Origin of the sequence: Enterococcus sp. 3G6_DIV0642 (genome assembly GCF_002140635.1) — a bacterium.
Classification (GTDB): Bacteria; Bacillota; Bacilli; order Lactobacillales; family Enterococcaceae; genus Enterococcus_D; species Enterococcus_D casseliflavus.
In genome coordinates this window covers 2999340-3057010 of sequence record NZ_NGLH01000001.1, presented here as the reverse complement: position 1 = coordinate 3057010, position 57671 = coordinate 2999340, and the positions used below count along the sequence as shown (strand labels likewise).

The window sequence follows — 57671 nt, the reverse complement described above, 5'->3', positions numbered from 1 at the left end:
TGTGTACCTCTAAAAACTGATTCTGAAAATAGCTTTAGGTCTACTCTATTCCGTGAATAGAGACGAGGTATATTTATGTCGAATATCAGTATTAATCATTTAACTTTTGGCTTTGACAGCCAAGAACGGTTGCTTTTTGAGGATGCCAACTTGAACCTTGATACACAATGGAAATTAGGGTTGATTGGCAGAAATGGTCGCGGCAAAACGACCTTGCTGCGTCTGCTGCTCAATGAATTGCCTTATAGCGGCTCGATCACCCATGAGCAGCAATTCGTTTATTTTCCCTTAACCGTCGCTGACGATCAGCAACTGACGCTTTTTGTTTTACAGGAATCTGGCGAATTTGAGCAGTGGCGTTTGGAACGGGAATTGAACCTGCTGCAGCTTGATCCAGAAGTTCTTTGGCGGCCCTTTGCCACTTTATCTGGCGGCGAGCAAACGAAAGTCCTGTTGGCGCGGTTGTTCGTTGATGAAGAGAATTTTCCTTTGATCGATGAACCAACCAACCATTTGGATGTGACCGCTCGCGAACATGTTGCCCGCTATTTGCAGCAAAAAACCGGGTTTATCGTTGTGAGCCATGATCGACAGTTTGTCGATGACGTCGTCGATCATGTATTGGCGATCGAAAAAAGCCGCTTGGTGCTGTACAAAGGGAATTATTCAGTCTATGAGCTGCAAAAGCAGCAAAAAGATGCGTATGAGCAAGAACAAAACAGCAAGTTGAAAAAAGAAATCGGTCGTTTGAAGCAGACGGCAGCCGAGAAAGCGGAGTGGTCCCGAGGACGCGAACGGGACAAATTAGGGTCGCCGACCAAAAAAGGCAGCGGGGCAATCTATGATACGGGGGCGATCGGTGCCCGAGCGGCACGGACCATGAAGCGCTCGAAAGCGATCGTTAAACGGATGGAAGATCAAATTCAAGACAAGTCTGCGTTGTTAAAAGACATTGAGTGGATTGATCCTCTGAAAATGACTCCGCTTGTTAGCCATCATGATGTGTTGCTGGAAGCAGAGCATTTTCAGCTCGGCTATGAGCAGCCTTTGTTTAAACCGCTGACGTTTGCGATCCGTCAAAAAGAGCGCTTGGGGATTCAAGGGGCCAACGGATCTGGCAAGTCCAGTTTGATTGCGAGTATTTTAGGTACTTTCGATGGACAGCAGACAGGGACGATCAAAACAGCCCATGGGATCACCATCAGTTATGTCCGACAAAACTACGAGGACAACTGTGGGATGCTGACAGAATTTGCCCAAGAGCATGGCTTGAATTATCAAGATCTGCTAAATAATTTAAAAAAGCTTGGCTTGGAAAGAGCTGTCTTTCAAACGCCGATCCAGCAAATGAGCATGGGGCAGCGTAAACGCGTGGAACTAGCCAAATCATTAGCGACACCAGCAGAATTGTTTATCTGGGATGAACCGCTAAATTATTTGGACGTCTTCAATCAGAAGCAATTAGAGGAAGTGATCCATTTGGTGGAGCCTTCTATGCTGATCATTGAACACGACCGTTATTTTCTTGAGCAAGTTTCAACGAAATTGCTGACGCTGACGGGTGACTGAGGCGAAGGATAGAATGAAAAAGGATGATTGTTTTTTTAATAATCATCCTTTTTTTTGTTATTTTAAAAGAAGAAATACTGATGGTCTTAGTAAACAATTACTAAAGGTGCTTTTGGACAAAAAGTCGCGTAAAAATAGTGTTAACATCAATGGATACTAAAGGATTGAAAATTTTTACCCGTTTTTCATGAAAATTTTCTAAAAACAGTGAAATGTTCGTGTTTACTGGCTAGAAACTGCGTTGTTTGGCTCATTGTTTTCTCATTAAAAGGTAAATTAATTAAAAATTCTTTCATAATTCCCAATGATTTTTACAAAACATTTACAATAATGGTATCGAATAAAAACATTCGTTTGTTATGATTAAAATCGAATTTCTTTGAGCGTTTGACCGAAACATCAAGAGTTCGTTTTTTTTGTGACTTGAAATGCCAGTCAACTATTCGGAGGAAAAAGAGATAATGGAGGGGCAGTTTTGATAGAAGTAGTCGGGTTGAAGAAGGTTTTCGATAATAAGTTTGAAGCCTTGAAAGCAGTAGATTTTACAATAGAAAAAGGCGATTTGGTTTGTTTGTTGGGACCAAGTGGTTGTGGGAAATCGACGATACTGAATTTGATCGCGGGGTTGTTGAGTCCCACCGATGGCGATATCCGCTTTAATGGTTCTTCCGTTGTTAAGACCGAGCCAAAAGACCGCAATATCGGGTTTGTTTTTCAGAATTATGCCCTTTATCCCCATATGACTGTTTTAGAAAATGTCATGTTTCCACTGACAGTCGGAGAGAAAAAGATCAAGAAAAACGAAGCACAGAAAATTGCTGAAAAGTTCATGAAACTGACCAATATTGAAGAGTTAAGTCAGAAAAAACCAGGAACCCTTTCTGGCGGACAGCAGCAACGGGTAGCGATCACGCGTGCCTTGGTGCAAAGTCCAGAAGTCTTACTACTGGATGAACCATTGAGTAACTTAGATGCCCGTTTGCGCTTGAAGATCCGTGAAGAGATCCGTCGGTTAGTCAAAGAAGTGGGCATCACCACGATCTTCGTGACTCATGACCAAGAAGAAGCTCTTTCTATCAGTGATAAGATCATCTTGATGAACGAGGGGATCATTCAACAAAATGATGATCCGCAAAACCTTTACTTAGAACCAAACAATCTTTTTGTAGCGAAATTCATCGGTAATCCAATCATCAACATCTTGCCAGTAGAAGTCAAAGATGGCCAAATGATCCATCCTGCCTTCACTGTACCAGTTGACCGTTTTACTGACCTTCGCTTCAAGAAACCATTAACAGACGGCCAATACACGTTAGGCATTCGTCCAGAAGATGTGCTGACCACCTTGCAAGCAGGTTTGTTCCAAACGGAAGTCAAGAGTGTGGAGCTGATCGGACGAGAACGAATCTTGAACTTTGATCTGGCTGACAAACATATGAAATCGATCGTTAGTATTGAAGAAATCATTGAAGAAGGCGCGCAAGTGTCATTTGATTTTCATTACAAAAAAGCCTTTATCTTTGATGAAAAAGGAGAGCGGGTCTACTAATGTTCAAAAAAAATTATAACCCTGAGAACCAACCGAAAGCATGGCTGTTTTTACTGCCTTCACTGGTCATTATTTTCTTATTCAGTGTATATCCGCTGTTTCGTTCCTTCATCATGAGTTTCCAAAAAGGAACCTTGATTAACCAACAGTATGCTGGGCTTGAGAACTATCAAAGGGTTTTAACGGACCCAGTCTTCTTTCGAGCACTGCAAAATACGGCGCTCTTTGCTTTTGCGGTCGTACCGATCGCGTTGATCCTTTCTTTAGCGATTGCGTGGATCATTTTTGAAAAAGTCAAATATAAAAGTTTTTTTGAAACGATCTTCTTTATGCCTTATGTCACGAGTACGATTGCCATCGGGATCGTGTTTCGCTACTTTTTCAATGGCTCTTACGGGATCATCAACTATTTGTTGAGTCTTGTCGGCATTCCACCAGTCAACTGGCTGGATAATGTCAATATGAGTATGACGACCTTGATCATCTTTGGCGTTTGGACGAGCCTTGCCTTCAACATTATTATCTTGTTGGCAGGAATGCGCAACATCGACAAAGAACACTACAAAATCGCAAAAATGTTTGGCGCCACCGATGGCGAGATTTTTCGGAAAATCACCTTTCCGCAGTTGATCCCGACTTTTGCCTTCTTGTTAACGGTCAATCTGATCAGTGCCTTTAAAGTCTATACTCAAGTATATGCCTTGTTTGGCGGACAGCCAGGGATCGCCCGCAGTGCAACCACGGCAGTCTTTTATATTTATGACAAATTCCATATCGCCGGACGTCCGGGGATTGCAATGGCGGCAACCGTGATCTTGTTCATCATTATTTTGCTCGTCACCTTTATCCAAAATAAACTTTTGAAGAAAGTGGGCGAATAAACGAATGAAAAAAATTGTCACGATTGTTTCGATGCTGTTTTTAGCAATTTTAGCAGTGATCACGCTGTTTCCCTTTGTCTATATGATTTTAGCTGGTCTAATGACCTACAGTGAAGCAACCAGTATTCCACCGACGATCATGCCAGAGTCTTTCCAGTGGAGCAACTACGGGGAAGTTTTTACCCGAGCACCGTTTTTACGCTACTTCTTTAATACGGTCTTCGTTTCCGCGGTGACGACTATCGCGACGCTGATCACTGCGATTCTAGCTGCCTTTGCATTGACTAGTCTTGAATTCAAATACAAACGGTTAGTTATCGGATTGATGATCTCGTTATTGATGGTTCCTTATGAATCGATCATTTTCACCAATTACAATACGATTGCGCGAATGGGCTTATTGAATACGTATAGTGCGTTGATCATTCCCTTTCTGACCAGTATTTTTTACATCTATTATTTAAATGGTTATTTGCAAAGTATTTCCAATACCTTTTACAAAGCGGCCAAAATCGACGGTGCTAGCGATTTGGCTTACATTCGGCGGATTTTGATCCCCATGTCAAAACCAGCCTTAGTGACAGTCGGGATCTTGACTTTCATCTCTAGCTGGAATTCCTTCTTATGGCCGTTGCTAGTAACCAATGAGAAAAAATACCGCCTCTTAAATAATGGGTTGGCTGCCTTTACCACAGAAAGCGGCAGCGATGTTCATTTACAGATGGCGGCAGCGACCTTGACCGTCATTCCAATTCTGATCATTTACTTGATCTTTAGAAAAGAAATTATCAAAGGAGTGGCTAAAGATGGCATCAAAGGATAAAACGACGATTACCTTTCATAGCGGGATCTTAACGATTGGAGGGACCGTCATCGAAGTTGCGTACAAAGATGCCCATATCTTTTTTGACTTCGGTTCGGAGTATCATCCAGAAACACCCTTACCAGATGAAGAATTACAAACGTTAGTTGCGCATCGCTGGATACCAGAACTGAAAAATGTCTACGATCCACGCTTAGACTACACGTACCAAGGAAGCGAAACGAAAGAATACCAAGAAACAGCAGTTTTTCTTTCCCACGCCCATCTGGATCATTCCAAGATGATCAACTTTTTAGACCCAAATATTCCTATGTACACCTTGAAGGAAACCAAAGCGATCCTCGAAGTGTTGAATCAAAAAGGGGACTTCTTGCTGCCCGTTCCTCATGAAGAAAAAAGCTTTGTCCGTGAATTGATCGGCTTAGAACCCCATGATGTGATTCGGGTCGGGGAAATCAAAGTCGAGATCATTCCAGTCGATCATGATGCGTACGGTGCGGCAGCTTTGTTGATTCGCACGCCAGATCATTTTATCGCTTATACCGGTGATTTGCGTTTGCATGGCTATCATCCAGAGCGTACCAAAGAATTCTGTCAGTTAGCCAAACACACGGATCTATTGATGATGGAAGGGGTCAGCATCAGCTTTCCAGAAAGAGAACCGGACCCCAAAGCGATCACAGTGGAAAGTGAAACAGAATTGATCGAGACCTTCGTGCGTCTGGTCAAAGAAAATCCCCAACGACAAATTACTTTCAATGGCTATCCAGCCAATGTCGAGCGCTTTATGGCGCTTGTTGAAGCCGCGCCGCGGACGGTTGTTTTAGAGGCGACGCAAGCTGCTTTGTTGAAAGAAATTTTCAATAAAGATGTACCGTTCTATACGATCGATGATCAAGTACCAGCGACGCTCGATCCAGCCTTCGCCATTTCTTATCAGGCATTATGTGCCGACACGAGCCAGTACCTTTGGCAAGCAGTCGCGCATTTTGAAAACTTGCAGACGGGTGGTTTGTATATTCACAGTGATGCGCAGCCGTTAGGCGATTTTGATCCAGCTTATCAAGTCTTTTTGGATCAATTGGCAGCACTGGACATCGAATTTGTCCGTTTGCCAAACTCGGGACATGCGAAACCAGCTGATTTAGATCAGATCATTGCATGGATCGAGCCCCAACGATTGGTTCCAATCCATACGCTGAAACCAGAAAATCTGGTGAATCCGTATGGTGAAAGAATATTGCCGCAACGCGGTGAAAAAATTATTTTAGAGTGATAGAGGAGAGGAAAAAATGAAAACAAAGAAACTTGCATTTGCAGCAGCTGCAGCCGCGACATTGGTATTAGGGGCTTGTGGAAACAACAACGATTCATCTGGTTCTACGGAAAGTGATGAAATCGTTACAGAGCTAAGCGAAGATACGACTGTCACCTTTTGGCATGCAATGAATGGTGCGCAAGAAGAATCATTGACGAAATTGACCGAGCAATTCATGGACGAAAATCCAAACATCAAGATCGAATTGCAAAACCAATCAAGCTATCCTGATTTGCAAGCAAAGGTGAATTCAACCTTGCCTTCACCAAAAGATCTGCCAACTATCACCCAAGCATATCCTGGTTGGTTATGGAATGCTGCCCAAGATGACATGCTAGTTGACCTTGGCGAATACATCAACGATGATACTATCGGTTGGGGTGACCAAGAAGAGATCCGCAGTGCCCTTTTAGATGGTGCACAAATCGACGGCGTGCAATACGGGATTCCTTTCAACAAATCTACAGAAATGCTGTTTTACAATGCAGACATGTTAGACGAGTATGGTATTGACGTACCAACAAACCTTGAAGAATTAAAAGAAGCTTCTCAAGAAATCTATGAAAAATCAAACGGTGAAGTCGTAGGTGCTGGTTTTGACTCATTAAACAACTACTATGCCATCGCAATGAAAAATCAAGGCGTTGATTTTGACAAAGACTTGCAATTAGACAGCGATGAATCAAAAGAAGTCATCAACTACTACCTAGATGGTGTTAAAGACGGCTACTTCCGAATCGCTGGTTCTGACAAATACTTGTCTGGTCCATTTGCCAACGAGCAAATCGCAATGTATGTCGGCTCAATCGCAGGGGAAGGCTTTGTTAAAAAAGATACCGAAGGCAAATTTGAATATGACGTAGCAGCTCGTCCAGAACCAATCAACTTGCAACAAGGAACTGACTTGTATATGTTCAACAGCGCAACACCAGAGCAACGCACCGCTGCTTTTGAATACATGAAATACTTAACTTCGCCAGAAGCGCAAAAAACATGGGCGATCGATACCGGCTACATGCCAGTTGTTGAATCTGTTTTGGAAAGCGATGAATACAAAAACAATCCTGAAACAAAAGTCGCTGCCAAATTAGAAGATGCAACCAAAGAATTGTTCTCGATCCCAGTGATTGAAAATGCTGATCCTGCTTACAATGAAATGCGTTCAATCATGGAAAACATTTTGTCTAATACAGATCAAGATGTCGATCAATTGATTGAAAACGCGAAACCACAATTAGAAGATGCTTGGAACCAATAATTCTGAATTTCTTCGTCAAAATAGGGTATAATCAGGGAAACACCTGAGAATGAAAGACAAAAGGGTTTGTGCCATAAGGTTTGAAGACACAAGGAAGCAGAAAATGCTGGCTTTCGAGGGTTTTCGACTTATGCGCATGCCCTTTTGGTCTATTGAGGGGAAAAGGAGTCTTTTGAATGAAAATCACGTTTTTAGAAACGAGCGATATGCATGGCTATGTCTATCCAACCAATTTTGCCGATGACACGGAACAAGGATTCGGCGTGGCAAAAGTTGCCACCAAAATGAAAGAACTGCGCCAAGCAGCCTCCGGGCCGGTCGTAACGATCGAAAATGGCGACTTTATCCAAGGCTCGCCCTTAAGCTATTACATCGCCAAAAGCCAGCACTCCGTTGCCGCATTGACCGCTGTCGTCAACCACCTAGACGTTGATGTCCATGTTTTAGGCAATCATGAGTTCAACTACGGTCTGCCTTATTTGCAAGAAGCGATCGCCAGCTACGAAACGCCGGTGCTTGCAGCGAATATTTTAAATGAAGCGGGAGAACCATTCTTTGGCCAAGCCTACACCATCATTGAAAAAGAAGGGGTAAAGATCGCGATTTTAGGAATGGTGACGCCATATATTCCTCATTGGGAACAGCCTGCGACGATTCGAGGGATGCAGTTTGTCAGCATCGTTGAGACAGCGAAAAACTATGTGCCTTACTTAAGAGAAAAAGCCGATATCGTTGTCGTCAGCTACCATGGCGGCTTCGAGCGTGATTTAGTCACTGGAGAACCGACCGAATTATTGACCGGCGAAAATGAGGGCTATCAATTATTGCAGGAAGTCTCAGGAATCGATGCGTTCTTCACAGGACACCAGCACCGTGAGATCGCCACAAAAATCAATGGTGTCTCCGTTGTACAGCCCGGTTATCGTGGAAGCTTTATCGGCGCCATCGAATTGACGGTTGAAAAAAATCAGACAGGGGTTCATGTCACAAACAGTACGGCTGCGTTGATCCCTGTTGCAGATGCTGTCCCAGATCAAGAGACGTTGGCTTTGTTAGCACCCATCGAAGAAGAATTACAAACCTGGCTAGATCAGCCGTTAGGCAAAGTCAGTGGGGATATGCGAATCACCGATCCGATGGGGGCACGCTTGAAAGAGCACCCTTATATTGAATTTATCAATCGTGTTCAGATGGCTGCCAGCGGTGCCAAAATTTCTGGTACTGCTCTTTTCAACAATGAGGGCAAAGGCTTTGGCGCAACCATCACGATGCGAGATGTGATCACTAATTATATTTACCCAAATACGTTAGCTGTAGTCAAAATAACAGGTGCCGAATTAAAAGCCGCTTTAGAACAAACGGCGGATTATTTAGCCGTTGTTGACGGTCAGATCGTCTTCAATCCTGCTTTTATTGAGCCAAAACCGCAATATTATAACTACGATATGTATGAAGGCATCGAGTATACGATCGATCTTAGTCAACCCGTCGGTCAGCGAATCACCCGCTTGGACTTTGAAGAAAAAGCCATTGCGATGGATCAAGAATTAGAGATCGTCATTAACCAATACCGTGCAGTAGGTGGCGGCAACTACGCCATGTTTTCTGCCGAAAAAATCGTTCGTGAGATTCAAGTCGATATGACGGAACTGATTGCTGACTATTTAAAACAGCATCCTCAAATCGAAGCTACGACGAATCAAAACTTTCTAGTGACGTTATAACAGTAAAACAGCCTGCGATGAAGGAATCATCGCAGGCTGCTTCTTAATTTTCTACATTGCGTACATAGTCATCAAAGTATTTTACCAAATCCGCTTTGACTTGTTGATAGTCTTCTTCGGAATACTCTTTGTCTTCTAGTTTTGCTTCGAAAAACGGCATGGTCAATTCTTCTCGTAAACGATCCAACACTTGTTCTTGGTTCATAACGTCACCTTTTTCACATTTGATTTGATTTCATCATAACAAATGAAATGAGGCTGTCAATGCTTCGTAAGTGTCTTTCATTTTTTCTAAACGATTTTTTAAAGAAACAAAATCATCGTCATCATGAAAAAGGACTTGTTTTAATTCAAAATAATAGATCTCAAAAGCATCAAAGAAAGCAATGACTTCCGCTGTTTGCAGCTCTTTGGCAGTATCGCAGCGAATATAGGCTTTTTCAGCGATCGCATACGTTTCTGCAGTCGTTAATAGGACCAATGATTCATTGTATTTGCGGCTCGTCACTAGTTCAAAGGTTGATTGACATTTATTGTAGATATTAGAAAAATCTTTGAGCACAAGTTCCTTTGGTGTTTTATCAAACATGGGGGAATCCTCCAAAACTTTATTTTTTGAATAAGACGCAGACACATTCTGGTGCGTAGATGTCTTTTTCTAAGACAGTCAATTTGCCAGTGGCTTCATCGCGTTTGTATAACGTTAGGTTATCAGAATTTTGGTTGGCACAAACGAGATAATCGTTTGTCGGGTCCAAATCGAAATCGCGAGGGAAGTCGCCTTCAGTCGAGATTGATTGAACAAAAGTCAGGCCAGCGCCTTCATCGGTTACTTCAAAAACAGCGATTGAATTATGGCCGCGATTTGAGCTGTAAACAAAACGGCCATCGTTCGAGATACGTACCGCAGCGCCACTGTTGAAATCCGTAAAGTCCGCAGGGATCGTTGGCACCTTTTGGATTTTCTCAAAACTGCCATCTGCTTCATTGTAGCGTAAAACAGTCAATGAGCTGTCTAATTCGCCCACTAAGTAAGCGTATTGGTTATTTGGATGGAAGACCAAATGACGTGGACCAGTTCCGTCTTCTGCCACGTAAACGGAAACTTCTGTCAGTTTGCCATCTTCTGAAATATCATAAGTATATACCCGGTCTGTTCCAAGGTCACAAACTGCTAAACGTTGGTCTGGTGTTAAGTCAGTATAGTGGACATGAGGTTTGTCTTGGTTTTCATGAGAGCCGACGGGTTCATCATGGTAGATGCTGTCCGTTGCTTCGATGCGGCCATCCTCTAGAATTTTATAAACATTCACTTCACCTTTATGGTAGTTGGCACCATATAAAAGCTGACGGGTTTCATCAACTGCTACATAGCAAAGTGGTGCGCCTTCTTCCGTTGCGGTATTCAGCAAGGTAAAGTCTGGGGTATAAGCAGCTGCGCCGCCGTTGCCATCTACTTCTGTGACGCTGTAAACTGCTTCTTTTTTACTGCGGGCAAGATAAGTCGGACTTTTTTCTTCCGCGCATAAGGTCAAATCGGTCAGTGTTCCTTTTTCCGTATCTAAAGCGATCGAATAGATCCCTTTACTTTCGCGACGAGTGTACGTACCTAAATAAATCGTTTGCAACATAAAAAAACCTCCTAATAGTTTCATTCCTATTTAATTCTACCATAGAATGCGGTTTTGGGCGGGTAGAAAAACTCTTTATGTTATAATAAACAAGAAGATAGAAAGGGGAGTTTGTCATATGAAAAAAGGGACGATCAAAGAAATCGGTCCACAAGCGATCGATTCGCAAGAAAGAATGATCATCTTTTTTGGTGAAGAAGCGACCGACACACTGCGAGAATATTCAGTCATTCAAACGATTCCAGATTCGCAAGCGTTAGTCGTCACAAAAGGGGACCAGATCACTTTTGGTGATCAGACCTATCAAGTCCAATATGTAGGGACGGTCGTAAACCAAATCCTGCAAACGATCCAGCATGTGACCTTTGTCTTTGACGAAGTGCCGGCTGAAGATCAGCTTTCAAGTGCGATTTATTTAACGCCAACTGTTCTGCCGAAACTAGAAGTCGGCATGCAGGTGACGTACGACTAGGAGGCAAAGAATGTCATGAAAGAAACGCAGAAAAAGCCGCATTCCTGGTTTTGGAAATGGTTTTTAAACAATCAAGCAGTGACCAGCTTGCTGGTCATTTTATTGATTCTCTTGATTTTGCTGCTCTTTACGAAAGTGTCGTATTTGTTTGAACCCGTCTGGCAATTTTTAGCCATCGTCGGATTGCCAATCATTTTGGCGGGGATCTTGTATTACTTGATGAACCCCACCGTCGACTACTTAGAACGCAAGGGAATCAAACGAATCTACAGTATTTTCGGTCTCTTTATTTTAGTGGTTGGTCTGATCGTCTGGGGTGTGGTGGTGATCATCCCTAAGATCCAAGAGCAATCCATGAGCTTTGCGGATAATTTGCCAGGCTACTTGACGATCATCGAGAATAAGGTGAATGAGATCCTCTCTGATCCAATCTTCTCACAAGTCCAAGAGCAGATCGAAGCCTCCAATGAGAAGTTGATTTCTTCTTTGACGGATATCGTCCAAAACCTTTCCCGCAGCACGATTCAAAATCTAGGCAGTTTCTTCGGCGCCGTTGCAACGATCGTTTTAGCGGTCATTACCATGCCATTTATTTTGTTCTACCTACTGAAAGATGGCCGTAAACTAGCCCCTTATTTTGTTAAATTTCTGCCAACCAAAATGCGCCAGCCATCACTGGTCGTCTTAAAAGAGATGAACGATCAAGTATCCTCCTATATTCGGGGACAACTGACGGTGGCGTTTGCGGTCGCAGTGATGTTTATGATCGGGTTTAGTATCATTGGCTTAGATTATGCCATCACACTGGGGATTGCAGCGGGATTTCTAAATTTGATCCCTTATTTAGGATCTTTTTTGGCCATGATCCCTGCGGTCTTTTTAGGAATCGTCGGTGGACCCGTGTTACTGATCCAAGTGCTGATCGTCTTTGTCATTGAGCAGACCATTGAAGGCCGCTTGATTTCGCCATTAGTTCTAGGAAACGAGTTGTCGATTCATCCTGTCACGATCCTGTTAGTCCTCTTGACTTCAGGAAAACTGTTTGGCCTTGTTGGGGTCATTTTAGGGATTCCTGTGTATGCGGCAGCTAAAGTGGTCATTACCCATGTGTTTGAATGGTATACGCGGGTTTCCTCCTTGTATGAAGAGGAAGAACCGATCCCCGAAGCGCCACCAGAGGACACCCCAGAAGTGTAGCAGCTTCGAGTGTAAAAGAGCCCATACGTATTATCTACGGTACAGCCTTTTTCTGTGGGCTGTACCTTTTTTATGCGGATAAAAGAGCCAGCAATCATTGGAAAGTAACGGAAGATTTACAACCTATGAACGATGATTTTTGAGAAATAGACAGCTCTTTATTCAATAGAAAGAGCGAGGGATAGTGGCTTGGATCCAATTGACTTCGAAGGAACAAAAGAATATAATCGATTTATATAAAGAGTTTATATAACGAAACTTGTGCTTAAGGAGGACAATGAATGCCGAAACAACGAATAACAAAGGAAATGGTGGTTGATGCCGCCTTTGAGATTGCTCGAAAAGGCGGTATGGAGCACGTGATCGTCAAGAACATTGCCGAGAAGTTAGGCTGTTCAGTCCAGCCCATCTATAGTTACTGCACCAATATGGAGGGCCTGCGAACAGAAGTAGAGCAGAAAGCACGGCAATTTTTACAAGCGTATCTAGAAGCCCATAGCGACCCCCAGGATCTGTTTCGCAGTACCGGACACGCGTATTTGCAATTGGCGAAAGAAGAACCCCATATTTTGAGTATTTTTGTCTTACAAAAAAGAGCGAATGTTTCGTCATTAGAAGATCTGTATCAGTTGGAGACGAATCCTCAAGTAGCCCAAAGGATTGCCGCCGATTTGACTATCAGTATAGAAACCGCCAAACAGCTACACATGCATATGCTCATTTACACGATCGGAATCGGTACGATTTTCTCAGTAACGACACCTGGTATTCCACTAGATGAAATCTATGCACAACAGGAAAAAGCGTACGAAACGTTTTTAGAACAAGCAATAGCTGGCACAAAACCATAAGGTGCAGTCCTAACTGCAGAGAGGAGTTCCCCCATGAAAAACGGCATGATTGTTTATCAATCGAAATACGGCGCTGTCAAAAAGTATGTCCACTGGCTTCAAGATGCAACAGGTTTTTCCAGCCTAGAAACCCCAAAAGCGAAAATAGCTGAAGTAATGGATTATGACACAATTATCTTCTGTGGGGGAATCTATGCATCGGGTATTGCTGGACTGTCCTTTTTAAAAAAGAATACCAACCAGCTAAAAGACAAAGAGATACTTATCTTTTGTGTGGGAGCCTCTGCTCCTGAAGAAGATGTTGTGAAAAAACTCAGAGAACAGAATCTCACGGGTCCAATAAAGGACATCCCCCTTTTTTACGGCAGAGGACAATGGCAGGAAAGCAAAATGAATTTCTTTGATCGAAACTTAGTGAAAATGTTAAGAAAAGCTGCGGCTAAGAAAGCGCCGCACACCTATGACCCACAGACGAAGGCACTCATGGAAGCCAACGGACAAGATTGTGATTGGACAGATAAAAAGTACTTGGGTCCGTTGGTGGATTATTTGGAGCAGGGACTGTATTGAACGAGCACAAGCGTTTATTGAGGTTTTATGACTCAAATGAGCAATGAGTGACCAGAGTGTAAGAACAGAACAAAGTTAGCTTATTGCTAATAGATTTTCTGTTGTGACACCCAGAGTCAGCAACTAAGTTCTAAAAAATCGTTCGATCTATTTCTAAAAAGCAATGACTAAGTAGAATGCCGATCACGCATGAGAGGATGTCTTATGCGTGACGGTTTTTTGTTTTATAAACTAGATAGCTTATCTCAAAAAATGGGTAGCTGTTTCCTTTGCTGACAAAATTCTCAGGCACCGTATCTAATGGATTTCTTTTTTGCTTTGCAGGATGAACAGTTTTGTGAAGCTGAGCGTTAAACCTGATCTTTTTAGTGTTTTAAAAATAAGCAGATAAGCTATCACTTTCTGTACAACGTATATTCTTTCTAAATGCAAGATATCTTTCGTTGCGGGGTTTTTTATGGCTTGGGCGGATTTGACACACTGTTGCAAGAAATACATATGGTCGCCGAAAACATTGGTTGCGTATACTAAATGCAAGATAAAAGAAAGCCTTGTGAGGTCAAGAAAATGTGGATTTTAGCAATTGATATTGGCGGTACTGCTATTAAATGTGGGTTAGTGAATAGTCAAGGGGAACGCAGACAATTGACTCAATTTCCTATGAACAAGGAATATGCCACAGTCACGCAACGCATATGTCGACACATCGATGCATTCTATGCTGCAACATTTGATGGTATTGCTATTAGCTCAACGGGACTGGTTGATCCACGAAGCCAAGAAATCGGGATGACATCACCTTTGTATGAAGGATTTGGCAAAAGACTGGTTAGGCATTTGCGAAGCACATACCAATGTCCAGTGGCTGCCGAAAATGATGGCAACTGTGCGTTATTGGCAGAAAAGTGGTTAGGTCACGCTCAAAATTGTGCGTCCTTTGCGACAATTGTCCTAGGTACATCCGTTGGCGGTGGCTTAATGATTAACCATCAATTGGTTCGCGGCAAACACTTACTAGCAGGAGAGTTTGGCTATATGCTTTTTCCGACCGAAACGAAGGATTGGGAACTTTGGAGCATCGCAGGGTCAACCAGAACTCTTGTGGAAGAAACAGCAGAGCGTATCGGAGATCCCACAATCAATGGGCAGCGCATTGATACACTGGTTCAAGAACAAGATCCGCGATGTCTGCCAATGGTCGCTGATTTTGTCGATAAGCTGGCGGCAGCTTGCTATAGCCTACAGTACATGATTGATCCGGAAATTATCTTGATTGGTGGTGGAATCAGTGCTAGCCGTTTCTTGATCCCTCAAGTAAACGCACGATTGGCTGTGATTGCTGAACAGATTCCAAGTACTGTTATCGTGCCAAACATTTGTGCCTGTCGTTTTGGCAATGAATCAAATTTATTAGGCGCTTGTTATAACTGGTTAAGAAAATACAAGCCTGATAGCTAACTTGTAAAAAAGCATTGTTTTTTATTAAAATAAAGCGTATTTTATTAGAGTATCATACATTCTTTTCTCCTAAATAAGTACCGATAAATGAAAGCGTTTTTGAGCTTTTGAAATAACAGAGAATAGGTGATGCAAGTGAGAAAGTACACGGAACAGAATCGTCAAAAACTATTTAGGGGAATCATTCGTGCCATCAGCTCTTATTTAATCGTGTTTTTAGTGCCTTTTTTAGCCGTGTCATGGATTTGGTATGATACCTCTGTCAAAAGTATCAATGAACAAGTACTGCTGACGGCCAGAAATCAATTGATCCAATTGAAATATTCATTAGAAAATACATTTATTCAATTGAATTATCTGACCCAAAAAATGACCAATGATCATGTTGTTTCATTGAAATACCTACAGCATCCTTACTTGACTAAAGAAGCAAAAGAAGCGATGCAGACATATAAAATCACTAACGATCTAGTCGAAGAAGTCTATTTATATTATAAAGAAGCTCCGGCGACCCTTTATTCAACCGTTGGCTCACTGTCAGTCGACACATTCTTGAATAAGGTACTGCCAAAAAACGATATGGACCAAGTTCAATTGGTCGCACAATTGGACTCTCCAGCGCCGACGTTACTGACATTGGAAGGTGCTGGTGGAGAACAGCGATATTCGCGTTTCTTTTATATCGTTCCAATTCAAAGTGAAGAAATGACCGTTTACGGCGCAGCAATCTACGAAATCAAAGAAAACAATTTGAAGAGAATCCTTGATTTAAGCAATAGTGATGGGCTCAGCAATACCTATATCATCAATGGTGAGTATCAGTTATTAGCCAGTACCACCAATGATGAGTTAGCACGCTTTTTAAATCATCCTGAGCGAATGAAAAAAGGCATTCAAACAGGACGAATGCGGTTTGAACAATCGACGTATTTTGTTCAAGCAATTGCCAACAAAGAATTGAATATTTCGGTCGTAGCTGTCGCCAATCCGAATCAAGCATTGGCTTCAGTCAACCGTGTGCAAGAACAGTTCGTCCTAGTATTTATCGCCATATTGTTTACGGGTATCACCGCAGTCGTGATGCTTGGTTTACGCAGTTATCGGCCGATTCGCAAAATAGAAAATCTGGTTCAGGAGTTTCATCGTGATCCAAAAATGACTCTTCATTCGATGGATGATGTCCATAATACGCTAGCGGCATTTTTGGTAGAGCACCAAGAACTGCATCAGGAAGTCCGCCTGCAAACACCTCATGCCAGAGAGCAAGTGTTGCGCAAATTAATGAGTGGACGTTTCCGATCAGAACAAGAATTGGCTCTGCTTTTGGAAGCTGTCCATGTTTGTTTTCCTAAGTCGAATTACTTTGTGATCGCCATTGATACGAAAACTGTTGATACCAAAGCCAAGCAAGGGGATAAGAAATTTTTAATTGATTATATCGAAGAAATCAAAGAAGCTGATTATACGGCATATGCCACTGAAATTTTGTCCACAGAAATGCTGGCATTGACCGTTGGCTTTGTTGATGGCAAAGAACAAAAAGAAATTGTAGATGCTATCGCGGAAAAAATTACCCAAGCGATCTCCCTAACACCCGCAATGGGTGTCGGGATGACGGTCGATCAACTAACGGCTATTAATGAATCGTATATCGAAGGATTGGCGGCACTGGAAAATCAAGGAAGTCAAGGGAAGCAAATCAGCTACTATGCGGAGCTTTCCCAAGAGACCAAACATTTACCGATCAATTATCCAGACAATCAAAAATTAAAATTGATCCAAGCCTTGAATCAAGGAAATATTGAGATTGCCAGTGAAACGATCCAACGTTTGATTGAAGAAGGCGAAAGCAAGCAGACTTCGCCTCGTGTCCAAAAAATGTACGGCTACTACTTGTTGAATACGATCGCGCAAGTCGGCGGTGAATTGGTGGGGGCAGAGGTACTGCATACTGCTTCTGAAAGTGCCGATTTCAACAACTTGAACCAATTGCAGACGGCCTTGTTAACGATTGCCCAGCAGATTTGTACAAAGGTGCAGAAACAGCCGCTGGATGACGAGTCGGAAATGAATGAGAAAATCTTCAGTTTTATTCAAGAAAATTATCATTCCTCTCAGCTATCGCTAGAATCGGTGGCAGAGGAAGTGGGTGTATCTGTCTCTTATGTCAGCCGTTTTGTAAAAAAAGAAAGCGGCAAAACCTTCTCCAAATATATTCAAGAATTACGGCTGAAAAAAATCAAAGAAGAACTGATTGAAACAGATTTGCCGATCAAAGAAATTATTCGTAACAATGGGTATTATGATGTTTCCAACTATACGAGAAAGTTCCGAAAAATAGTGGGTGTGACCCCAGGGCAATACCGTGAAATGAACCAAAAAATGAGAAATTATTGAAAGTAAGAGGAAGAATGAGATGAATAAACCAGTTGATTTGAAAGAAGCTCAGCAACGAGCTGCCGTCTTTTTTGAGGAGATAGGTTGGCAGTCGGCGAAGGATCCGCTCCCGCAAATAGTGGTTGATCCGCAGCTGGATGCTGATTTTCGATTTGAAAACCAAACAATCAGTGTGTCCTCGCCAGAACACGTCTTTTACGCGTTAACCAAATATGGCCGAGATCAAGCGACAGGTCAATTAGCACAGAAAAGCTATCTAGCAGCGCTTAAAGAACGCTGTCTGATGATCGATATCGGGCGTAAATTTTATTCTCTAACTGATTTGAAAGTAATCGTCCGCAGTATGGCTTGCTTCCAATTTACGCATCTGCAGCTTCATTTTTCGGAAAACGAAGGCTTTCGGATTGAATCCCAGCAATTTCCAGAAATCGTTTCGGAAGAATATTTGACCAAGCAGGAAATTCGTGAATTGATTGCGTATGCTCGAAATCATGCAATTGCCATTATCCCTGATTTTGATTCTCCTGGTCATTTGCGGCAAGTGTTGGCTCAAAAGCCCGAGTGGCAATTACCGACAGCCGATGGCACGCGTGATGATCGAGCACTGAACATTTTGGATTCAGAAGCGGTAGCTTTTATTCAGGAAGTTTATCGGGAATATGCGCAGCTGTTTGAAGACAGCACCTATTTTCATATTGGTGCCGATGAGTTTATTGATTTTGATCATTTAGAAAATTTTCCACAAATGATTGAAGCAGCCCGCGAGCGCTATGGGGAAAAAGCTAGCGGAATCGAAGTCTTTATTGATTATGTCAATGAACTGGCGGCCTTTGTTGAAAGTCTCGGCTTTGTTGTGCGGGTCTGGAATGATGGGTTTTACCGCTTGAATCGCCAAGAGCAGACAACGTTGACGGAGAATTGCCAAATCTCCTATTGGACCCGTTGGAACCAGAATATGGCGCCGGCAGATGTCTTTTTTGAAAAAGGCTATACCATGATCAATCACAATGATAATTTTTTCTATTATGTCTTAGGAGAAGCGGCAGGCTATACTTATCCAACCTACGAAAAAATCAGCAATGAATTCCAGTTGACGACGTTTGCCAATGGACAACAAGTTGCACAGGAACAGCTTGCCCAAACACAGGCGATCGCTTTATCCGTCTGGGCGGATGTGCCTGAGGCTCAGACTAGTCGTGAAGTGATCCAAGCGATTTTTTGGCTCCAAGCGGCTATTAGCCAAAAAGTTTATAATGAACCCAATCGGCCAAAAGAGACAGTACAAAAGCTCTATGATGGGTGGGAAGCGGCATTCAGCTGATTGCTAGAGGAATTGGGTGAAGCAGCAATCGCTGATAATCCCTATTATTTTTTTATGATGAATAAGTTTAACGATAAGGCAAATCAATGCCAGCGACACACTGTATAGAATGAACATAGCCCCGAGTGAGGGGGAGAAATGGAGCAAATAAGTGGTCATAGACATTCAACCGTTGAAGAGAAAAGATATCCTTGAAATGGATCAAATGTTTTTAAAGCAAGGGTGGCCTTCTCGCCAGCAGCTCTTGATTGATTATTTAAACGAGCAAGAAGCGGGGGAGAGATGCGTTTTGCTTGCCAAAATAAACAACAAAACTGCCGGGTATTTGACCTTGGTTCCTCTAGCAAAGCATGGACCATTTAAAGGCTTGTATCCAGAAATTGTGGATTTTAATGTTTTTGAATCCTATCAAAAACAAGGGGTAGGCAGTCAGCTTTTAAAAGCAGCCGAAGGAAAGGCACGAGAAATAGCTGCCGTGATGACATTGGGGGTAGGCTTGCATAATGGTTATGGATCGGCCCAGAGACTGTATGTAAAACAAGGCTATATTCCAGATGGATCTGGTGTTTGGTTCAATAATCAGAATTGTGCGATGAATGCGCCTTGCTGCAACAATGACGATCTTGTTCTTTATTTGTCTAAGGAACTTTGAACCTCCTGTGGTAAGTACCGTTAAGAATGGATTAAGCACGCAACTCGTTTGGATGTTCTCATCACCTGTTCAACAAGCTGGTTGGCTACTTTCGTATAGGCAAATTTGTAGGAGTTCTTGAACAAATAGCCATAAAAAATGACTAAAAGCGATCCGCTTCTAGTCATTTTTTTGTAAAGAAAGTAAGGGCAACGTCTTTATATAAATAAATTCTTCATTTAGGACAGTGCAACGGGTGCTTACATTTCTCTTAAAGTGATCTCGACCACTGGTACCAACACATCTGGTGGGCAGACGGGTAAGCTGAGAACAAGGTCCTCTTTGTTGATGATGGCTTCCGTTGAAGTGAGAACTTCTTCGGGATCAAATCCTCGATAAAACAATTCGGAGCCATCATGTAAGAAACGGATATGCTTTACGCGTCCTGCAAGCCCTGGAAGATGCAAGGATTTGTATGGATAAGAAAAGAGGTGCAAGTAAAGTTTATTCCCGTTTTGGGTGTAGCGGCTGTCAATAGGCGGTTGAAAAGAGCTGGTACCACAGCCGATAATCGCTTGTTGATGATAATGCATCCATGAACCGATGGCTTCTAAATGGCTGCGAGTTGGTAAGCTGATTTCTCCACGAGCATTTGGGCCGATATTTAAAAGAAAGTTCCCATCTTTTGCCACTGTGTCAATCAGCATTTTGGTCATCATTTCACTGGATTTCCAGTGCTGAGCATCACGATCATAGCCCCACGTTTCGTACATCGTTTGGCACGCTTCCCATATCAAAGGCAATCCATCCGCTTCTAATGGTTTGTCTGGTTGGAATTGCTCAGGGGTGGTAATCCCTCGGCCCAAATCCAGACGGTCATTCAGCAGCATGTTCGGCTGCAGGTTTCGACAAATTTCTTCGATCCGCTTACTATCCCAATCGGCGGCACCTTTGCCTTTAGACCATCCCCAATCTCGATGACTATATGGAAAATCAAACCACATATAATCGATGGTTCCATAGTTAGTCAATAGTTCAGTGACTTGACCAGCTAAAAAATCTTGATAGCGGCGCATGTCACGCTGGTTATTCGTCTGACGGGCTTGAATAGTCTCTCGTTGCGGATGCAGCCCATCGAGCGTGAAATCTGGATGATACCAATCGATCAGCGAATGATACAGCCCAATCTTAATGCCGACCTTACGAAATGCCGGCAGCAGTTCTGCTAAGAGGTCACGCTTGAAGGGGGTATTGGTCACTTTGTATTCGCTGAGAGCGGTATCCCAAAGGGCAAAGCCTTCATGATGTTTCGTCGTGAAGACCATGTATTGAAAACCGGCCTTCTTTGCGGTTTGAGCCCATTCCTCTGCATTGAAAAGATCAGGATCAAACTGAGAAAAATAGTTCTCGCGATAGGTGGTGGGTTCAATTTTTTCTGTCGTCATAAACCATTCGTGTCGAGCGCCAATACTGAAAAGGCCGAAATGGATGAATAAGCCAAACCGATCATGGAGGAACCAGTTTGGGTCAGGGTAGTCGGCAGGCCAATTTTTATACGTTCTCATTAAAAATAACTCCTTTTTCAATCACTTAAAGAAATTCTGTATTCGTCATGACTGTTTCTTGAATTTTCCAGCCATCTGCTTCCTTGACAAAGGTATGGTAAGCCTCTGTGATGTGGTCACGGTAAGAAGAGTCTTTTGGGCTGATCGTTTTCTGTTGAGCCGCGACCAGCATGGATCCTGTCTCTTGTTTAACAACTTCAAAAGAAAGCAGCGTGTGCTGCAGCTGTTCTTCTGCAAAAAAATCAGCTAATTCTTGGGTCGTCTCTGCTCGTGCCGCTGCCACTAGCGTTGCGGCATAGGCTGTCGCGTCTTGGTCAGAGGCTGCTTGTAAATTTTCTTTCAGCACTGCCAAACAAGCCTCCGCCGCTGCTTGATTTGTAATATTGCCTGTCATCTCCAGTTTTTCTGAAGGTTGGGCATGAACTGGAGCAGAAGAATCGGTTGTTAGAAAATAGAGAAAGAATAGGCTAACAATAGCCAGCAGACTCACGATGACGGTTCGGCGCAGCAAGGATGTTTTCATAAGTTCTCACTCCTTCTTTTAAACATCAGAAATTTTCCCCGCACTATAGATTCCATGAAATAAATTGCGACCCACAGAAGTACTGCCGCTGAAAGGGGTCACCATTGGTAAGGACGGTTGAGTCAATTCTTCCAACGTATCGAGCTCCCCGTCCAAGAAGGCAGTAAGCCGCCAGAGTGTCGTATCGCAGCGCATCAGCAAGGCGCCGTATCGCAGATCGATAATTTCAAAACCGAAAGGTCGATTCCAGTCAAACCAGACTTGACGATGGGCTTCATAAAGGGATTGCAAGGTGGATTTATAGACACTGAGCTTATCTACTGCTTGGTGCAGTCCGGTGCGATCTTTGCTTTTATAGGCACTAGTGATCTGGTTGGTAATACAGGCTTTTTGTGCCAAAACATCAGCCAGCTGCTGATAAAAGGCAAACATCGTTTGTGTGTCCCGTGTTGTTTTCACAGCAGCCAACTCTTGAGCCAATGTTTGATAGTGGGATGCTAAAGAAAGATCAGTTAAATTTTCTTGATACAAGCCATACAGCAAGTCTTGGTAGAGCAACAGCTTGCTGGGGTTTTCTCCGTGAGGATTGTTTTTTGGCACACCTGTAGTTTGATCAAAGCGATCAAGCAGTAAAAAGTCGTTGGCTATTGATTGATGAAAAAGCTGAAATTTTTTAGTTAAATTCTCTAACGAAAGGTCGTTTCCAAACTGCGCTTCACTGAAATATTGCAAACCTAGTAGCGCAGCAATCAATGGTGTTTCAGCTCCGTCGTCGCCCCAAAGTGTGGCATAGACTTCTTGGACATCGTTTTCTTTGGCGGCTTGCAAGGCGTGACGCATGGTGGCGAAACTTTTGCCGTAGTTCGGCGCCAAACCGTTCCACGTCCAGATACCTCCAGCAAAGACGATCGGCTGTTTTAATTCCCGATGTTTCGCAAACATTCGCTGATAAGAGGCATGATCATGGTGATAATAATCCCAGTAAACCATTTTGACCGCAGGAAGGTCAGAAAATAATTCTGTCGGAAAACACACGTCTGAATCGTAGTAATCACCCGTAGGCGCACCGATTCTAAAAAACATATCGCTCCACATCATCGGCTCAAAACCTATGTTTTGACAAAGCGCAGCTACCTGCTTTAGGTGTGCGGCCATAATCGTGAAACGGTCTTTTAACCCGTGTATTTCTGAATACTTTCCTTTCCCCAATTGGTGTGCTTCATCCATACCGATGTGCAGTTGATCAGTTGCAAAACACGAACGGATCGAACGGATCGCTGCTTCCAAAAAAGTATACGTTTCTTCTTCTCCCACCAGTAGAATATCTTCTGTGTCCCGAATATTTCCAGCGAACTGCCACTTTAAAGGATTCGTCAAATGTGCCAATGTTTGAATCGCTGGAATCAAAGTTACTCCTACGGCTTGGGCATAGGTATCTAGAGCCTTTAACTCTACTTGGGTATAACGACCGCGCAAATGTCCGAAATAAGGGTACTCTGGAATTTCATAAGTATCTTCCATATAGAGCATGAGGCGATTGAGACCCATCTTACTTGTTAATAAAATGAACCGTTCCAGCTTTTTGACGGTCATCACCGCATTGCGGGACAGATCGATCATTGGTCCAATTGCTTCAAAATGCGGCTGTTCTTCTAAGACATAGACTGGGCGGTCTTCATGCACCCATAAAGTTAATGCCCGAAACAAATGCGCTTTTTCTTGATAGTAAATGATCGTTTCTAGTGGGCCGTGGCAAATTTTCAGGGAACCGGGTCGATGAATCAAGCGCAAGGGATGGCCATTCGGCGTTTCCCTCAATTCTAGTTCTTGCAGTGCGTGACTAAAAAAATCATCGAGGTTTTCATTACTTTGGATAAAAATGTCCTTCATCACGAGCGTCCTTCTTTCATCAGTGATTCCGAGCGCTGAATCGCTTGAAAAGAGAACCAGCTACTGGGGAATAGGAAAAAGGGAACAAAGCCGATGACTAATAAGATTGGCAAAAAAGTCAAAATGATAGTAGTCACTAAGATTCCCAAAATCATCGCAATTGTTTGGGGAACACTGATAACCATTAGTAATATTGCTTGTTTAAAATAGTGAAGAAGCGTCAAATCATAACGCAAATAGACCGGCAGAAGGTACAAGCTGATCAAAAGGGCACTGATAAATAGCAGCAGCAAAAAAAAGTGAATCAAGCTATTTTGGATAAAAGTACTAGAGATACGTAATTCCAACCATAAGAACAACAACAAACCCGCTTGCATGGCGCCTAATTGATTGGCACGACGGAAATTTTTTTTCACGATAGTTTTGAACCAAGTCTTCAAAGACGCTGGTCGTTCCTTTTTTTGGAAGCTATCGAAAAAAGCTTGGATAATCGTAGCGGTGGCAGGAAAAATACCTAAAAATATCCCGTATCGAAATACCCAATAAAACCAGAGTAACTGCAACTTCAGGCAATGAAGTAACCAATCGCCGACTTGATAGGAAACATGATAAATACCATTCGTTTGTTTCATAAGCCCCTCACTTTCTTACGGATACAAGTTTTGTTGTATCCGCTTTATTTGTTGTTCTAATCGTATCATTGATATATAGCGAGTGGGAGTAAATGGAAAAATCACACATCGAAAACAAGAAAAACACAGCAAATGTATTTGAAACGCTACATTTTTCCAAAAACGTTCATCGAAATCAAGCTTTATTCCTTGCACCTTTTATAGACGAAGTTGCTCGTTTTAACATAGCGAAAAAACTTACATATTGTTATAGGACATTTTTTTCGCTTACATTTAGAACAAAGAAAGGAGTGCAAATGAATGACAAAGATTCGCGGTGATATTGAAGAAGCCAAAGGGAACGTTCAAGAAGAACTAGTCCCAGAAACAGAAATGCTCAAGCAACGTCTGGAATGGTTTCAAGACTTGAAATTCGGAGTGATCTTCCATTATGGGCTGTATGCCGAAGCGGGGATCGTTGAGTCTTGGCAATTATCTGAAAAAGATGAATGGGCTAGAGAAAACCACCCTTATCGAGAAACCATCGAAGCACTGCGTTTGGATTATTGGCAGTTGATCAATCAGTTTGAACCGAAGAAGCTGGATACCCGCAAATGGGCAAAAATCTGTAAGGATGCAGGGTTTAAGTACTGTTTATTCACAACAAAGCATCATGATGGGTTTTCGATGTTCAATACAATGGAATCAGAGTTTAAAATCGGCGGGAAATTAAGTCCCTTTAAACGCGACATATTGCAAGAAGTGTTTACGGCATTTCGAGAAGCAGGGATCGCCACAGGAGCCTATTATTCTAAAGCTGACTGGTATTCTCCTTTTTACTGGTTGGATGATGATACCGTCAAAGGCCGTCATGCCAGTTACGATACCCATCTTCATCCAGAAATTTGGGCACGCTATGTGTCGTTTGTGCATCGCCAGATTGCGGAGATTACCTCCAATTACGGAAAAGTCGATTTTCTTTGGTTAGATGCCGGTTGGTGCGGACAAGGCAAAGAAGACCTACAAATGGATCGTTTAGCTGAGATTGCGCGTGAGAAACAGCCGGAATTGATCATCGTTGATCGGATGATGGGGGGCCGTCATGAAAATTATGTGACACCAGAACGCAAAATTCCTGCATTAGCGGAAATTCCTAAAAAAGTTTGGGAAAGCAATATCCCGATTGGAAATGATTGGGGCTATGTGCCGAATGATACTTTTAAGAGCAGCCAAGAACTGCTGGAAACCTTGATTGATGTAGTCAGTAAAGGGGGGAATTTGATTTTAGGCGTCGGACCAACACCTGATGGCGAATTTACATTCGAAGAGACCCAACGCTTAGAAGAAATCGGCCATTGGTTGGCGCTATATGGTGAAGGCATCTATGAAACGCGGGCAAGACCAACAGCTTGGAAAAATGAATGGTATTTGACCTATCAAAAAGACGGCAAGGCTCATTTTGCATTTCGCAGTATCGCTGCAGTCGCTTGCGAACAGATTCCTTTAACAGAGATCGGAGCAACTGAAGAAGACGAGCTAATTGATCTAGCCACTAAAAAACCGTTACCAGTCTATAAAAATGCGGATGAACCGTATCTCTTATGGTCGGATATCAGTCACCCGAACGTTGGGGCAGATGGGATTCGCGTTTCGACACATAGGGAAAAAAATACACATTGATTTGAAAGCGAATACAATTCATGATAAGGCTAACACCAAGCAAGGAGGAGGAAGAATGGAAACAGCGCCAATCAGACAAACCGTTTCAGTACCTAAAACAAAGAAACAAGATATAAAAATGAAGATCAAGAAAAATCGGCAATTGTACTTGTTTGTGTTGCCAGCGTTTTTGATTATTTTGATTTTCTCGTATGGACCGATGTATGGAATCATTATTGCATTCAAGGATTATATGCCTTCATTAGGGATTATGGGCAGTCCTTGGGTTGGGTTTAAACATTTTCAACGTTTCTTCGATTCCTATTATTTTTGGGAACTCATCAAAAATACTTTAGGAATCAGTATCTATTCATTGGTTGTCGGTTTTCCGCTGCCGATCATCCTGGCATTGGCTTTGAATGAGATCAAAGACGGCCCGTTTAAAAAAATTACCCAAACAGTCACGTATGCTCCAAACTTTATTGCTGTGGTGGTCATGGTAGGTATGGTCATTGCTTTCTTATCTCCCTCAACAGGGATCATCAATCACCTATTAGAATTTTTGGGTTTCGAGCGGATCAGCTTTATGACCAATCCCCGCTGGTTTAAAACGATTTATGTACTGTCGGGCGTTTGGCAAGGAACGGGATGGGGGTCTGTGATTTATCTGGCAGCCCTATCTGGAGTTGATACGCAACTGCACGAAGCGGCAACGATCGATGGCGCTTCTCGTCTGCAACGCGTTTGGTATATCAATATTCCAACGATCATGCCCACGATGGTGATCTTATTGATCATGAGCTTCGGCAGCTTGATGTCAGTTGGGTTTGAAAAAATCATCTTGATGCAGAATCCTTTGAATATGCAATCCTCGAATGTGATTGCGACCTTTGTTTACCAGCAAGGGCTGTTAGATGCGCAGTACAGTTTTGCTGCGGCAGTCGGCCTATTTAACTCATTGATCAATTCAGTCTTGTTGATCGTAGTCAATCATATCGCCAAACGTTTAAGCAACTCTAGTTTATTGTAGAAGGGAGGACCAAAAGTGAAAACAACGTCTTTAATAAAAGATACCCGTGCTGATAAAATCTTTTTGATCTTTGTTTATGTGTTTTTAGCAATTTCTTTGCTGATCGTTTTGTATCCACTGATTTATATCATCAGTGCTTCAATCTCAAATCCGCATCTGGTAAACTCTGGTGAAATGTGGCTTTTGCCAAAAGGAATCACCTTTGAAGGCTATCGAACACTACTAGGCAATAGCAGTATCTGGCGTGGCTATTTGAACACGATTTATTATACGGTTTTAGGGACATCGATCAATCTCTTAGTGACCTTACCTTGCGCTTACGCCTTATCACGAGAGGATTTTTATGGGCGACGCGCCTTCACCAATTTTATGTTGGTCACCATGTTCTTGTCCGGTGGCTTGATTCCCAGCTACTTGTTGATTCGCAGCTTAGGCATGCTGAATACTGTCTGGGCACTAGTGATTCCAGGAGCCGTCTCGGTTTACAATGTCGTTGTCACGCGAACATTTTTTCAATCCACGATTCCACGGGAGATGGAAGAAGCAGCAATTGTGGATGGTTGTTCTGATTTTCGGCTATTCATGCAGATCGTTTTACCACTATCAACGCCGATCATTGCGGTAATGGCTTTGTTCTATGGCGTCGGACATTGGAACAGCTTTTTTAGCGCATTGATCTATCTTTCTGATCGATCAATGTATCCGTTACAAATGATTTTAAGAGAAATATTGATTCTTCAAGATATGTCATCAAATACCGTCAATAATGTGACTTCAGAAATGGCGAATATGCTATATAGCAAACAACAACTTGCTCAAGTCATCAAGTACGGCGTCATGATCGTTTCTTCATTACCGGTAATTATCGTCTATCCGTTCTTACAAAAGTATTTTGTCAAGGGCATGATGGTTGGTTCAATTAAAGGATAAAAAACTTAAAGGAGGAAGAAAATGAGAGTAAAAAAGAAACTTTTAGGAATAGCAGGTGTTGCTTTGTGCAGTATGCTCGTCTTAGGTGCGTGCGGTAATTCTTCAGATGAAGGTACTGGGGAAAAGAAAGAAGTGGCCATCAATCATGACAGTCAGTTTCCGATCATCAAAGAAGGGGAAGAACTGACACTGAATATCATGGCACCTGGTGTAGGGTTGGCGGAATGGGAAGACATGCCGACATTACAGGATTATCAGGAAAAAACTGGCATCAAACTGACCTATACGACACCGCCATCCGCTGACTTTAGTACGAAACTGAACTTAGCCTTTGCTTCTGGAGATTTACCGGATATCGTTTACGGTGCTGGTTCGCAAGCATTGACTGCTTCGATGGAGATCGATTACGGTTCACAAGGGATCTTGCTTCCCTTAGAGGAGTATATCACGCCGGAAATCATGCCAAACTTGTATGCACTGACGCAAGAAGATCCCTCAATCTTGAAGTCGATCACAACACCGGATGGGCACATCTACTCTCTGCCGATGATCTCACGGAATGCGACATCGATCTGGTGGCAAGGTCCGATGTGGTACAACGGCACGTGGCTCGATAATTTAGGTGTATCAGAGCTGCCAAAAACCACAGACGAATTGCAAGAGCTTCTGACACGTTTTAAAAACGAAGACCCTAACGGCAATGGTCAAGCAGACGAGATCCCATTGACGGATGTTGATATGAACTCGACACGAGTTTGGTTGATGGCTGCCTTTGGCTTACGGACCCGCGGCATCCAAGTGGATGATGATGTGGTCTCCTACACACCGACTTCAGAAAACTACAAAGCATTCTTGGAATATATGAATACATTGTACGATGAAGGCTTGCTGGATAAAGAAGTTTATGGACAGTCAGATGAACAGAAAAAAGCGAAGGGTGAAAACAATCAACTTGGGCTTTTTGCCGACTATTTCAGCTTCTTTACTACTGGTCGCAGTGAGGAAGAGGCTATGAATGATCCAATGTTCCAACCAGTGACTTCTGAATGGGCTCCAGAAGCTAAGATTCCCGGTAGTCCAAGAATTTCACGAGGGACCTTTGCTTTGACCAATGTCAATCCTTCTCCAGAAGCTTCTATGCGCTGGGTGGATTACTTCTATTCAGAAGAAGGCTCAAAATATATCGAACAAGGACCAGAAGGGTTTTTATGGGAGTACCAAGAAAATGCGGACGGTGAAAAAGTTCGTGTCTATGCAGACGGCATCGATACCAACAATACCGAAGACGAACGTGGCAAGATCACACCAGCATACGGATTGACAACGCCAAACCTTGTTATCGATACAACCGGCGAATACCATATCCGTAAAACGGCGAATGAAGAACCGGATACTCGTTTCAACGATTGGGTTGCCAAAGAAACAGCTGAGAAGATGGAAGACATCGCTGAAGTACCATTTCCGCTACTGTATTTAACGATTGAAGAAAACGATAAGGTAGCAGCAACTGCCACTGATTTGACAACTTATGTAGAACAAATGGAAGCCAAGTTTATCACAGGTGTCGAACCGTTAGATAATTGGGACGACTATGTGAAAACGATCGAAGCAATGGGCATTGACGAATACGTCGAAGTCTACCAAGCGGCTTATGACCGTTGGAAAGCAAACTAAATAAAGTGATAAGTGGAAAACGGGCCGAGATGATCAATCTCAACCCGTTTTTTTCAAAAATCTGCTAGAGGAGTCCAAAGAAAAATGAGAGTTATGCAGCCTTATGAGTTTGAACGCATTCGAAAAATTTTATACAAATTAAAACAATACCGCGTACGCCATCAGCAACCGGTAACCCCACTTTTTTTAAAACGAGAGACTTGGGTACCGTATGAGCAAGGGACCTATTTTGGAGAAAAAAATTCCTATTACCAATTGCAAGGTAGCCTTCAAGTTCCCGCTGACTGGGTGGAAAATCTTTGTGTCCTGCAAGTGTACTCAAGCCTTTCAGAGTGGGACAATACCACCAATCCCCAAATAAAAATCTATTTGGACGATACCTATGTCCAAGCCATCGATGTCAATCATCGAGAAATTACATTGACAAAACAATTTCTACAAAAAGAAGTCAAACTGAAGATCGATTTGTTCTCCGGCCGATCCGAAAAACCATTCCCGCTGCAGGTCAATTTATTGGCGTTGGATCCTGCAGTTAATGATGTCTGGTATGATTTTTATACGCTGTTTGATAGTTGGCGTGCCATTCGTGCGTTTGGCGGTGACGAAGCATTTTATCAACAAGTCCTTGGTCAAGTCGCCAATGTCTTGGATTTTCGTACCCCCTACTCAACGGCATTCTATGAAAGTCTCACAAAAGCAAAGCAGCTGCTTTCATCGTGTTACCTACCAGCGCATACACCAAAACAAAAGGTGACGGCTGTCGGCCATACCCACATCGATCTGGCGTGGCTTTGGACGGCGCAGCAAGCAATTGAAAAAGGCGAGCGCAGTTTCCAGACGGTCTTGAAATTGATGGAGGAGTATCCAGATTACACGTTTTTTCAAAGCCAACCACAACTGTATCTCTCCATGAAAACCCATTATCCTGAACTTTACGCTGCAATCAAAGCAAAAATTCGAGAAGGAAGATGGGAAGTTGACGGGGCGATGTGGGTAGAAGCCGATTGCAATTTGACTTCAGGGGAATCGCTGGTTCGTCAGATCCTTTATGGCAAACGGTTTATGAAAGAGGAATTTCAAGTCGATAGCCGCATCTTATGGCTACCGGATGTCTTTGGTTATTCAGCCGCCTTGCCGCAAATTTTACGCAAAACAAATACGCCCTACTTTATGACGACGAAGCTGTCATGGAACCAGTTCAATCAAATTCCTTATGATTCCTTCTATTGGCAAGGAATTGATGGCAGCCGCGTTTTGACGCATTTTATTACCACCATCAGTGAAGGATACAGTCCAAGAGATTATTATACGACGTATAATGGATTGCTAGATCCGTATACGATTAAGGGGAGTTTTGAACGTTATCAGCAAAAAGATCAGCACGACGAAATTTTGATTGCCTATGGGTACGGTGACGGTGGCGGAGGCCCGACGAAAGAGATGCTAGAAGTCCAGAAACGGCTGCAAAAGACACTGCCAGATATGCCGACGATTACTGGCAATCATGTGGGGGGCTTTTTTGATCGACTGGCAGATTCTTTTAAGGAAAAACCTGGCCCGGTCTGGTACGGCGAATTGTACTTTGAATACCATCGTGGAACACTGACTTCGATTGGCAAAAACAAGAAGGCCAATCGCCAAGGAGAATTTTTCTTACAGACAATCGAAAAACTTTATAGTATCTGTGGGATGAATCGCTATCCACAAGCTGAATTAGAACAACTTTGGAAACAGCTGCTGTTCAATCAATTCCACGATATTCTGCCGGGAAGCTCGATCAAAGAAGTCTATGATCAGACGGATCAAGAGTATCGGCAGCTCTTTGAAAAAGGCTGCGAGCTGATCCAAGCTTTGCTTCCAGAAACACAAGCACCCAAAGCTACTCCATGGCATGTCTTTAATCCGCTGGGACAAGAGCGGACGGGTCTGGTCTATTTAGACGATCAAACAGGGGTCAAAGAAGCTTACTCGACTCAGCGGACCCATGATGACCGGCTTTTAGTCAAAATTCCCGCCATGGCTGGCTTGAGCTGCAAAACACTGACCCCTGTCTCAGCTGTGCCTCAATCAAAGCAAGTGGCAATGCGGCTGACGGAATCGTTTGAAACGGTTGATTTTAAAGTGATTTTTGACGAACACTTTGTCATCATCTCTTTATTTGACAAACGGTATCAACGAGAGATCGTACCAAAAGGCGAGCGGTTGAATCAGTTAGTGGCTTATGAAGATCTGCCGATGGATTATGATGCGTGGGATATTGATATTTATTACCAGAAGAAGCCTTATCCTTTGAAGCAAGTTCTCTCAACTGAGGTCGTTGAGCAAGGTGAGATTCGTGATACCTTGAAAATCAAACGTCAGTTTGAAGATTCTTTTATTACCCAATGGCTACATTTTTATCATGGCACCGGAAGAATCGATTTTGAAACAGCGGTTGATTGGCAACAGCATCAATTGCTGCTGAAGGCATTGCTGCCGATTGATGTCAACACATTGGAAGCGACATTTGATATTCAGTTTGGGCAGGTAAAACGACCTGTGCATCAAAACACGACATGGGACCAAGCACGTTTTGAGAGCTGTGGTCAAAAATGGGTTGATCTCTCAGAAGGAAATTATGGGGTTAGTATTTTGACAGATTCGAAATATGGGTTCAATACGGATTATCAAAAGATCGGGCTTTCTTTGATCAAATCGCCGATCGATCCGTATCCAGAAGCGGATCAAGACTTTCATGAGTTTACCTACTCCTTGTACGCCCACGAAGGGACTTGGCAAGAAGCGCAAACGATGGAAGAAGCTTTGGCATTGAATGTTCCCGTTCTAACCGTTCCAGGTGTGCCACAACTATCAACAGAAGCTTTTCTAGCAGTCGATCAAAAGAATGTCTTGCTGGATACGGTGAAAAAAGCCGAAGATGAAGAGGCACTGATCGTGCGGTTGTACGAATATCACAATCAAACCACCGCCTGTCAATTGCGTTGCCAAAAAAGAATCAAAAAAGCGGTTTTAACGAATCTTTTGGAAGAAACCGTCGCTGAACTGCCGATCGAGCCGCTGGATGCCCAAAGCATCACAATCCATTTCCAGCCATTTGAAATCCAGACCATCATGCTTTATTTAGAAGACTAAATAGAAATGGAGAAGCATATGATTGAGACACTTTTACGGCAAATGACGTTGAAAGAAAAAATCGGCCAGCTGAATCAGCGTCTGTATGGTTGGGAAGTTTATGAAAAAACTAACGGAAAAATTATGTTGACTGAAACCTTTAAAAAAGAAGTAGCTCGTTTTGGCAGTCTTGGCTGGATCTACGGCGTGTTTCGGGCTGATCCTTGGTCAGGTAGAAATCAGCAAACAGGCCTGACGACCGCGGAGTCCTATGAGCTATCCCTTATGATTCAAACTTATTTGCAGGAGCACACTCGGTTGGGGATTCCAGCCTTTCTCAGTGAAGAGTGTCCCCACGGGCACCAAGGTTTGGAAGCCACGACATTTCCGGTCAATTTTAGTGTCGGTTCTAGTTGGAATCCCGACCTGTATCAAGCGGCCCAAACTATCACTGCTCAAGAGATTCGAGCAAAAGGGGCCCATGTCGGCTTAGTTTCCGCATTGGACATTACTAGAGATCCGCGTTGGGGACGAACTGAAGAATGTTTCAGTGAAGATCCATTTTTAACCAGCAGCTTTACCAAAGCGGCCGTCAGAGGATTGCAAGGATCAAAAACAACGATAGAAAAACAGAACGTTTTAGCGGTGTTGAAGCATTTTGCTGCCCAAGGTGCAGGAATGGGGGGGCACAATGCAGGACCAGTGGCGATCGGTGATCGGGAATTCCGTGAAATTCATCTGCCACCAATGAAAGCGGGGATTGCTGCTGGGGCTTTGGGGTGTATGGCTGCATACAATGATCTAGATGGCGTTCCTTGCCATGCCAATGCGTATTTGCTGCAAGATGTTTTAAGAGAAGAAAGTGGCTTTGCGGGAATCGTTATGGCTGATGGGTGTGGGTTGGATCGGATTGCTGACTGGCTGGGAAGTCGCTCGCAAGCAGCCGCCAAATCCTTGACCAGCGGTGTAGATGTTAGTTTATGGGACGAAGTTTTCCCTGTATTGGAAGAAGCTGTCCTTGACGGATTGATTGCGGAAACGGTTATCGACGAGGCGGTCCGGCGTGTGCTTCTTTTGAAAGAAAAACTTGGCTTGTTTAAAGAAGCAACGCCCCACGTTTCATTGCCAGACAAAGAAAAGGCCCGACAAGCTTCCTTAAAATTAGCAGAAGAATCCGTCGTCTTACTAGAAAACAATGGCATTTTGCCTTTGAAGAAAACGCGACAAAAAATTGCTGTCATTGGTCCTCACGTTAAACAGCTGTATCATCAGCTGGGGGATTATACCCCATTTAAGGAGGAAGCAATGTGTATGACTCTTTGGGAAGGGTTGACCAAATTAAATACGCATCAAGTGGATTTCGCCTACGAAAAAGGCTGCGAAATCGCCAATGGAACAACGGCGCAACGACGGCAGGCTTGTCAGATCGCAGAAGACGCTGATGTCATCTTAGTGACGATTGGTGGCTCCAGTGCCCGTGATTTCACAACGGATTTTGACAAGAACGGCGCCGCCTTAAGGGGATCTCAGGAAATGACCAGCGGAGAAAACATCGACTTAGCTACCCTCGATTTGCCGCAATGCCAGTTGGATTTACTGTTTGCGTTGAAGAAGAGGAAAAAGCCGCTGATTGGGATCGTGATTTCTGGACGACCGCATTGCTTAGCTCCGTTGAAAGAAGTATTCGATGGACTGCTTTACGCTGGCTATCCCGGCCAATATGGAGGGGAAGCGATTGCTCGGATTCTTTTTGGCGAAACGGTTCCTAGTGGGAAATTAGCAGTTTCTATTCCTGATACGGTTGGACAGCTGCCAGTCTGTTATAATTATCGCAACACAGCGTTTCAAAAAGACTACCTCGATCAAAACGGCGCACCAGTATATTCTTTTGGTTATGGTCTTAGTTATGCCTCTTTTACTTGCAGCGCGGTTTCGGCTGAATATGCAGGTGAAGGCATTATCGTTAGCGGCACACTCGAAAATCATTCTGCAGTTTCTGGCAAAGAAGTCATTCAATGTTATCTAAAAGAGTACACAAAAGCATATGTGCCGAGAAAAAAAGTCCTGTGTGGCTTTCAAAAAGTATGGGTGCCTAATCAAGGGCAAGTAGCTTTTCAACTCGTGATCGATGAAGCATCATTGCAGCAGCTGGCAATTTCTTTGAAAGATACTGCATCGTTTTGTCTGGAAGTCGAAACAGCAGGTCAGCAGTATCGATTTTTATTTCAACGATCCAACCCTGACCGTACGTGGCAGGTAACTCAGAAAGGAGCAAAAGAATGATTCACTTTCCAAAAAACTTTTTATGGGGAGCGGCCGCGTCAGCACCGCAAACCGAGGGGGCTGCGGCTGTTGACGGCAAAAGTCCCTCTACATGGGACAAATGGTTTGAGTTAGAGCCGTCACGCTTTTACGATGGTGTCGGACCAAGCGACACTTCAAATACCTACTATCAATACCGTGAAGACGTGGCAAACATGAAGGCCATGAACTTAAATTCCTATCGGACATCGATTGCATGGACCCGCTTATTACCAGACGGAAAAACATTGAATCAGACGGCAGTAAAGTTTTATCGGGCATATTTTCAGGAAATGCTGGATCAAGGCATCGAACCGATCATTAATTTGTTTCATTTTGACATGCCTTGGTGGCTGATGGAGAAAGGAGGCTGGGAAGCCAGGGAATCCGTTGACCATTTTGCATTTTATGCAAAAACTGCTTTTGAACAATTCGGCGATTTAGTGAAAAAATGGGCGACCTTTAATGAACCATTGGTGCATATTGAATGTGGGTATTACGGAGATGCTCATTGGCCGCAAGTGCGTGATTTCAAGCGGGCGATCCAAGTGGGGTATCATACTTTGCTAGCTCATGCGAAGGCAGTTGCTGAGTTTCGTAAACTCGCACTTCCTGATGGAGAAATCTGTATCATCTTGAATTTGTCACCTGTTTATCCAAAAAGCCAAGAAGCGGCTGATCGAGAAGCCGCTGAATGGGCGGACCTCTTGTATATTCGCAGTTTTTTGGACTGTGTCGTTTATGGACAATTTCCTGAAAAACTAACGAGCTTGTTCAAGGAGCATCAATTGACCCCTGAATATGAGGCAGCAGATGCGGAAATTTTTCGTGAAAATACCGTAGATTTTATCGGTTGCAATTATTATCAACCGTTGCGGATCCAAGCGCCCCTTCCGCAGAATGCAGCATCCCATCCCTTTGAGCCGCGTCAGTTGTTTCGTGGGTACGATTGGCCAGAGAAAAAAATCAATCCTCATCGTGGCTGGGAAATCTATCCAGAAGGGATCTACGATATTGCGATGCGTCTGAAGAATGACTATCAAAACATGCCATGGTTTATTTCCGAAAATGGCATGGGGGTGTCAGAGGAAGAACGGTTCATGGACGCCACGGGACAGGTCAATGATACGTACCGGATTACCTTTGTTGAAGACCATTTGCGTCAGCTGCATCGCGCGATCGAAGATGGGTCACCTTGTTTCGGCTACCATATGTGGACCTTTATGGATTGCTGGAGCTGGTTGAACGCTTATAAAAACCGCTATGGTTTTTATCGAGTAGATTTGAAGAATAACTTCGAGCGTTATCCCAAAGCATCCAGTTTTTGGTTGGCAGAAGTAGCTGCTAAAAATGCCATTGATTGATCAAAGTGTCCGATTAGAAGCAAAAATACCGCAGGAACATGTTCCTGCGGATTTCTTTTGGGTATGAACATTTTACAAATACTTCTCACGAAAATCAGCGATGGCTTGGCGTGACGCATAGATATTTCGTGCCAACTTTTCATTTTTACTTAAAAAGACATAGAAAAGGACATCGACCGCCAATAGGTGGGCGATGATTGAATTGGTAGCGGCACTCCGCTGGTTGGCTTCTTTGGAACGGGACACTTGTAGGGGAACATCCGCCAACTTCGTCAACGGGTTGCTGCCAAAGCGGGTGAGTGACAGGATCGGAACGCCAAGATTTTTAGCGATTTCGGCTAAGTGAACCATCTCAGGCGTGTGTCCACTGTTGGAAATGACCCAGACCAGACTTTTTTTCTCGTTTTTGACAAGTTGCGGCAACAAGAGATTGTAGTCATTTTCAAACACGACGATCTTGCCTAAACGAGTCCATTTTTGTTGGATATCTTGTGCGATCAATGAGGAAGCACCGATCCCGCAGACAAAGATGCGTTCACGAGTCGCGATCAGTTCAGCGGCAGCCAACATCAGCTGTTCTTCTAATAATTGAGCCGTCTCATTCATAGTCACCTGGGCATTGTGGCTCAATTTTGAGGTGATGGCATGAAAGGGCTCGTTTAATTCAACATCGGCATAGCCTAAATGCTCATTGGCATTGTGGCGCAAGCCGGATTCGGCAGATAATTGTATTTTTAAATCTGTCAAACTAGCAAAGCCGGTTTTTTTCGCAAAACGGACAACGGTTGGTGCACTGATCCCAGTGGCTTCTGCTAATTGACTCGCAGTCATCGACGGCACTTTTTCAGGATTGGCCTCCATGAATGCGAAGAGTTTCTTCTCAGAAAGCGATAATTCATTTTTCATGCTCTCGATTCGGGAAAGAACGCTCATCCTTACACTTCCTTTAGATAGAGTAGTATCCTAAGTATAACATAAGTTTTGGAGGAGCTTTCAAAAGAAACGAAAAGAATAGGTAGATAAACTTGCTTTTTTACTTAGAATCAAGTAAAGTAATTACGTGTGAAAAGCACAGTACCTGTTACTTGGTTTAACGAATCACCAACGTTTTACTCAGTCGCAGGGGAAAAAGAAAAAGAGGTGAAAAACATGGCAATTTCAAAAGAACGCAAAAACGAAATCATCAAAAAATTTGCACGTCATGAAGGAGATACTGGTTCTCCAGAAGTTCAAATCGCTGTTTTAACAGAAGAAATCAACCATTTGAACGAACATGCACGTATGCACAAAAAAGACCACCATTCATACCGTGGGTTGATGAAAAAAGTTGGACATCGTCGTAACTTATTGGCTTACCTACGTCAAAAAGACGTACAACGTTACCGCGAATTAATCCAAGCTTTAGGATTACGTCGTTAATCAAACAAAGAAAAGTGAGGTTCAACCCGAATCTCACTTTTTTGCTATGAATCACTGCGACTGGGCGGCGCAAGCCGCACAGAGCAGATGATGAATAGTACTAGGCGAGAGCAGCGAGCGTAGTGACCAAGCAGCGGAATCACTGCGACTGCATTGTCGGCTAAAACAGCTGATGCAGTCTGACAGGTGATCTCGAGCCATCTAAAAAGTGAAACACCGAAATAGCGGCCTTTTGACTGGTGAATCAAAAAGCGCAGCCAAAAAGAATTTTGGGTCCTTGTAAGCAGCATCCTACTAACCAAATGAAAGCAGCGGAACGACATTCCGATTTTTTCATTTGTTTAGTAGTGACTTGCTGGGATCCGATGAAAAGGAGCAGAACATGACAGAAAAACAAGTATTCAAAACAACTTGGGGCGGCCGCCCATTAGAAGTAGAAGTTGGCCAATTAGCCAAGCAAGCAAACGGAGCTGTATTGGTTCGTTATGGCGACACGGTTGTCCTAAGTGCAGCGGTTGCATCTAAGGAAGCAAAAGATACCGACTTTTTCCCATTAACGATCAATTACGAAGAAAAAATGTATGCCGTAGGGAAAGTACCTGGTGGCTTTATCAAACGTGAAGGACGTCCAAGTACGGAAGCAACATTGACTGCCCGCTTGATCGACCGTCCGATCCGTCCAATGTTTGCGGAAGGCTTCCGTAACGAAGTACAAGTTACAAACATCGTAATGAGTGTTGAACAAGATTGTACGCCAGCAATGGCAGCAATGTTAGGTTCTTCTTTAGCGTTATCTATTTCAGATATCCCGTTTGACGGACCGATCGCTGGTGTCGATGTCGGTCGGGTCAATGGCGAATATGTCTTGAATCCAACAGTAGAACAAGCAGAACAAACTGATATCGAATTGACAGTAGCTGGAACGAAAAAAGCCATCAACATGGTTGAATCAGGAGCGAAAGAAGTTTCTGAAGAAGACATGTTAGGTGCGTTATTATTCGGTTTTGATGCTATCAAAGAATTGGTTGCCTTCCAAGAAGAAGTTGTCGCAGCTGTGGGCAAACCAAAAATGGAAGTCAAATTGTTACAAGTAGATGCTGACTTGAAAAAAGAAATTTTCGACGGCTACTACCAAACAATGAAAACTGCTGTTATGACGGAAGAAAAATTGGCTCGTGAAGACGAGATCGATAAAGTCAAAGACACAGTGAAAGAAGTATATGCAGAAAAATTTGCTGGACATGAAGAGGAAGCACAATTCTTGAAAGAAGTGAAACAAATCGCAGAAGATCTTGAAAAAGATGTGGTACGCGAATTGATCACCATCGACAAGATTCGTCCGGATGGCCGTCAATTAGACGAAATCCGTCCATTGGCATCAGAAGTTGGCTTATTGCCACGTGTTCATGGTTCTGGTCTATTTACTCGGGGACAAACTCAAGCATTGTCTGCTTGTACGTTGGCACCTTTAGGTGAACACCAAATCATTGATGGATTAGGGGTTGAAGAATCAAAACGATTCATCCACCATTACAACTTCCCTCAATTTTCTGTTGGTTCGACTGGTCGTGCTGGCTCACCAGGGCGTCGTGAAATCGGTCATGGTGCATTAGGCGAACGTGCCTTAGCACAAGTGATTCCTGATGAAACAGACTTCCCTTACACAATCCGTCTTGTTGCAGAAGTATTAGAATCAAATGGTTCTTCTTCTCAAGCAAGTATTTGTGCAGGAACCTTAGCATTGATGGATGCAGGGGTGCCAATCAAAGCACCAGTTGCAGGTATCGCAATGGGACTTGTATCTGATGGTGAAAACTACACGATCTTAACGGATATCCAAGGCTTAGAAGATCACCTTGGCGATATGGACTTTAAAGTTGCTGGAACCAAAGATGGGATCACTGCGTTACAAATGGATATCAAGATCCAAGGAATCACTGAACAAATCTTGACAGAAGCATTAGATCAAGCGAAAAAAGCACGGATGGAAATCTTAAATGAATTGACATCAACATTGGCTGCTCCTCGTGAAGAGTTAAGCCAATACGCACCGAAGATCGAAATGATCCAAATCGATCCTGCGAAGATCAAAGATGTAATCGGTAAAGGCGGCGACACCATCAATGGCATCATTGATGAAACTGGCGTGAAAATCGATATCGATCAAGACGGAAAAGTTTCGATTGCTTCTGCTGATGCAGAAATGATCCAAAAAGCCATCAAGATCATTGAAGAATTGACGAAAGAAGTAAAAGTTGGCGAAGTGTACCTTGGGAAAGTTGTCCGTATTGAAAAATTCGGTGCGTTTGTCAACTTGATCAAAGGCAAAGACGGCTTAGTTCATATTTCACAACTTGCGAACGAACGGGTCAACAAAGTGGAAGACGTTGTCAAAGAAGGCGACGAAATCTTAGTGAAGGTTACAGAAATCGACAAACAAGGTCGTGTGAACCTTTCAAGAAAAGCACTATTGAACGAAGACAAAGCAGAGAAAAAATAAGCTGCTACTTCTAAATCATAAGCAAAGTCTAGGAAACTGGACTTTGCTTTTTTTGTGTCTAAGTAGCAGCTCTTCAAGAGGGTCTTACTTGACAGGAGTTATTTTTTGCGTTACCGCGAAAAATAAGAGATAATTCAGAATATTGTCTTTGCTATGCAAGCAATAATTCTAAGATGTCAAACGCATCTTATTTAGGATAAGGAGTACGATATGAAACAAACATTTCCAACCGATTTTTTGTGGGGAGCATCGATTTCCGCGCACCAAACCGAAGGGGCGTATCAAACCGACGGTAAGGGGCTGAGTGTCCAAGATACTCGTCCAAGAGACAACCATGAGATCGCAGATTTTACAGTGGCTGTCGACCATTACCACCAGTACAAAGAGGATATCGCCTTGTTAGCAGAAATGGGGATCAAAATTTTCCGCTTTTCGATCGCTTGGTCGCGAATTTTTCCAGAAGGGCGCGGTACCGTCAATCAAAAAGGATTGGATCATTACAGCGATCTCATTGATGAATTGCTGAAACACGGGATTCAGCCCTTTGTGACGTTGAACCATTTTGACTTGCCGCAAGCATTGGAAGACGAAGGCGGCTGGACAAAACGCAGCACCGTTGAGGCATTTGCCGCATATGCCAAAACGCTGTTTACGGCCTATGGGGATCGAGTGACGCACTGGCTGACGATCAATGAACCAAATATCATGCTGCTGGTGGATCAAAAAATATTAGGGAAAAAGATTCCATTATCAGAAAAATACCAGCAATTTCATCACCTGATGATCGCTGAAAAATATGCCTTCGAAGCGTGTCATGAAATCGTTCCAAATGGCAAAATCGGACCGGTGCCAAATATTTCGTTGGTCTATGCGGCGACTAGTCGACCAGAAGACAACCAATCAGCGTTGTACTTCAACAGTGTCCGGAACTGGGCTTACCTTGATTTTGCCTGCTTCGGTCGTTACAACACGGTCTTTCAAGATTATTTGAACCAAAACGGGCTCACGATTGACTTTGGTCCGGAGGATGAGGCGTTGATGAAACGGGCTTTGCCTGACTTTGTCGCGATGAACTTCTACACCACGGTGACAGTGGAGCAGCCGACGGAAGCTGGGGACATGAAAAACGGCATCAGCGATCAGCAAAGTGAAGACATTATGGAACGTGGTTTTTACAAAGGGTTCACCAATACGTTCTTGAAGAAAAATGCCTTCAATTGGACCATCGATCCCTTGGGACTGAAAACGACGTTGCAGACTCTTTATGATCGTTACCACTTGCCGATCATCATTACCGAAAACGGCTTAGGGGCAGAAGATCATCTAGAAGCAGATGGCACGGTTCATGATCCGTACCGTATCGATTATTTGTCGCAGCATATCAGCCAATGCTTAGCCGCGATCAATGCTGGGGTGGATCTGATCGGATACAGTCCGTGGTCTGCCATTGATTTGATCAGTGTACATGAGGGGATTCGAAAACGGTATGGTTTTATTTACGTGGATCGCAATGATGCACAGGAAAAAGAACAAAAACGAGTGAGAAAAGACAGCTTTTATTGGTATCAAAAGCTGATTGAAGAAGGGGCGATCCCTTCGTTGGAGGAGTAACGATGACAAGTGTTTTTACCTTTTTAGAAACGCGTTTGATGCCGCCTTTGAATAAGTTGGCGAATTTACGCTTTATTCGCGCAATCATGCAAGCAGGGATTATTACGGTCCCTTTTACGATCGTCGGATCGATCTTTTTGATCATCAATAATTTACCGCAGATCATTCCACCACTGGCTGGCTTTTTCGAACAAACGATTTTACGATTTTCACCGCTTTATAGTGTCGTGACCACGATGTCTGTCGGCTCGATTGCTGTTTTTTATTGTTTAGCAACAGGGTATTATTTAACTGAGATTTATCATAAAGAAGATCATTTGACTATGAGCAGTTTTGTAGGGGCGTTATTAAGTTTGTTTGCCTTTTTAATGACGATCGTCCAAGTCGACATTACCGATGGGGCAGCTCAATTGCTGCAGTCAGACAGCGAAACTGCCATTGTTTACAATGGAATCGCCATAGGCGGTTGGATCACACGCTTTAGCGGGGTAGGCATCTTTATTGGGATTATCACCGCAGTGCTTGCTACGTCGGTCTATCGTTTTTGTGTAAGAAGAAAGATCACCATCCAGATGCCTGAAGGGGTTCCTGATGGAGTCAGCAAAGCATTTGCGTCATTGATCCCAGCGATTTTGATCGCCTTTTTGATGGTGGCGATCAACGGGGTACTGGCGGTTTTCCACACGGATCTTCACGGATTGCTGTCCAAACCATTTGAATTCGTGAAAGAGTTGACGGGTTCTTGGTTAGGAATCATCGTGATTATGCTCCTTATCCATCTCTTATGGGCAGTGGGGGTTCATGGGACGGCTGTTATTAAAAATAGTTTCATCAATCCCATCCTGTTGGTGGCTCTAACGGAAAATATCGATGGTGCCAATAATATTTTTGCTGGGGATTTCGTGAACATGTATATTTTTATGGGCGGCGCAGGCAGTACGCTTGGATTGGTTTTATTGATGCTGTTTGTGGCAAAATCACAACAGCTCAAAGTCTTAGGAAAAGCAGCGATCTTACCAGGGCTTTTTAATATCAATGAACCAGTGATCTTCGGGGCACCGATCGTCTACAATCCGTATTTGATCATCCCCTTTATCATAACCCCTTTGATCAACGTCACGATTGCTTACTTTGCTAGCTCATTTGGCTTTGTCGATAAAGTCATTACTGGCATTCCCTGGATCTCGCCAGTCGGAATTGGGGCGTTTTTAGGAACTGGCGGTGATTTCCGAGCCATCCTGATCGCTTTGATCAACTTAGGGGTTTCCATTCTCTGCTATTATCCATTCTTTAAGATGTACGATGGCAAACTCTACACGGAACAACTTGCCAATCACGCATAAATAGGAAAAAACAGCAAAACGCCCGTTGATGGACTTCTAGTGAAGTGCCAACAACGGGCGTTTTTTCTAATGCAAGTAGTGATCACGTATGCAAAGACTGTTGATACAAAACGCAATCATCACAATCTTTGCGAGTTGGTTTGGCTTGCTGGGGTGTTTCTTTGTGTAATGGCAAAAGCATACGCAACCCGTTTAAGATGACTAAGATCGTGCTTCCTTCATGACCCACGACCCCTAGAGGCAGCGTGAGAAATTCAAGGAAGTTTGAAGCAATCAGCAACAAGATGACACTGATAGAAAAGACGATGTTTTGTTTGATGATCCGCTGTAATTTTTTAGCCAAACGGTGACTGTCGACCAAGCGCAGCAAATCATTTTTCATCAAGACGATGTCCGCCACATCCATTGCGACGTCAGTTCCTTCGCCCATCGCGATTCCTACACTTGCGGTCGCTAAGGCGGGGGCATCATTGATCCCATCACCGACCATCGCATTGATTTTGTAGGTTTCTTTCATTTCTTTGATCCGAGTGGTTTTCTCATCAGGCAGGCAATCACTTTCGTAGTCAGACAAGCCGATTTCTGCTGCGATCACTTTAGCAGTACCTAAATGATCACCCGTCAGCATCGTCGTGTGAATCCCCTGCTCATTGAAGTAGGCAAGACTCTCACGAGCTTCAGGACGGGGCTGATCCAATAGCGCTAAATACCCTGCTAACACACGGTCACGATTGATATAAATCAAGGTTTTTCCAGCTGCTTTCAATTCGTGGATGCGAGTTTGCTCATTGGCAGCAACAGATGTTAGATCGACTTCTTTTCCAATCGTCCAATGGGCAGCTTGGTAAGTGGCGGCTAGACCGACCCCCGCTTGTTCTTCCACGGCTAATTCCAATGGCTTTTCATCGTGAAAATACGCCAAGATCGCTTCAGCCAATGGGTGATTTGATTGTTTTTCCATCCCGACGATCAGTTGGGGAATAAAGGGTTCATCCAGCAACAGATGGACATCAGTGACAGCAGGTTTGCCACGAGTCAGCGTTCCGGTTTTGTCAAAAGCGATCGCTTTGACATTGGCAAAGGCATCCAAGGCTTGTCCGCCTTTGCATAAAACGCCCAAACGAGCAGCGTGAGAAATGGCTGCTAAGGTCGCAGGAGTAGCAGAGGCGACTAAGGCACAAGGAGATGCCACCACCAGTAAGACCATGCCGCGATAAAAGCTTTCTTGGAACCCCCAATTCGTGAAAAACGTACACAAAACGATCATTAGCGGGACGGCGATCAAGACGATCGGCACATAGATCCGTTCGATTTTTTCAATCAGGGTCGCCGTTTGACTTGGCATTTGCTGTGCTTCTTCCACCAATTGAATGATTTTTGCAAAGCGGGTGTTTTCACTCGTTTGGGTAACTTCAATGTACAATGGCTGACCGAGGTTGATGGTTCCGCCAAATACTTCACTGCCCAAACGTTTCTCGACAGGAATGGATTCGCCACTGATGGCCGCCTCATCAACGCTGCTGTTTCCTTGGATCACGATACCGTCGATCGGGATCGCACTGCCTTTTGCCACCATAATCGTATCTTTTAACTGAAGGGCTTCCACTGGTACTTCGACGAGCTCTCCACTTTCAATCATTTTTAAGGCAGTCGTTGGTTGCAGTGCCATTAATGAACTAATTTCTCGCGTACTTTTGTTGGTCGTATATTCCTCAAGGGCACCGCTCAAACAAAAGATAAAGGTCAACATCGCCCCTTCAAACCAATGACCAATGATACAGGCACCAATGGCGGCTAATGCCATCAATAGATCGACGTTTAACCGTTTGTCGTGCACCAATTCTTGCGTGCCTTCCCAGGTTTGTTTCCAACCACCAGCAAGAATCGCTAACAGATAAGGGACAAAGCTATAAGGAATGGAAAAAGATGCCACAAGAAAGCCAGTTGCCATCAATAGCAAACAAGCGATCGTTGAAAAAACAGCCGACGATTCTGATTTACTCATAAGAAACGCCTCCTTTTGAATGTAGTCTAGGAATGAAAAACCGATCCTTTTCTCAAGAAATAATCGATTGTTCCTCCCTCAACTTGAGCATAGCACATTCGAAAACAAGATGGTAAAAAAACAACGTACCTGATAATGAAAGTGATTATCAAGTAGCGATTAAATAACGCTACTATCCAAATGATAAATGGAAACTTACTATTATAGAAAAAAGAACACAAAAAAAGCAGCACAATAAAAAACGAATTGTACTGCTTTTACTTATTTGATGTGGTAGTCAGCGATTGGATCTCTCAACGCAAACTATACTTTGCTAAGGGAATTTGACGTGCTTCACACCACTCTTTGACAGCGCCAGAAAAAATCAGCTGAACCTTGGTGAGGTCTTTAGTGCTTGTCTGTCCTGCCATTGTGTAGAGCAGCTGCAGCTGTTCCTTCCATGATTGTAAGGTGGCGATGGTTTCTTCTTTGCCTTTTGACAAAAGCAGCACGAGGATCGTGGCGGATAGTCCTACGCTATCCGCACCAAGGCAAAGTGCTTTGAAGATATCGTAAGCATCCCGAACGCCGCCTGAAGCGATGCGGGTAAAGGGCTGTTGGATCTCATTTGCTTCCAGCAAGGAAATCACGGTGGATTGGCCGAAGGTATCAAGATACGCCAATTCACGTTTTTTTCGACGAGCATTTTCGATTTGCGTAAAACTTGTGCCGCCGCTACCAGCAACATCAATCGTTTGTACGCCGATCGCCAGTAACTGCTGGATCGTTTCACGGGACATCCCAAAGCCGACTTCTTTGATGACAACCGGAACGGCAACGGAAGCAATCGTTTTTTCCAATAAGGACAGCCATTGGCTAAATTGACGATCGCCTTCGGGCATCACTAATTCTTGTGGTGCATTAAGATGGATCTGCAAGGCGTCGGCGCCAAACAGTTCTACTGCCCGTTGTGCATTTTCAACGGGACTGCCCGCACCAATATTGGCTAATAAGAAGCCGTCAGGATTGGCTTTGCGGACGATGCGGAAAGAATCGGCGACACTTGGGTCTTTTAAGGCAGCCGAAACGGAGCCGGTTGCCATCATCAAATCACAGGCTTGCGCGATCTCTGCTAACTCTTGATTGATTTTTAAGGTTTTTTCACTGCCGCCTGTCATGGCATTGATGAAAAAAGGGCTGGAAAATGAGCGGTCAAAGACAGTCGTCGTAATTGCCACATCAGCCACGTCAATTTGCGGAAAGGACTGGTGGACCAAGCGAACTGCATCAAAATCGTTGCTGTGTTCTTTATGAAACGCTTTTGCTAAGGAAACATGTTCATCTTTTCGATTCATGATAGGTCCTCCCGGTAATGGTAAACATGCAGCGGCAATGGGGTGATCTCGGCTTTTTCCCACGCACTCATCAATGGTAAAATACCGGTTTTCTGGTCAACGATCACGATGCCGCAATCGCCACCGCCGGCACCAGAAGATTTGGCTGCGCCACAATAATTTTCTGCTAGATCACAAAGCTTTTTAAGTGCGGGGGTTTCAATCGGTACACCAGTTAGTGCAGACAACTCTCGCAGGAGCTTTCGATTTTCCGTGATCATTTTTTTGATCGTGCGACTGTCTTCATTTAAGAAGCCGTCGATCAATCGATTGACGCAGTCTTTGCTGGCTGCTAAAAAGGCAGCATAGGCGTTTTCTTTTTCTTCTTTGGATTGATAGACTTGATCCACTAAATCAGAGGTGGAGGCAGGAGAGCCTGTCCAGCCAATCAGCAGTCGAAGAGATTTCGGAACCGTCAAGGGACGGATCGATAATCCTGGCCAATCGAAAGCGATCAATTCTGTTAAGGTATGGTCTTTTTGTTTGGCTAAGACCCAGTCGTGATCGAAGGTTGAAAAAGCGATCCAGCCGCCATAGCAAGAGGCCGCAATATCACCGCACGACCCATTGCCTTGAACAGCGAGATGGGCAAGAGCCGCAATTTTGAATTGGGTCAACCGATCCATTTCCATTTGATAGTACAGATTCAATGCTTTGACCGTGGCAACAGTCACGGCACCGCTGGAACCGAGGCCATATTTGCGACCATTCGAGTTATCCAGTTCACTGGTCACTTTTAAATCGTAAAAGGAAAGGGGGATGCCTTTTTCTTGGGCATATTTTTCCGTCAGACGAATGGCTGCCAAAATATAGTGGAACGGGTTATCCCGGTGGTCTAAGACTAATTCGCCTTTGCGACGCGTCCAGCGAATCGGCAGGTCGCTGTATTGGGCAGACTGGATGCTGCCGTTTTTACGGGCCTCTTCAACAGTGACCGTGATAAATTGGTCAACGGCAACGATGATTGCAGGATGACCAGGTTCGACAACGGCGTATTCACCAGCAATAAATAGTTTTCCAGGAACGGATAGTTCAATCATTTCGACACTCCTAATCGATGGCTTCTTAATGGCTTCTTAGTTGATAGGGGAAGATTCTTCCACCGGTAAAAAGGCTAATCCTTTGCCCGCATGAGCAGTTACTAATTGTTCTGAGGCAAAGTGAGCACTTAATTCACGTAAAATCGTTTGTTCTTCTTGTTTTTGGCATAAAACTTTGACATTGGGACCAGCATCCATCGTGAAATAGCAAGCCAATCCTTTTTTTCGCAGCATTCGGACACATTCCATGGCTCGCAAAGATTCAGAAGACCAATAAGTAAAAGGTGGTTCGGCGGCTAAGGTCGTTCCATGCATTTTCAAGGCGTTGGCCTCGGTCGTTTCACCTAAAGCAGTAAAGTCTTTTTCGGCAATCGCTTGTTTCATTTTCACGAGATCGCTCGCAGTGGCAGAAAGCCAGCCTGGATAAAAGCTAGAGGTTTCAACGGTTCGACGCATCCCCTCACGACTGGAAACTTCTTTGGCTTGTGCGTTGATCAAAATAAAGATCATACTCAATTCTTCTTCCCAGCCATTCGACGGCACTTGGGTGGCAAAAGAAGTCTCATCGGTGCCTTGATGCCATTCAGCAAAGCCACCGTAGATACTCCGACAAGCCGAACCAGAACCGCGACGGGCCAAACGGGATAGCTCTTGCTCCGACAAGTTTAAGTCCAGTGCTTCACTACAGGCACCCGCCAATGCCGCTAATCCGCTGGCAGAAGAGGCAAGTCCAGCAGCGGTTGGGACGAAGTTTTGACTTTCCACCGTGGCATACCACGGGCAGTCCGCTTTTTTTCGTACCAGATCCAAAAAGTCCGCAACTTTTTTTGTGGCAGCGTCTGTTTGCACCACGCCATCCAATGTAAAGCGATCTTGCGTAAAATCGGGTGAAAAAGCCACCGTTGTTTCTGTGTAAAAAGCATCGAGGGTCAGGGACAAACTATTGTTCATCGGTAAAATGAAGGTTTCGTCTTGTTTTCCCCAATACTTGATCAATGCGATATTCGTGTAGGCACGAGCCTTTCCCTTATACATGTTCATAAACTCCTAATCCTTGTATCCATGCCGCACGAGCGCCATCGGACAATAAAATACGGCTGATATTTTCAGCCTGTTCCTTCGTTTTGGTTAGTGCGATCATACAGCCGCCTCGGCCCCCGCCGGTCAGCTTCGCCCCATAAGCCCCGTGTGCCAATGCTGAGGAAACCAACTGATCCAGTTGCTGATTGCTGACCCCTAACTGCTGCAGTGCCTGATGGGCATTGTTCATGCTTTCGCCTAATATTTCTAATTGATTGGCTATGATGGCCTCTTTGGCTCTTTTGGTTTCGATCCCTAAACGCTGGATCGCTTGACTGGCCAGCTGCTTGCTGGTTTCAAAAAGATGGGCGACACTTTTGACAGCTTCTCTCGTTTGCCCTTTGATACCAGTATCAGCGACGAGCAAATAACCGTCGATCGTGAGGGGAAACGAAGTGATGGGATGTCCTTTGATAAAGTAAATGGCATCCGTCCCGCTAGCTGCTGCAGCATCGATCCCGCTAGGATTGCCGTGAGCGATTTTTTCAGAAAAGTTGACATAGGTCATCAATTCTTCTTTTGTAAAATCTTTTTTGATCCAATCAAAAAAAGCGCGAGTCAGTGCAACAGCGACCGCCGCGCTAGAACCCATTCCCCGTTCAGAAGGGATGGTGCTGACGATGGAGGTTGCAAAAGGACCCGTGTGGAAATCTTGTTGCAGACGATGCAGCAAGTCTTTGACATTTTTTAAGTGGCTGGGGACTTCTTCAAGTAGACCGTGATAGTAACTTGAAATCAAGGTGTTTGTTTCATTTGCTGTGATCTCGACTTGTACTTTTGCTCCCGCAAAAGGGAAAGCAATTGCTGGTTCACCGTAAACAACTGAATGTTCACCCATTAAGATGATTTTTCCTGTAGCTATGCCAGTACCAATTGACATTATTTTCCTCATTTCTCTAGGGAGCTTACCCCACATGATTCATTTATCGTTTGTCAGTCAATTGTAACTATCTCCTGACAAAAACACAATTTATTTAAAGATCCTTTCCTATTTTACTAGAAGAAGGCTCTTTCGTTAAGCATTCCGTATGAGATTTCAAAAAAAAGCAAAAATCTTTAAACTTTTATTGAAAAACTTCTTGATCTGTGCTTCAAAAGTTTCAGTTGACGGCACAAGATATAGTATTGTATAGTTGATATCGCAAGTGCAACATACAATATTTAGTGATGAGTGAGTTGGGGGATATGAGCGTGATCGTATTAGCAGGAACGATTGGTGCCGGTAAATCAAGTTTGACCGCATTGATCGCCAATCATTTTGGCAGCCAAGCCTTTTATGAATCGATCGATGACAATGAAGTGTTACCATTATTTTATGCAGATCCAAATAAATATGCGTTTTTACTGCAAATCTATTTCTTAAATAAACGATTTGAAAGTATCAAGCAAGCTATGAAAGACGACAATAACGTCTTGGACCGTTCCATTTATGAGGATTCACTGTTGTTCCATTTAAATGCGGACCTTGGGCGAGCAACCGATACCGAGGTCAAAGTCTATGATGAATTGTTAGCCAATATGTTGGAAGAGCTGCCGTATGCAGCCCACAAAAAGCATCCAGATCTTTTGGTGCATATTCGCGTTTCTTTTGAAACGATGCTAGAGCGTATTGAAAAACGTGGGCGGGAATATGAGCAGTTGACCTTTGATCCTTCGTTATACGACTACTACAAAGAGTTGAACAAACGCTACGATCAATGGTACGAAGAATACAATGAGAGTCCAAAGATCCAGATCGATGGCGATCAATTCAATTTTGTCGAAGACCCGCAAGCGGCACAGGCCGTTTTAACAATGGTGGAAGATGCTTTGAAAGACGCCCGCAAATAGCAATAGCCGATACAGCCAGAAAAGTCCTTTGATTGGGCTTCTGGCTGTTTTCTTTTATAATAGAAGAAAGCAAGAGTGGAGGATGGACTGTGGAAAACAAACATGTCTTTTATGATGGAAACTATGAATGGATTCAAGTCGACCAGCAAGACGCAAAAAGCGTGATGGCACTACAAAAACAATATCATCTGTCGGATGAGATGCTTACGTATTCTCTAGATAAAAACGAACGCGCACGAGTCGAATACGATGCCGAAGAAGAAGCATTGCTGCTGGTTTTCAACGTACCTCAGCAAGAAAAGCGAGACAATCATTTTGAGACCAGCCCAATGACGTTTATTTTAAAAAAGAAGCAGATCTTTACTTTTGCCTCCCATGATACCCGCTATGTGATTCCGATGATGGAGCGCTTGATCCTGCAAAAGCCGCAGCAAACACCGCTGCACTTTTTGTTTCAAAGCTTATTCTTGATTTCAGGCACGTTTTTTCCGCTAGTCGAAGAAGTCAATAGTGAACGGATTCGCTTGAATCAGCGACTACGGGAAAAAACCACCAATAAAAACCTGCTGCAAATGTCCGATTTGGAAGTCGGTTTAGTCTTTTTAGTGTCTGCCACGAAACAAAATGCGGTCCTCTTGGAGCAGATCAAAGCGTTATCCATTTATCGCTTGATGGATGATGACGAGCGGGAACAGCTGGATGATGCCCTGATCGAAGCCAAACAGGCAGTGGAAATGACGTTGCTGGCTTTTCAAATTTTAGAGCAACTATCTGGAACCTACAATAATCTGTTAAACAATAACTTGAATGATACCATGAAGTTTTTGACCGTTTGGTCCCTCTTGTTGACTGTGCCTTCCATCGTCACCAGTTTCTTTGGCATGAATGTTCCACTGCCTTTTACCAATAGTATTTTCGGTTGGGGGATTGCCTTATTGATCAGTTTAGTGTTATCCATCTGGATGTTGATTGCTTTATGGCGCAGAATTCGTTAATCGATCACCAAACCTAGACCGGCGGCGATGACCAAGGCTTGTTCTTGATCGACCGTTAGCCCCCGCAATTGTTCAAAGGACAACGCGATCTTTTGAAATTGATTGGTCCGAAAATCTAAAGTTGCTAATTTTGTGTGAAACCAGTTGCTATTGTTCAACTGGTTTTCTTGTAGCGTCAAGTGTTTCCAATCCATTTCATAAAACTCACTGTCGTTTAGTTGGCACTGACGAAACAGCATCGTCCGTAAATTGGTGTTGCTAAAAGAAGCAAAGTTTGCCACGCAATCTTCAAAGGTGCAGTCACGGAAATAGCTTTCCGCAAAATTGGTGCCAGTCAATTTGCACTGTTTAAAGTGAACCCGATGAAAGCTGGCGCCAAAACATTCCAGATTAGAAAAATCGCAATTCTCAAAAAGAACGTTTTGGCATTCCCATTGACTCAAGCGTGTTTTTTGCATCGTCACTTTCTTGAAATGACATTGCTTCAAGATGAGATTTTTGCAAGCATCATAGCTATAGTCACCGCCTTCGAAGAAAGCACCTTCGAAAAGCAGTTCTTCTTCTAAATAAAAATCCTGTGGCTCTAATGCCGACAATAAGGGCGGTAGTGGCAATACGATTTTTTTCTTCATCAAGATCCCATCCTATCTGTTTTTCTCTTCAGTATAACACGGCGAATCGCTGCCGCAATAGGTACGAAAAAGCAGTAGAATATTGTGAAATTTATTCAATCGGTTTGCAGAATGCTTTTATAACAAGGAAAATTCTTAGGTTTAAATACATAATTTCTCACAATCTTTTTGCTTGCAAGACGAAAATAATTTTGATATAGAAACTTAACCCGCTGAAAGTGACGTATATCAACGAAAAACTGTCATAAATTTTTAAAATCGCGAAAAAGTTGATAGTTTTCAAATTCACAAGCAAGCTATAATGACAATGTAAACAAAAGGAGGAAATTTTCCATGACAAAAACAGTTATTATCGGTGCAAACCACGCGGGGATTGCTGCTGCCAATACACTATTAGATAACTACAAAGACCAAGAGGTCGTAATGATCGACCGTAATACAAACTTAAGCTACCTAGGTTGTGGGACTGCTTTATGGGTTGGACGTCAAATCGATTCATACGAAGGCTTGTTCTATACAAAACGTGAAGATTTTGAAGCAAAAGGTGCAAAAATCCATATGGAAACAGTGGTTGACCATATCGATTTTGAGAAAAAAGAAGTGCACGCTGTAACCAATGACGGTGAAACGATCGTTGAATCTTATGATAAAGTTGTCATCGCAACTGGTTCTGTACCGATTTCACCAAAAGTACCTGGACGTGACTTGAAAAACATCCATTTCTTGAAAAAATTCCAAGATGGACAAACGGTTGATAAAGAGTTAGCCTCAGAAGACGTGAAAAACGTTGCCGTTATCGGTGCTGGTTACATCGGTGTTGAAATTGCGGAAGCAGCAAAACGCCGTGGTAAAAATGTGTTGCTTTTTGATGCAGCGACACGGGCATTGCCAAACTACTACGACAAATGGTTCACAGAAGATATGGACAAAAACTTAGCTGACAATGGCATTGAATTGCATTTCGGTGAATTAGCACGTGAATACAAAGGAACAGAGAAAGTAGAAGCAGTTGTAACAGACAACGGCGAATACCCAGTTGATCTAGTGATCAACGCGATCGGTTTCTTACCAAACAACGAGCTAGGCAAAGATCATTTGGAATTGTTTGCTAACGGCGCGTACTTAGTGGACCGCCATCAACGGACAAGCGATGCAGATGTTTACGCAGTCGGTGACTGTGCAACGGTGTACTCAAATGCTTTGCAGCAAACAACGTATATCGCATTAGCAACGAATGCCGTACGTTCAGGGATCGTCGCTGCCCATAATATCGGCGGAACGTCTCTAGAATCAACAGGTGTTCAAGGATCAAACGGGATTTCGATCTTCGGCTACAACATGGTTTCAACTGGCTTGTCAGTCGAAGCTGCCGAACGTAATGGCATGAAAGTGAAATACTCTGATTACGAAGATACCCAAAAACCAGGCTTCATGAAAGAAAATGCGACAGTTAAGATCCGCATCGTCTATGAAGAAGAAACACGCCGTATCGTTGGTGCACAAATGGCGTCACGTACATCTGAAATCGCAATGGGCATCCACATGTTCTCACTAGCGATCGAAGAAGGCGTAACGATCGACAAGATGAAGCTATTAGATATCTTCTTCTTGCCTCACTTCAACCAACCATACAACTACATCACGATGGCTGCATTGAAAGCAGAATAAGAAACGCGAAAGTCGGAGCGTATGCTCCGGCTTTTTTTGAAACAATCATGAAAACTGTTGACAATAAAAGAAAAAAGCAGTATACTATAAAAGTTGAGAAATAAAAGCAGAAGCACCCGCTTCTCGCCTGAGTGAAGATATCGCTGGGCAGAATAGGATTCCTACCATTTATTTGTGTGGAGTACGTGCGGGTTCGTGAAGAACTCGTTTTTTTATTGTCTGATTTCGAATCGACAAGCTTTTCTTTCTCTCAAAAAACTCGGAGGTGAATGACCATAGCAAAGGATATGATGGTAAACGACGGCATTCGTGCACGTGAATTGCGTTTGATTGATCAAAACGGCGAACAACTTGGTGTAAAGAGTAAAGCTGAAGCATTGCAAATTGCAGAACGAGCAAACCTTGATGTGGTATTGGTGGCACCAAATGCTAAGCCGCCAGTAGCAAGAATTATGGATTACGGGAAATTCCGCTTTGAGCAACAGAAAAAAGACCGTGAAGCTCGTAAGAAACAAAAAGTAATCAACATTAAAGAGGTTCGTTTAAGTCCAACGATCGACGTCAATGATTTCAACACAAAATTGCGTAATGCACGTAAATTCCTTGAAAAAGGGGACAAAGTGAAAGCTTCGATCCGTTTCAAAGGCCGTGCCATTACCCATAAAGAAATTGGTCAGAAAGTGTTAGATCGTTTGGCGGAAGAAACTGCTGATTTGGCAACTGTTGAGCAAAAGCCAAAAATGGATGGCCGCAGTATGTTCTTAGTATTAGCACCAAAAAACGATAAATAATGACTCACTGAGTTTCAGTTTAAAGTCAGATAACGAAAGATTTTGAGGAGGAAATTAGTTATGCCAAAACAAAAAACACACCGCGGATTAGCAAAACGCGTAAAACGCACTGGCGGCGGCGGATTGAAACGCTTCCGTGCCTTTACCAGTCACCGTTTCCACGGCAAAACAAAAAAACAACGTCGTCAATTGCGTAAAGCTTCAATGGTTTCAGCTGGCGATTACAAACGTATCCGTCAACAACTAGCACGCATGAAATAATTGCGTAACCCAAGCTTCACGTATACAAACAATTATCGATTTTCATATTAGGAGGAATTATACATGGCACGTGTTAAAGGTGGAACAGTAACTCGTAAACGTCGTAAAAAAGTGCTTAAATTAGCAAAAGGTTACTACGGTTCTAAACACACTCTATTTAAAACAGCAAAAGAACAAGTAATGAATTCATACAACTACGCATACCGCGATCGTCGTCAAAAGAAACGCGACTTCCGCAAATTGTGGATCGCTCGTATCAACGCAGCGGCTCGTATGAATGGCTTAAGCTACTCAAAATTGATGCACGGCTTGAAATTAGCTGAAATCGACATCAACCGCAAAATGTTAGCTGACTTGGCTGTAAACGATGCAACAGCATTTACTGCATTAGCTGACCAAGCAAAAGACGCTTTAAACAAATAATCCATCGTTGGCAACAACGTTAGCCCCGCTCTTGAGCGGGGTTTTTTGTTTTTTCTCGATGACCGAAGAATGGTTTCTCACTATCTTTCATATGTTTCTTTCCATTAAGCGAAAAATAGATTATACTTTTGAAAACGTTTGTTTTATTTATCTTACGATTTTTCCACGAACACTGCAGCAAAAGGAGCATACGATGGCAATTGATTTATGGCGGCATTTTAAAAAAGGATTGACGGTATATGTTGGGATTGGAATTGCGGTCTCATTTTTGAGTGCCGCGAATGTTTTTTATTTTCAAAAACTACTCGATTCATTTGGCAAGACACTTGATTGGCCAGTTGTTTTTATCTATGGGTTAACGCTAGTACTGGTACCGCTTTTGTCCTATCTCGAGCAGAAACCAAAAACAACATTGTACAACAGCATGTATTTCTATCTCAAAGAACAAGCTTTAGTAAAAATCAGCAAGATTGCCTATTCCGAGTACTTGCAGATCGGCTCTGGAGCACTCTTACAGAAAACCGAAGCGGGAGCAGCGGCTGGCAGAAATATCCATTTGAATTTTTATGGACGCTTGTTTAAAGAATTGCTTCCCGAAACACTGTTTAACTTAGCTTTTATTGCTATGATCGATAAAAGATTGATTCCGGCGATCCTTGTGGGCTATCTAGTGGTGTTTATCGTGACCAATCTGCTTTTGAAAGTTTTACGCTCTCTCAAAGAACGTGCGCTAGTTTCAGAAGAAACCATGAATAGCACCTTTATTCGCGGACTAACGGAAATGGTTACGTTTCGAATCAATAAACGGTTTGAAAAAGAGATCGCACAATATAAAAACATGGCTGCTGACACAACAGAACGTTTGACGAAAATGACGATGATCCATGAGTTTTTCTTTGGTTTTTTTGCAGTCTTAGTCGCATTGATCAAAGTCGCAATTGTGGTATTGGCATTTACAAATCAGATTACGGTCAGCTTGGGCGGTTTAGCAGCATTGATTATTTATGTGGATCGAATCTACACGCCTGTTGCAATATTTAACGTGATTTTTGTTCAATACAACTTAGATAAAGTTGCCTTTGCACGGTTAAACGAATTTTTCTATCTGTCAGAGGACAAAGCATTAACACAAGGCGATGCATTGTCTGAGACCATCAACTGCATCACAGTTAAGGATCTATCCGTCACACTTCAAGAAAAGCAAATCTTAACCAATAGCACACTGGAGCTGAAGCGGGGAGCAATTTATGGGTTAGTAGGAGAAAGCGGCGCGGGAAAATCAACGCTGGTCAAAACGATTTTAGGCTTGTATCAGCCGACGACCGGTGCGATCCTGATCAATCACAAAAATTTAGCTGCTTATAACTTAAATGATTTCTATGAGCATATCTTTTATCTATCGCAAGATGCCCCAATCTTCCAAGGAACGCTGAAAGAGAATATTATTTTTGATAAGGAAATCGCAGACGAGGAAATCATAGCGGTATTAGAAAAATGTCAATTAGGCGCATTCTATCAGGTACTCAAGAGAGGACTATCTGCTGAAATTGGAGAAAAAGGAGCCAACCTTTCTGGTGGGGAAAAACAGCGAATCGCTTTTGCCCGATTGTTTTTCTCAGACGCAGAAGTCATTGTTCTTGATGAAGCCACATCTGCTTTAGACGTAACAACAGAAGAAAAGCTTTTTGCAGCGATCAAAGACCAATTGAAAAATAAACTAGTCATTATGATCACCCATCGCCCGAAAAATTTGATTTATGTAGATGAGATCATTGAATTGAAAAAAACACAGGTTGTAGCGGCTTCATCATAAAAGCAGCTTCAACCTGTGTTTTGATCAGCGCATCAGTAAATGCGGCAGTGTACTAAGCCATGCGATGATGCCGACGATCAAGGTAAAGACCACGACGATGAATGCTGTTGAAAGGAAATCTTTTTTGACGTCGCGCTTTTTTCTAATGGCATCGAGGTCTTGATTTTCCATGAAGGCAACGATCTCTTTATACGTTTTGATATTTTGGGTTTTCTTGATTTTTTCGATCTTTAATGCGGCATACATGGAGACGAGCCAAAAACATAGAGGCGGGACAATCCACCAGTATCCGGGTAAATAAAGAGCAGGCCCAACAGAGAGTGCGGTCAATAGTATAAAAAGCAGCATCATTTTTGTGTAACGATCCATTTCTGTTTTCTCAATCGTTTCTTTCATTTGTTCAACATCCCCTTTGACTAATTCATCTAAAGAAACATCAAATAGAACACTGAGCAATAATAAATTGTGAACATCAGGATAGCTTTTTTCATTCTCCCAATTGGAGATCGTTTGTCGGGAGACATAGAGTTTTTCTGTCAGCCCTTCCTGAGAGAGACTTAATCGTTCCCGATGTTTTTT

At 43.3% G+C, this 57671-nt stretch carries 48 protein-coding genes and 1 other annotated feature (1 of these 49 only partly in view); of the genes, 33 read left to right on the top strand and 15 right to left on the bottom strand.

Annotated features, from left to right (window positions below; all coding sequences use genetic code 11):
* Positions 1–75: 75 nt before the first annotated feature.
* The 7 genes from abc-f (at position 76) to A5878_RS14740 (ending at position 9122) form a co-directional block, all read left to right on the top strand.
* Positions 76–1569, top strand: a complete 1494-nt coding sequence (abc-f, locus tag A5878_RS14770; protein ID WP_086295758.1) for a ribosomal protection-like ABC-F family protein — start codon at positions 76–78, stop codon at positions 1567–1569.
* Positions 1570–2044: 475 nt separating this feature from the next.
* Positions 2045–3118 carry an ABC transporter ATP-binding protein gene (locus A5878_RS14765; protein ID WP_005228012.1) on the top strand — a complete coding sequence of 358 codons (1074 nt, stop codon included), beginning with the start codon at positions 2045–2047 and terminating at the stop codon, positions 3116–3118.
* Positions 3118–3999, top strand: coding sequence for a carbohydrate ABC transporter permease (locus A5878_RS14760; RefSeq protein ID WP_005228014.1), 882 nt, complete (start codon positions 3118–3120; stop codon positions 3997–3999). Before A5878_RS14765 ends, A5878_RS14760 begins: the two co-directional genes overlap by 1 nt.
* Before the next feature lie 4 nt (positions 4000–4003).
* The gene (locus A5878_RS14755) at positions 4004–4822 is read left to right on the top strand and encodes a carbohydrate ABC transporter permease (protein WP_005228015.1); all 819 of its coding nucleotides are present in this window, start codon (positions 4004–4006) and stop codon (positions 4820–4822) included.
* On the top strand, positions 4806–6098 hold the full coding sequence (locus A5878_RS14750; RefSeq protein WP_086295757.1) for an MBL fold metallo-hydrolase: 1293 nt from the start codon (positions 4806–4808) through the stop codon (positions 6096–6098). Before A5878_RS14755 ends, A5878_RS14750 begins: the two co-directional genes overlap by 17 nt.
* A 16-nt stretch (positions 6099–6114) precedes the next feature.
* Positions 6115–7398, top strand: coding sequence for an ABC transporter substrate-binding protein (locus tag A5878_RS14745; RefSeq protein ID WP_016609876.1), 1284 nt, complete (start codon positions 6115–6117; stop codon positions 7396–7398).
* Positions 7399–7574: 176 nt separating this feature from the next.
* Positions 7575–9122 (top strand): bifunctional UDP-sugar hydrolase/5'-nucleotidase, encoded by a 1548-nt coding sequence (locus A5878_RS14740; RefSeq protein ID WP_060791539.1) that lies wholly within the window; start codon positions 7575–7577, stop codon positions 9120–9122.
* A 43-nt stretch (positions 9123–9165) separates the two neighbouring features.
* On the opposite strand, the gene A5878_RS17570 is transcribed toward A5878_RS14740, so the two are convergent.
* Genes A5878_RS17570 through A5878_RS14725 form a run of 3 tightly spaced genes read right to left on the bottom strand, consistent with a single transcriptional unit; the run spans position 9166 to position 10753 of the window.
* Positions 9166–9327, bottom strand: a complete 162-nt coding sequence (locus A5878_RS17570) for a hypothetical protein (RefSeq protein WP_086295756.1) — start codon at positions 9325–9327, stop codon at positions 9166–9168.
* A gap of 33 nt (positions 9328–9360) precedes the next feature.
* On the bottom strand, positions 9361–9711 hold the full coding sequence (locus A5878_RS14730) for a hypothetical protein (RefSeq protein ID WP_005233740.1): 351 nt from the start codon (positions 9709–9711) through the stop codon (positions 9361–9363).
* A 19-nt stretch (positions 9712–9730) separates the two neighbouring features.
* Positions 9731–10753, bottom strand: coding sequence for a lactonase family protein (locus A5878_RS14725; RefSeq protein WP_086295755.1), 1023 nt, complete (start codon positions 10751–10753; stop codon positions 9731–9733).
* Positions 10754–10871: 118 nt separating this feature from the next.
* Between A5878_RS14725 and A5878_RS14720 the strand changes: the two genes are divergently transcribed.
* The 8 genes from A5878_RS14720 to A5878_RS14680 all read left to right on the top strand — a co-directional run bounded on the left by A5878_RS14720 (position 10872) and on the right by A5878_RS14680 (position 19671).
* Positions 10872–11225 carry a PTS glucitol/sorbitol transporter subunit IIA gene (locus A5878_RS14720; RefSeq protein ID WP_005228025.1) on the top strand — a complete coding sequence of 118 codons (354 nt, stop codon included), beginning with the start codon at positions 10872–10874 and terminating at the stop codon, positions 11223–11225.
* 15 nt (positions 11226–11240) lie between these two features.
* Positions 11241–12422 (top strand): AI-2E family transporter, encoded by a 1182-nt coding sequence (locus tag A5878_RS14715; RefSeq protein ID WP_005228027.1) that lies wholly within the window; start codon positions 11241–11243, stop codon positions 12420–12422.
* Positions 12423–12703: 281 nt separating this feature from the next.
* Positions 12704–13273 carry a TetR/AcrR family transcriptional regulator gene (locus A5878_RS14710; protein ID WP_010749120.1) on the top strand — a complete coding sequence of 190 codons (570 nt, stop codon included), beginning with the start codon at positions 12704–12706 and terminating at the stop codon, positions 13271–13273.
* Positions 13274–13306: 33 nt separating this feature from the next.
* A complete protein-coding gene (locus A5878_RS14705; RefSeq protein ID WP_060791537.1) occupies positions 13307–13843 on the top strand; it encodes a flavodoxin domain-containing protein in 537 nt (178 codons plus the stop codon).
* A gap of 531 nt (positions 13844–14374) precedes the next feature.
* Positions 14375–15301 (top strand): ROK family protein, encoded by a 927-nt coding sequence (locus tag A5878_RS14695; protein ID WP_060791536.1) that lies wholly within the window; start codon positions 14375–14377, stop codon positions 15299–15301.
* A 129-nt stretch (positions 15302–15430) separates the two neighbouring features.
* Positions 15431–17698, top strand: coding sequence for a helix-turn-helix domain-containing protein (locus A5878_RS14690; protein ID WP_086295754.1), 2268 nt, complete (start codon positions 15431–15433; stop codon positions 17696–17698).
* A 19-nt stretch (positions 17699–17717) separates the two neighbouring features.
* Entirely contained in the window at positions 17718–19019 is a 1302-nt protein-coding gene (locus A5878_RS14685; protein WP_086295753.1) for a family 20 glycosylhydrolase, read from the top strand.
* A 151-nt stretch (positions 19020–19170) separates the two neighbouring features.
* On the top strand, positions 19171–19671 hold the full coding sequence (locus A5878_RS14680; RefSeq protein ID WP_086295752.1) for a GNAT family N-acetyltransferase: 501 nt from the start codon (positions 19171–19173) through the stop codon (positions 19669–19671).
* A 239-nt stretch (positions 19672–19910) separates the two neighbouring features.
* Here the strand turns inward: A5878_RS14680 and A5878_RS14675 are convergent, their stop codons facing one another.
* From A5878_RS14675 to A5878_RS14660, 4 genes are read right to left on the bottom strand one after another with little or no spacing between them, the layout of a single operon-like run.
* Positions 19911–21215: an alpha-L-fucosidase gene (locus A5878_RS14675; protein WP_086295751.1), complete on the bottom strand. Its 1305-nt coding sequence runs from the start codon at positions 21213–21215 to the stop codon at positions 19911–19913.
* A gap of 25 nt (positions 21216–21240) precedes the next feature.
* Entirely contained in the window at positions 21241–21738 is a 498-nt protein-coding gene (locus A5878_RS14670; RefSeq protein ID WP_060791531.1) for a hypothetical protein, read from the bottom strand.
* Between the two features lie 18 nt (positions 21739–21756).
* Positions 21757–23628, bottom strand: coding sequence for a beta-N-acetylhexosaminidase (locus A5878_RS14665; protein WP_086295750.1), 1872 nt, complete (start codon positions 23626–23628; stop codon positions 21757–21759).
* Positions 23628–24260 (bottom strand): DUF624 domain-containing protein, encoded by a 633-nt coding sequence (locus tag A5878_RS14660; protein WP_015510403.1) that lies wholly within the window; start codon positions 24258–24260, stop codon positions 23628–23630. The genes A5878_RS14665 and A5878_RS14660 overlap by 1 nt, the downstream gene beginning before the upstream one ends.
* A 300-nt stretch (positions 24261–24560) precedes the next feature.
* Here A5878_RS14660 and A5878_RS14650 point away from each other — a divergent pair, with 300 nt between their 5' ends.
* The 7 genes from A5878_RS14650 (at position 24561) to A5878_RS14620 (ending at position 36308) form a co-directional block, all read left to right on the top strand.
* Positions 24561–25919, top strand: coding sequence for an alpha-L-fucosidase (locus tag A5878_RS14650; protein WP_086295748.1), 1359 nt, complete (start codon positions 24561–24563; stop codon positions 25917–25919).
* Between the two features lie 55 nt (positions 25920–25974).
* Positions 25975–26928: a sugar ABC transporter permease gene (locus tag A5878_RS14645; RefSeq protein ID WP_005228058.1), complete on the top strand. Its 954-nt coding sequence runs from the start codon at positions 25975–25977 to the stop codon at positions 26926–26928.
* A gap of 15 nt (positions 26929–26943) precedes the next feature.
* Positions 26944–27858, top strand: a complete 915-nt coding sequence (locus A5878_RS14640) for a carbohydrate ABC transporter permease (RefSeq protein ID WP_015510401.1) — start codon at positions 26944–26946, stop codon at positions 27856–27858.
* Positions 27859–27879: 21 nt separating this feature from the next.
* Positions 27880–29532, top strand: coding sequence for an extracellular solute-binding protein (locus tag A5878_RS14635; RefSeq protein WP_015510400.1), 1653 nt, complete (start codon positions 27880–27882; stop codon positions 29530–29532).
* Between the two features lie 84 nt (positions 29533–29616).
* On the top strand, positions 29617–32664 hold the full coding sequence (locus A5878_RS14630; protein WP_060791527.1) for a glycoside hydrolase family 38 C-terminal domain-containing protein: 3048 nt from the start codon (positions 29617–29619) through the stop codon (positions 32662–32664).
* Positions 32665–32670: 6 nt separating this feature from the next.
* Positions 32671–34926, top strand: a complete 2256-nt coding sequence (locus A5878_RS14625; protein WP_060791526.1) for a glycoside hydrolase family 3 N-terminal domain-containing protein — start codon at positions 32671–32673, stop codon at positions 34924–34926.
* Positions 34923–36308: a glycoside hydrolase family 1 protein gene (locus A5878_RS14620; RefSeq protein ID WP_086295747.1), complete on the top strand. Its 1386-nt coding sequence runs from the start codon at positions 34923–34925 to the stop codon at positions 36306–36308. Before A5878_RS14625 ends, A5878_RS14620 begins: the two co-directional genes overlap by 4 nt.
* A gap of 72 nt (positions 36309–36380) precedes the next feature.
* Here the strand turns inward: A5878_RS14620 and A5878_RS14615 are convergent, their stop codons facing one another.
* Positions 36381–37241, bottom strand: coding sequence for a MurR/RpiR family transcriptional regulator (locus A5878_RS14615; protein ID WP_005228070.1), 861 nt, complete (start codon positions 37239–37241; stop codon positions 36381–36383).
* Positions 37242–37457: 216 nt separating this feature from the next.
* Between A5878_RS14615 and rpsO the strand changes: the two genes are divergently transcribed.
* The 4 genes from rpsO to celB all read left to right on the top strand — a co-directional run bounded on the left by rpsO (position 37458) and on the right by celB (position 43181).
* Positions 37458–37727: a 30S ribosomal protein S15 gene (gene rpsO / locus A5878_RS14610; protein WP_060791524.1), complete on the top strand. Its 270-nt coding sequence runs from the start codon at positions 37458–37460 to the stop codon at positions 37725–37727.
* 382 nt (positions 37728–38109) lie between these two features.
* A complete protein-coding gene (pnp, locus tag A5878_RS14605) occupies positions 38110–40227 on the top strand; it encodes a polyribonucleotide nucleotidyltransferase (RefSeq protein WP_005231801.1) in 2118 nt (705 codons plus the stop codon).
* 210 nt (positions 40228–40437) lie between these two features.
* Positions 40438–41838, top strand: a complete 1401-nt coding sequence (locus A5878_RS14600) for a glycoside hydrolase family 1 protein (protein WP_060791523.1) — start codon at positions 40438–40440, stop codon at positions 41836–41838.
* Between the two features lie 2 nt (positions 41839–41840).
* The gene (gene celB, locus A5878_RS14595) at positions 41841–43181 is read left to right on the top strand and encodes a PTS cellobiose transporter subunit IIC (protein WP_060791522.1); all 1341 of its coding nucleotides are present in this window, start codon (positions 41841–41843) and stop codon (positions 43179–43181) included.
* Positions 43182–43263: 82 nt separating this feature from the next.
* Here celB and A5878_RS14590 read toward each other — a convergent pair whose 3' ends face one another.
* The 5 genes from A5878_RS14590 to mvk all read right to left on the bottom strand — a co-directional run bounded on the left by A5878_RS14590 (position 43264) and on the right by mvk (position 49559).
* Positions 43264–45186 (bottom strand): heavy metal translocating P-type ATPase, encoded by a 1923-nt coding sequence (locus tag A5878_RS14590; RefSeq protein ID WP_086295746.1) that lies wholly within the window; start codon positions 45184–45186, stop codon positions 43264–43266.
* A gap of 293 nt (positions 45187–45479) precedes the next feature.
* On the bottom strand, positions 45480–46520 hold the full coding sequence (gene fni, locus A5878_RS14585; RefSeq protein ID WP_060791520.1) for a type 2 isopentenyl-diphosphate Delta-isomerase: 1041 nt from the start codon (positions 46518–46520) through the stop codon (positions 45480–45482).
* On the bottom strand, positions 46517–47599 hold the full coding sequence (locus A5878_RS14580) for a phosphomevalonate kinase (RefSeq protein ID WP_016609860.1): 1083 nt from the start codon (positions 47597–47599) through the stop codon (positions 46517–46519). Before A5878_RS14580 ends, fni begins: the two co-directional genes overlap by 4 nt.
* A 36-nt stretch (positions 47600–47635) precedes the next feature.
* Complete coding sequence (gene mvaD / locus A5878_RS14575) at positions 47636–48634, bottom strand: diphosphomevalonate decarboxylase (protein ID WP_060791519.1); 999 nt, start codon at positions 48632–48634, stop codon at positions 47636–47638.
* Complete coding sequence (gene mvk, locus A5878_RS14570) at positions 48627–49559, bottom strand: mevalonate kinase (RefSeq protein WP_015510390.1); 933 nt, start codon at positions 49557–49559, stop codon at positions 48627–48629. The genes mvaD and mvk overlap by 8 nt, the downstream gene beginning before the upstream one ends.
* A gap of 305 nt (positions 49560–49864) precedes the next feature.
* Here mvk and A5878_RS14565 point away from each other — a divergent pair, with 305 nt between their 5' ends.
* Together A5878_RS14565 and A5878_RS14560 are read left to right on the top strand one after the other, a co-directional pair.
* Entirely contained in the window at positions 49865–50509 is a 645-nt protein-coding gene (locus tag A5878_RS14565; RefSeq protein WP_010749130.1) for a deoxynucleoside kinase, read from the top strand.
* Between the two features lie 89 nt (positions 50510–50598).
* Entirely contained in the window at positions 50599–51504 is a 906-nt protein-coding gene (locus tag A5878_RS14560) for a magnesium transporter CorA family protein (RefSeq protein ID WP_060791518.1), read from the top strand.
* Here the strand turns inward: A5878_RS14560 and A5878_RS14555 are convergent.
* On the bottom strand, positions 51501–52136 hold the full coding sequence (locus tag A5878_RS14555; RefSeq protein ID WP_010749132.1) for a pentapeptide repeat-containing protein: 636 nt from the start codon (positions 52134–52136) through the stop codon (positions 51501–51503). The genes A5878_RS14560 and A5878_RS14555 overlap by 4 nt on opposite strands.
* A 333-nt stretch (positions 52137–52469) precedes the next feature.
* Between A5878_RS14555 and nox the strand changes: the two genes are divergently transcribed.
* The 5 genes from nox to A5878_RS14520 all read left to right on the top strand — a co-directional run bounded on the left by nox (position 52470) and on the right by A5878_RS14520 (position 57092).
* Complete coding sequence (gene nox / locus A5878_RS14540; RefSeq protein WP_005228102.1) at positions 52470–53804, top strand: H2O-forming NADH oxidase; 1335 nt, start codon at positions 52470–52472, stop codon at positions 53802–53804.
* 98 nt (positions 53805–53902) lie between these two features.
* Positions 53903–54026 (top strand) — a sequence feature (ribosomal protein L20 leader region).
* Between the two features lie 47 nt (positions 54027–54073).
* On the top strand, positions 54074–54595 hold the full coding sequence (gene infC, locus A5878_RS14535) for a translation initiation factor IF-3 (protein WP_005228103.1): 522 nt from the start codon (positions 54074–54076) through the stop codon (positions 54593–54595).
* A 60-nt stretch (positions 54596–54655) separates the two neighbouring features.
* A complete protein-coding gene (gene rpmI, locus A5878_RS14530) occupies positions 54656–54856 on the top strand; it encodes a 50S ribosomal protein L35 (RefSeq protein ID WP_003128650.1) in 201 nt (66 codons plus the stop codon).
* A gap of 63 nt (positions 54857–54919) precedes the next feature.
* Positions 54920–55279 carry a 50S ribosomal protein L20 gene (rplT, locus tag A5878_RS14525; protein ID WP_003128653.1) on the top strand — a complete coding sequence of 120 codons (360 nt, stop codon included), beginning with the start codon at positions 54920–54922 and terminating at the stop codon, positions 55277–55279.
* Between the two features lie 193 nt (positions 55280–55472).
* The gene (locus tag A5878_RS14520) at positions 55473–57092 is read left to right on the top strand and encodes an ABC transporter ATP-binding protein (RefSeq protein WP_086295745.1); all 1620 of its coding nucleotides are present in this window, start codon (positions 55473–55475) and stop codon (positions 57090–57092) included.
* Positions 57093–57116: 24 nt separating this feature from the next.
* On the opposite strand, the gene A5878_RS14515 is transcribed toward A5878_RS14520, so the two are convergent.
* On the bottom strand, positions 57117–57671 hold the 3' portion of the coding sequence (locus A5878_RS14515) for a helix-turn-helix transcriptional regulator (RefSeq protein WP_060791499.1). 21 nt of this gene lie beyond the right edge of the window; only the last 555 of its 576 coding nucleotides appear in the window; its start codon lies beyond the right edge, outside the window — the gene reads right to left on this strand; the stop codon is at positions 57117–57119.

Bases quoted from the DNA above. Each gene is read 5' to 3' on its own strand.
- abc-f (WP_086295758.1), top strand. From the start codon at position 76: ATGTCGAATATCAGTATTAATCATTTAACTTTTGGCTTTGACAGCCAA.
- A5878_RS14760 (WP_005228014.1), top strand. From the start codon at position 3,118: ATGTTCAAAAAAAATTATAACCCTGAGAACCAACCGAAAGCATGGCTG.
- A5878_RS14755 (WP_005228015.1), top strand. From the start codon at position 4,004: ATGAAAAAAATTGTCACGATTGTTTCGATGCTGTTTTTAGCAATTTTA.
- A5878_RS14750 (WP_086295757.1), top strand. From the start codon at position 4,806: ATGGCATCAAAGGATAAAACGACGATTACCTTTCATAGCGGGATCTTA.
- A5878_RS14745 (WP_016609876.1), top strand. From the start codon at position 6,115: ATGAAAACAAAGAAACTTGCATTTGCAGCAGCTGCAGCCGCGACATTG.
- A5878_RS14740 (WP_060791539.1), top strand. From the start codon at position 7,575: ATGAAAATCACGTTTTTAGAAACGAGCGATATGCATGGCTATGTCTAT.
- A5878_RS17570 (WP_086295756.1), bottom strand. From the start codon at position 9,327: ATGAACCAAGAACAAGTGTTGGATCGTTTACGAGAAGAATTGACCATG.
- A5878_RS14730 (WP_005233740.1), bottom strand. From the start codon at position 9,711: ATGTTTGATAAAACACCAAAGGAACTTGTGCTCAAAGATTTTTCTAAT.
- A5878_RS14725 (WP_086295755.1), bottom strand. From the start codon at position 10,753: ATGTTGCAAACGATTTATTTAGGTACGTACACTCGTCGCGAAAGTAAA.
- A5878_RS14720 (WP_005228025.1), top strand. From the start codon at position 10,872: ATGAAAAAAGGGACGATCAAAGAAATCGGTCCACAAGCGATCGATTCG.
- A5878_RS14715 (WP_005228027.1), top strand. From the start codon at position 11,241: ATGAAAGAAACGCAGAAAAAGCCGCATTCCTGGTTTTGGAAATGGTTT.
- A5878_RS14710 (WP_010749120.1), top strand. From the start codon at position 12,704: ATGCCGAAACAACGAATAACAAAGGAAATGGTGGTTGATGCCGCCTTT.
- A5878_RS14705 (WP_060791537.1), top strand. From the start codon at position 13,307: ATGAAAAACGGCATGATTGTTTATCAATCGAAATACGGCGCTGTCAAA.
- A5878_RS14695 (WP_060791536.1), top strand. From the start codon at position 14,375: ATGCAAGATAAAAGAAAGCCTTGTGAGGTCAAGAAAATGTGGATTTTA.
- A5878_RS14690 (WP_086295754.1), top strand. From the start codon at position 15,431: ATGCAAGTGAGAAAGTACACGGAACAGAATCGTCAAAAACTATTTAGG.
- A5878_RS14685 (WP_086295753.1), top strand. From the start codon at position 17,718: ATGAATAAACCAGTTGATTTGAAAGAAGCTCAGCAACGAGCTGCCGTC.
- A5878_RS14675 (WP_086295751.1), bottom strand. From the start codon at position 21,215: ATGAGAACGTATAAAAATTGGCCTGCCGACTACCCTGACCCAAACTGG.
- A5878_RS14670 (WP_060791531.1), bottom strand. From the start codon at position 21,738: ATGAAAACATCCTTGCTGCGCCGAACCGTCATCGTGAGTCTGCTGGCT.
- A5878_RS14665 (WP_086295750.1), bottom strand. From the start codon at position 23,628: ATGAAGGACATTTTTATCCAAAGTAATGAAAACCTCGATGATTTTTTT.
- A5878_RS14660 (WP_015510403.1), bottom strand. From the start codon at position 24,260: ATGAAACAAACGAATGGTATTTATCATGTTTCCTATCAAGTCGGCGAT.
- A5878_RS14650 (WP_086295748.1), top strand. From the start codon at position 24,561: ATGACAAAGATTCGCGGTGATATTGAAGAAGCCAAAGGGAACGTTCAA.
- A5878_RS14645 (WP_005228058.1), top strand. From the start codon at position 25,975: ATGGAAACAGCGCCAATCAGACAAACCGTTTCAGTACCTAAAACAAAG.
- A5878_RS14635 (WP_015510400.1), top strand. From the start codon at position 27,880: ATGAGAGTAAAAAAGAAACTTTTAGGAATAGCAGGTGTTGCTTTGTGC.
- A5878_RS14630 (WP_060791527.1), top strand. From the start codon at position 29,617: ATGAGAGTTATGCAGCCTTATGAGTTTGAACGCATTCGAAAAATTTTA.
- A5878_RS14625 (WP_060791526.1), top strand. From the start codon at position 32,671: ATGGAGAAGCATATGATTGAGACACTTTTACGGCAAATGACGTTGAAA.
- A5878_RS14620 (WP_086295747.1), top strand. From the start codon at position 34,923: ATGATTCACTTTCCAAAAAACTTTTTATGGGGAGCGGCCGCGTCAGCA.
- A5878_RS14615 (WP_005228070.1), bottom strand. From the start codon at position 37,241: ATGAGCGTTCTTTCCCGAATCGAGAGCATGAAAAATGAATTATCGCTT.
- rpsO (WP_060791524.1), top strand. From the start codon at position 37,458: ATGGCAATTTCAAAAGAACGCAAAAACGAAATCATCAAAAAATTTGCA.
- pnp (WP_005231801.1), top strand. From the start codon at position 38,110: ATGACAGAAAAACAAGTATTCAAAACAACTTGGGGCGGCCGCCCATTA.
- A5878_RS14600 (WP_060791523.1), top strand. From the start codon at position 40,438: ATGAAACAAACATTTCCAACCGATTTTTTGTGGGGAGCATCGATTTCC.
- celB (WP_060791522.1), top strand. From the start codon at position 41,841: ATGACAAGTGTTTTTACCTTTTTAGAAACGCGTTTGATGCCGCCTTTG.
- A5878_RS14590 (WP_086295746.1), bottom strand. From the start codon at position 45,186: ATGAGTAAATCAGAATCGTCGGCTGTTTTTTCAACGATCGCTTGTTTG.
- fni (WP_060791520.1), bottom strand. From the start codon at position 46,520: ATGAATCGAAAAGATGAACATGTTTCCTTAGCAAAAGCGTTTCATAAA.
- A5878_RS14580 (WP_016609860.1), bottom strand. From the start codon at position 47,599: ATGATTGAACTATCCGTTCCTGGAAAACTATTTATTGCTGGTGAATAC.
- mvaD (WP_060791519.1), bottom strand. From the start codon at position 48,634: ATGTATAAGGGAAAGGCTCGTGCCTACACGAATATCGCATTGATCAAG.
- mvk (WP_015510390.1), bottom strand. From the start codon at position 49,559: ATGTCAATTGGTACTGGCATAGCTACAGGAAAAATCATCTTAATGGGT.
- A5878_RS14565 (WP_010749130.1), top strand. From the start codon at position 49,865: ATGAGCGTGATCGTATTAGCAGGAACGATTGGTGCCGGTAAATCAAGT.
- A5878_RS14555 (WP_010749132.1), bottom strand. From the start codon at position 52,136: ATGAAGAAAAAAATCGTATTGCCACTACCGCCCTTATTGTCGGCATTA.
- nox (WP_005228102.1), top strand. From the start codon at position 52,470: ATGACAAAAACAGTTATTATCGGTGCAAACCACGCGGGGATTGCTGCT.
- infC (WP_005228103.1), top strand. From the start codon at position 54,074: ATGACCATAGCAAAGGATATGATGGTAAACGACGGCATTCGTGCACGT.
- rpmI (WP_003128650.1), top strand. From the start codon at position 54,656: ATGCCAAAACAAAAAACACACCGCGGATTAGCAAAACGCGTAAAACGC.
- rplT (WP_003128653.1), top strand. From the start codon at position 54,920: ATGGCACGTGTTAAAGGTGGAACAGTAACTCGTAAACGTCGTAAAAAA.
- A5878_RS14520 (WP_086295745.1), top strand. From the start codon at position 55,473: ATGGCAATTGATTTATGGCGGCATTTTAAAAAAGGATTGACGGTATAT.